Origin of the sequence: Mediterraneibacter sp. NSJ-151 (assembly GCF_022487435.1) — a bacterium.
Taxonomy (GTDB): domain Bacteria; phylum Bacillota; class Clostridia; order Lachnospirales; family Lachnospiraceae; genus Schaedlerella; species Schaedlerella hominis.
This window is the reverse complement of the sequence record NZ_JAKVPP010000015.1, coordinates 57,672-110,773: the sequence shown is the minus strand read 5'-3', so window position 1 is coordinate 110,773 and position 53,102 is coordinate 57,672. Positions and strand designations below refer to the sequence as shown.

Sequence of the window (53,102 nt, the reverse complement as noted above, 5' to 3'; positions counted from 1 at the left end):
TTAGTGGCTTTTTTGCTCGCAAAAAAGCCACTAAACCCCGTCCCCAAATGGTCTCCCCATCCTCAATTGTCACTTCCAAATGCACTAAACTCCTGTGTGAAGCAGTTTATTTGCATTCTCAACTCTTTCGACTGATGGTGGATCAATTCCTTTTAATTTGTACTCATAGCCAAGTTCATCCCATTTATACGCACCTAAAGTATGATATGGAAGAACTTCTACTTTCTGAACATTATCCAGTGATTGAATAAATTCATCCAGTTTGATCAAATATTCATCATAATCACTTCTTTCCGGTACAAGAACATGACGAATCCAAACAGGTTTTTTGATGTCTGATAAGTAACGGGCCAAATCTAAAATGTTTTTATTTGTACATCCTGTTAAAATCTTATGTTGCTCATCATCAATATGTTTGATATCAAGCATCACCAGATCTGTATATTTCATTAATTCATTAAATTTGCTGAAAAATGGCTCTTCTCTTGTAAATGGATTTCCGCTTGTATCAAGTGTTGTATGAATTCCATTTGCTTTTGCCTTACGGAATAATTCTGTCAGAAAATCAATCTGCAATAATGGTTCTCCACCACTTACTGTGATCCCGCCATCATTTTTCCAGTAAGAACGATATTTCATTGCTTTTTCTAACAGTTCATCTGTTGTGTAAAGAGTTCCTTTCTTCATATCCCATGTATCCGGATTATGACAAAACTGGCATCTCATTGCACATCCTGTCAGGAAAATAATATACCGCACCCCCGGTCCATCTACTGATCCAAAGCTTTCCAGCGAATGAACATAACCTTTTAATGCTTCTGCCATTTTATTTTCTCCTTATTATTGATAATACCTTTTCGAATATTTGTTACAAAGAGGAGCAGTCCCTTTCGAAACTGCCCCTCTTTACTTTCAACAAAGTTTAATTCTTATTACATTGATTTGTGGCAAGTTCTGGAAATAACGTCCATCTGCTGCTCACGAGTCAAGTCGATGAATTTAACAGCGTATCCAGATACACGAATTGTAAAGTTAGCATATTCTGGTTTCTCTGGATGCTCCATAGCATCGATCAGTTTCTCTGTACCGAATACGTTTACGTTCAAGTGGTGTGCTCCCTGATCGAAGTATCCATCAAGAACGTTTACAAGGTTATTTGTACGCTCTTCATCTGTATGTCCAAGTGCACTTGGGCTGATTGTCTGAGTATTTGAAATACCATCTAATGCATCTTCGTATGGAAGTTTTGCAACAGAGTTCAGTGAAGCCAAGAGACCATTCTGCTCTGCACCATAAGATGGGTTAGCACCTGGTGAAAGTGGCTCGCCTGCTTTTCTTCCGTCTGGAAGAGATCCTGTAGCCTTACCATATACAACGTTTGATGTAATTGTAAGGATAGATGTTGTAGGCTCTGAATTTCTGTATGTATGGCATTTTTTCAGTTTGTGCATAAATGTCTTAAGAAGCCATACTGCGATTTCATCAGCACGATCATCATCGTTACCATATCTTGGGAAGTCTCCCTCTGTCTCGAAGTCAACTACGATTCCGTCTTCATCACGAATTGTTTTAACTTTTGCATATTTGATAGCGCTCAAAGAGTCTACTACGTGAGAGAATCCAGCGATACCTGTTGCAAATGTACGTCTTACATCTGTGTCGATAAGAGCCATCTCTGCTGCTTCATAGTAATATTTATCATGCATGTAGTGAATCATGTTCAATGTATCTACATACAGTTTTGACAGCCATTCCATCATAGCGTCATATCTTTCCATTACTTCATCAATATCAAGATATTCTGAAGTGATTGGTCTGTAAGCTGGTCCAACCTGCTGTCTTGTCTTCACATCAACACCACCATTGATTGCGTATAACAGACACTTAGCAAGGTTTGCACGTGCTCCAAAGAACTGAATCTCTTTACCTGTCTGAGTAGCAGATACACAGCAGCAAATGCTGTAGTCATCGCCCCATACTGGACGCATAACATCATCGTTCTCATACTGGATAGAACTTGTTGTTACAGAAATAAATGATGCATATTTCTTGAAGTTCTCTGGCAGTCTTGAAGAGTAAAGTACTGTCAGGTTAGGCTCTGGTGAAGGTCCCATGTTCTCTAATGTATGTAAGAAACGGTAGTCGTTCTTTGTTACCATAGAACGTCCGTCCTGTCCAAGTCCACCAACCTCAAGTGTAGCCCATACTGGGTCTCCTGAGAAGAGTTCTGTGTAAGATGGAATACGAGCAAACTTAACCATTCTGAATTTCATAACCATGTGGTCGATCAATTCCTGAGCTTCTTCTTCTGTCAGAGTTCCGTTCTCAAGATCTCTTTCAATATAAATATCAAGGAATGTAGAAATACGTCCAACACTCATTGCAGCACCGTTCTGTGTCTTGATTGCTGCAAGATATCCGAAGTACAGCCACTGAGCAGCTTCTCTTGCATCTTTAGCTGGTGCAGAAATGTCATATCCGTATGCTGCAGCCATCTCTTTCATTTCTTTCAGAGCGTTGATCTGATCTGTGATCTCTTCACGAAGACGGAAATCTGTTCCTTTCATTCCGTGTCTCTCGCCTCTTACGAAATCAGACTGTTTTTCCTTAATAAGGTAATCAATACCATATAAAGCTACACGACGGTAGTCACCAACGATACGTCCACGTCCGTATGTATCTGGAAGTCCTGTAATGATTTTGTTGTGACGAGCTTTTTTCATCTCTGGTGTGTAGATATCAAATACTCCCTGATTGTGAGTTTTGTGATATTTTGTAAAGATCTCATGCAGTTTTGCACTTGGCTCATAACCATGTGTTGTACAAGCCTGCTCTGCCATCTTAATTCCACCATAAGGCATAAATGCTCTCTTCAGAGGTTTGTCTGTCTGAAGACCAACAATTTTCTCCAGCTCTTTCATGCTGTCATCGATATAAGCTGCACCATAAGCAGTAAGTCCTGAAACAACTTCTGTTTCCATATCAAGGACTCCACCTTTTGCACGCTCTTCTGCCTGAAGTTCCTGTAATCTTCCCCACAACTTATCTGTTGCTTCTGTAGGTCCAACTAAGAAAGATTCATCTCCATCATATGGTTTGTAGTTGTTCTGAACGAAATCACGAACATCTACTCCGTCTTTCCAAAGTTTACCTTTGAATCCTGTCCACTGTTCAAACTGTGCCTGTGACATTGTATACTTCCTCCTTGCTATTTTATAGCTATTACTTTTTTCAACAGTCGCAGTATAACATCGCGTTAAAAAAAAGACAACCTCAAATCCCTTATTTCTTCTTATGTTCCTTATTTAGTACAATTATTGCATTTTTCGGCATACAATCCGCTATATAATGTTACTTTTTCCCTGATTTTTTGTTTGATTTCGTCGCATTTCCTAACTATTTTTCAGTACTGTTTTTATTGCATATTCCACGATTTCATTTTAAAATATTTATAAAATTTTATGTAAAAAATGAGAGGGCAAACCTATGAACATTCGCAAATCGACCATGGATGATTTAGACATTCTGTTACACCTTTATGAAAATGCACGTACATTCATGAGCAGTCACAGCAATCCAGTGCAATGGGGCACGACTTATCCAGAAAAAGAACTCATTATTTCAGATATTAAATCCGGTCACAGCTATGTCTGTGAAGAGCACACCAAAATCATCGCTACATTTTTTTACCACAAAGCAGATGATCCTGACTATAACGAGATTTATGAAGGTGACTGGTTGAATTCGATGCCTTATGGCGTGGTCCACCGTATTACTTCAGATGGAACCATCCATGGAACTGCTTCTTTTTGTCTTGAATGGGCATTAAAGCAATGCGGTAATCTCAAAATTGATACACACCGTGATAATTCTGTCATGCAACATTTACTTAAGAAAAATGGTTTCTCTTATTGTGGTCTGGTTCATCTGCAAGATGGCACAGAACGTCTGGCTTACCAAAAGACTCTCTAAGCCCCCCGGGTTATACAACAAAAGATACAACCGTTGTTTTTTTCAACAACAGCTGTATCTTTTTTATTTCTTTTTTATATTAAAAATGTTTTCTTATTTCTGTTTTTCCTGCTCTTGGATTCCCCAGAAAATCTTTTCTGCCGTAATTGGCAATTCACGGATTCGAACGCCTACCGCATGATCTACCGCATTTGCAATTGCTGGAGATGGTGTATTGATTACAATCTCACCGATAGATTTGGCACCAAATGGACCTGTTGGTTCATAGCTGCTCTCAAATTCTACTCGAATCGTTCCAACATCCAATCGTGATGGAATCTTATACTGCATAAAGGAATTGCTATAGTTCTTTCCTTTCGCACTATATACAATGTCTTCATACATTGCCATACCGATTCCCTGTGCGATTCCACCTTCTGTCTGGACTCTGGCAAGATTTGGATTGACAACAGTTCCACAGTCTACAACTGCTGCATAATCAATCAATTCGATTGCTCCTGTTTCTTTATCAATCTCTACTTCTGCCATTCCAACCATAAACGGCGGTGGTGATACCGGTGATGTAAATGCTTCGCTTGCACTAAGTGCGTCATCATTAAAGCACATTACTTTATTTCCAATATCTTTTCTAGAAATAGATTCTCCTGTTTTCAGATTCAAGACTTTTTCGCCGTCAAATTCTACATCTTCTACCGGACAGCCGAGATATTTTGCACCCTTCTCACTGATTTTCTTGCGCAAAGTCTCACAAGTTTTCATCACTGCCATACCTGTCACATAAGTTGTACTAGATGCGTAAGAACCACAATCATATGGTGAAATATCTGTGTCAACTCCATGTACAACAATCTCATCCATACTACAGTCCAGACAATCTGCTGCCATCTGTGAAAGAATTGTATCACATCCTGTTCCCATATCTGTAGCACCAATCATCAATGTATAGAATCCGTCGTCATTCACTTTAATTGTAACTGAAGCAGTATCACAGCTGGAAATACCGGACCCCTGCATCGACATTGCAACACCAAGTCCTCTGACTTTACCATTGCCCATATCTTTACGCATACCTTTTTCATCCCAGCCGATCATCTCTTTTGCACGAGCCAGACAACGGTCAAGAGCACAACTGTTTGCTGTCTCTCCATAATATGCCGGCATAACCTGTCCTTCTCTGACAAGGTTCATCTCACGCAATTTCACTGCATCCATATCCAACTGTTTTGCCAATTCATCCACAGCTGATTCCAATGCAAATATACCCTGAGTTGCACCATATCCTCGATATGCTCCCGCAGACATATAGTTTGTGTATACAACATCATATGTAAAACGGAAAGCCTCTGCTTTTCCATACAAAGGAATCGACTTATGTCCGGACAGTCCAACTGTTGTCGGCCCATGCTCACCATAAGCTCCCGTATTTGACAATGTGTACATATCAATCGCTTTGATTATTCCGTCTTCATCAGCTCCGACTCTTACATGGATCTCCATCTCATGTCGAGGTGAAGATGCAATCAAAGATTCTTCTCTTGTAAAAATCATCTTTGACGGTTTTCCAGTCATCCATGTTACAAATGCCGGATACATCTCTCCTACCGCTGTCTGTTTTGCTCCAAATCCGCCTCCGATTCGAGGTTTGATAATACGTACCTTAGATTTTGGAATATCTAATGCGTTCGCCAAAATACGACGTACATGGAAAGGTACCTGTGTAGATCCTACTACGTTCAAACGTCCATATGCGTCCATATAGCAATATGTACGGAATGTTTCCATCATAGCCTGCTGATTTGCTTTTGTGTGATAAGTCTGGTCGACAACATATTTACAAGAAGCAAGAACTGCATCCACATCTCCGTCAGAGCACTCATCATGTGCGCAAAGATTTCTCTTATTATCTGCTCCAACCGGTGCCAGACTTCTCCAATTATCTTCCGGATGTACTAAAATCTCATTATCCTTTGCTGTTCTGAAATCCAATACCGGCTCCAACACATCATACTGTACTTTCACAAGCTTCATTGCTTTCAAAACTGCCTCTTCTGTCTTACCCGCAACAATTGCTACCGGGTCTCCAACAAAACGAACTCTCTGATCCAGAATCAGTCTGTCATACGGACTTGGCTCCGGATAAGTCTGTCCTGCCAATGTAAAACGTTTATCCGGGCAATCTTCATAAGTAAACACTGCTTCAATTCCCGGCACTAACATTGCTTTTGATTTATCTATACTCTTAATTAATGCATGTGCATAAGGGCTTCGAACAACCTTTACGATCAAACAATCTGATGGAGCCAGGTCATTTACATAAACGCCTTTTCCAGTTACCAATGCCTTAGCATCCACCTTTGGCACTGCCTGATTTACATATTTCATTATGCCTGCTCCTCCTTCTTACTCTGCATATATTTCTGAATAGCACGAAGCTGTCCCATATAACCGGTACATCTGCACAGATTTCCCGCAAGATACTGTTTAATCTCATCAACAGACGGATCTTCTAACTCCCTGAACATTGCAAGAACATTCATAACAAATCCCGGAGAACAGAAACCACACTGCTCTGCTCCTTCTGCTGCAAGAAAACGCCCAAACTCTTGTGCTTCCTTCTGAACACCTTCCAGTGTTGTCACCTCATGTCCGTCAATTCCCGCTGCCAGGATTGAACATGACAGACGAGATTTTCCATCTACCCATACAGTACACAATCCACAGTTTGTTGTCTCACAGCCACATTTTACGCTGACACATCCAAGCTGTCTTAATACATTTAACAAAACACTGTCCTCTGATACCTCTGTCTGAACAGGTTTGCCATTTAGTCGAAATTTAATTTCCATTATTTATTGTTCCTCCGCTAAAATTGCCCGAATCGAGCGTCGAATCAATACCTCTGCCAAATGTCTTCGGTATTCGGCACTGCCTCTCATATTCGATCCATATGTAAACATATCTGCTGCTTTTTTTGCATATGCATCAATCTCTTCTTCTGTAGCATCGTCTCTAATATCCCAGTCCAGCTCCAAAAGTGCTGCTTTTCCAGGTCTTGCCCCTACAGATATCCACCACAGTTTTTCTCCCTTAAACACACCTGTTACAATACCGCATGTCAATACCGGGAAATCTGTTTTTGTCTGGCGGATTGATTCATAATGGATCTTTCTGTTACTCTTACGAACAATTACAGATATCAAAAGATCCTTGTCCATCTTACGATTCACAAACTCCGACAAACGAACAGTTCCCCCATTATATAATTCCACAAAAGTATCCATTGCCAGCAAGACAGTTAATACGTCTGAAAATCCATATCGTCCAAAAATACTACCGCCTACTGTTGCCTGATTACGGAACTGAACCCCTACAATTGGGCTCAATGCTTTTGCTATATTTCCCTTTGAATATTCATTTAATCCCTGATGAGTTTCTAACTGACGCAATGTACACATTGCTCCAATCTTAAATACATGATCCGTCTCTTCAATTTTATTCAACTCCAGTTCAGACAAATCAATTACTGTTTTTACTCTCGCATTTCCAAGGCGCATCCACATCATACCGCCCATAACACGACTGTTACGTGCCTGATTCAACTCGTAAGCCTCATCCAGAGTTTTTGCTTTTACATAATTTTGTATCGTAAGCAAACCATTATCTCCTTTCGTCTCCTACAACAAAATAAGGTGCAAATGCATTCTGTCATTCACACCTTTAAGTACGATTCATTCTACCATGTTTTATTTTATTTGTCAAAATACGACATCGTAGATTTTTCATCTATTTTATAATTTATTCTAATCTATATTTATTAATTTTATTTATATATATCCTCATTATTCTTCATTACTTCTTTATTTATCAAAGAATCGCTTATCATCTTTCTTGCAGCTCTGTCGTATGCCAGTTGATACAGCATTTCCCGGGAATTAAATCTGTGTAAAATCGTTATTTTTAACTCTGTTTTAAAATTTAAAAAATTTTCTAATTTTCTTGTTGACAAACCACATCTTACTTGCTATACTAAGCAAGTGCTCAAGTGAGCCAAACAGAATATAGGGGATTGGTCAAATGGTATGATAGGGGTCTCCAAAACCTTTGGTGGGAGTTCGATTCTCTCATCCCCTGTACTAAAAAGTCTTAGAAACTGCGTAAAATCGCTGTTTTAAGGCTTTTTTCTTTTTTCCAAAAAGCAAAGGTAATCAAAAAGGTAATCAACCATATGTTCTAAACATCTGAAGAAGGAGGAAATCTTGCACAAATGCGTCTCATATGGTACCAAAAAGACATACTTTGCTAAAAAATTGATTATTTCAAATGATATTTTAAAGATACAAATAAAAAGAAATGCCTTAGCAGATTAATTCATATTCACATAAACATGAAGAATACTGTTAGGACATTTCTTTTTTATCCAGATATTAACACCACGGATTGAAAATGTAATCTTCTCCTGAACGCATCTAAAATAGGTTTATCCATTGTTTCATCATATTTGAAAAGCATATAATTAATAATGTCTGTGTAATTAGTGTTCTTACTTGAGGTATACTTTAATACTGCCATTGATTTCCCCCTCCAATTTCATTAGGTCTTCACGAATGTCGTTCTCTTTTCAAAATAGTATTCCCCTTTCCGACATGACTGCTCTGCAGATATAAAGGAAAGCTGCGTCTACGAAAGTAGTAAGCCATTTAAAAAATCTGTTGATTGATACAAGTTCGAGGGAATGGGGAGCGAAATTCCCATCAAGATTGCTAGGTATTCTGATTTCCAAAAGGAAATTAGAGTTACTCAAGGGCGCATCTTGCCCTTGTTTAATAAAGGATTCGTTATGCTTGCAGTAAATCAATGTTTCAAATTTTCTCCAATTTTGGAAATAACCTGTGTCGCATATATTTAATAGAGCAAGATCCACATAAAGTGCCTAAAGTATGATATCATGTGAGTAACAAATTAGATGTTACAAGGAGGAAATTATGAAATTTATGCAAACAGAGAAAAAACAGCTATTGATCTATGTGATTATAGCATACGGAATCACATATGTAATGGGACTTCTGATGTGGTATGGCTATGGAAAAGGTCTTGATCTCAGCGCTTTTCCAAATGCGCAGATGCTGTATCCAGCGGCAGGTGTGATGATGGCTTATTTAATTACCAAAAAAGGAGATAAAAATCTTCCAACGGCTTTTTACATATTCTTTGTAGCTCTCACGGCGGTGCTGGTTGTCTGCACGGCGGCTTCTGTTCTGGCTCCCCAAAATAGAGATCTGATGAGCATGCCATATTCTCAGTGGGCACCGATCATGGAGTGCGTTATAATAGGTGGCAGCGTTATTTTCTGGATTCTTCTTCTGCAATCCGGTAAAGAAAAGCGCAGATCCTATGGACTGAACAGCGAACATTGGAATATATCTATTCGTATGATCCTGTTGTTTATTGGATTATATCTTCTCAGATTTGTGATTGCCTGTGCTCTGAGCGGCCAGCTTTCTGAATTTGGCAAAATAATGGCAAATCCTACTACCTGGATCATATTTTTTACTGTTTTGGTAAACTTTTTCCTGTCAGTAGTGGTATTCTTTGGAGAAGAATACGGATGGAGATATTATCTTCAGCCTCTTCTTCAGAAAAAATTTGGACTAAAAGGCGGCGTAATCCTTTTGGGCTGTGTGTGGGCTGTATGGCATCTGCCAATAGACTTCTTCTATTACACTACGCCGGATATGGGGCTGGCGGCTCTGGCAAGCCAGTTTGTTACCTGTATTTCACTGGGGATTTTTATGGCATATACTTATATGAAAACCCAGAATATCTGGGTCCCGATAATTATTCATTTTCTGAATAATAATATGGTGGTAGTTTTTTCAGGAACGTACTCTGCGGATGTACTTCAGAATCAGCAAATCCACTGGGGAGATATTCCTGTTGCACTGGTAATGAATCTGCTGATCTTTGGATGGGTGATCTTTCTGAAGCCATTTAAGGAGAAAAAAGCATAATATTGAATTCATTCAAATTATTTAGAACAATTTGCCGGAGTACCAGTATTTTTAGTAATAGTTATTTTAATTTCATGTATTGCTGATTGGATGATATTCGCAAAAATTGAAGTGGCATAACTTATAATAGACTAATCAAAATTGTAATCAAAAATCACTGTCCATTCTGTGGCAAATCATTAAGGGGTGTACCTATAAATAGTGAAGAATATTGTCCACACTGTGGTTGTAAAATAGAACAGGAGCATAAGAAAATTCAAATTTGATGATGAGGTGCTTTTCATGAAAAAGAGTATATCAAGGATTATCGGTGTGATAATGTTAATTATAGCTATTGTATTTATAATGTTTGCATTGAACCATCCAGAAAAGAGTTTCCCTTGGAACAATACAATTACTTGGTTACTGTATAGTGTATATTTTCTTGTGACAGTAGTGCTGCTTATTGCTCCGAAGATGAAAAAGTGAGGAACTTCAAGTTTGTAGAATTTAAAAATTTAATATGGAATATTAGATAGAGCGTATGAAAACTATACGTTCTATTTTTTTGCCTTTTTGAGAAAAGTGAAGGCAAAACGCAATGTCTAGACATCGTATTTTTAGCACAGAATCGATTTTATCGTTAATGGTCATTAATACATTCAAAAAAATCGTCAAGTCTATTGATTCGTATTATTCACCCTTTTAAATTTTAGTGTCAGAACCTGTTTTTTGCCCGTTCGTCTTTTGTATATGTGAGGTAAAAAAACGACCATCGAAAATAACTTAAAATGATTGGATTGTCTTTAATTAACTGCGTTCCTTTTCACCTCTGACAAATCCGCCACACATTCCACCGACAGATTCATCTCACTGTCCGCAAGAGAGAGAAAAAGAGAGTATAATCCGTCTCTTGTCATTCCCACTACAATTTTTACCAATTCTAACAGACGTGTAACCTCGGATGTCCGCATTGGTCTTGTCATCTGATATGCGACACCACATTCCATTCCACAGGTATTCAGTGCACGTACTGCCTCGTCAAAAGTCAGCCTGATTTCCTGCTGTGGCAGAAATTCATATTCCTGACCTAGAAAATACAGATTCGCACTGCGCTTAATATAAGTACCAATCAACATGATTTCTTTCATATAAGTATGGATTTCATCTGACGCAGCTCCCTTACATAACTCCAACAGTTCACATATCCGGTCTGTCTGCTTTCCATGCTTTGCCTCCAGTTCGTCATAAATCCGGTTCTTCTCAGCCAGCTCGTACAACTCTTTCTGTACAAGATAGGCATTCTGCAATTTCTTTTTGTTGATTTCCATTTTGACTTTATTTTCATTTAATTTGGTGCGAAGTTCCATCAACTGACGGACATTATCCCCCCATACCGTATAACCGACCTTGATCGGTGCTGAAGAAATACGAATGCCATCCGGGCTTATCATCGTTTGTCCCTCCTGTGGACAGACCATGTCCTCTCCTGCCGCCTTAGACCGAAGTAGCACATGTCCATTCCGGTCCACAATACAGGACACCAGCGTTATTGCCTCAAACAGCCCGACATACCCGGTATTGGACTGTATCATCCTGCAATGGATACAGCTTTCATAAATCGCTGCATACAACAGACAAAACATAACATTCATATCACCAAACATAAAACGTACCTTTGGAAAATCCACCAGATACAGTAATCCGTACAATAGCATGACACAGCCTAGGATAAATGGCATCATTCGCCTTCTGCCAATTCCTGGAATGCGACTTTGTCGTAATAAATGAATGATGGTAAACAACATGCAAACAACCATCCATCCAAGACACGCAAAATATAGCAGGCGATGAGAATATACCTCGTTATCAGGCACTCCTGGAATCCCGCTTTTGAAGACAAATACCCGTTGATGCAGGTCATTTGTAATCACTGCCAGAAATAATAGCGTAGGAATCACTGCCAGTATCCGACTCTTCGCAGGCAGCCGGTAAGACTCCGGCTTTCCCATATACATAGCAACATACACCCCAAGGAGCGGAATAAACAGCATTGGAAGGTAATACAGATACCACAGATAACGCGCTACCGTCAGATCGGTAACGATCTCATATTTAAATGTCCGAAGAATCATCCATATCAATATCAAGGCGGCCATCAGACGAAGACAATGCAATACCGGCTTCTGAATGATACGCTGATCCAGGGAATATCCCCACAGGACAAACAACAACAGGTATAATGCAGCACGTACATAACTTGGATTGCTTCCGCCAATGTCATACATAGCAAGAAATCGGCAAGCATATGCTCCTGTAATAATCCCAAAAACAAGAATCATCAAGCATAATTGTCTGGTGTTTCGTTTCACGTAAGGAGGCCCTCGCTTTCCCTCGGACTCTCAGCTCCGAGCTCTCATTCTTTATTTTATTATAATATACCCCACTATTTACCGCAACTTGTTCAACCTAAATCTTTACTGACTGTCGCATGCTGCTTGTATCCAAGCGATTCATTCCCTTCAAGATTGCATTCTTACCGTATTTCTTCTTAATTTGAAGCATTACCTGCTGCATCCGCTTCTCGCGTTCCAAGATTCGTTCCTCTTCCACCTGTTCCTGTCTCTTTGTCTCATGGAGAAACATTAGAACCTAGTTCCGGATTAAAAAATATGAAGGTAAAATATAGCTTATCCAGTTTATTTATATTTTTCTTTATTTACTGTGTTTTTTATGATATCTTAAAAATAATGAAACACATATGCTTGATAACTATTTATAATTAAAGGAGGAATGTTTGGAGTGAAAAAAATATCATATATTTTTTGTATGCTATTCTTGGTTGGATTAATGACTGCTTGTGGAAAAAAAGATAAACAAAACATTATATCAGAAGCCCTTAATATCGACGTGGAAAAAGGAAAAATAATTTCTGAATATAATACTCACGATGGTGCACATGGAGATGGCACTTCTTGTATTGTACTCAAATTTAATAATGATTCAATTTTAAAAGAAATAAAGAGTAATAAAAAATGGAAAAATTTTCCAATGAATGAGACTGTGAGATGTCTTGCATATGGTGAAGAGACTGAGAATGGCACGGTGGGTCCATATTTGACTGATGAAAAAAGTGGTGATCGGTTACTTCCGAATATACAAAGAGGATATTATTTACTAATTGATCGGCAAAATCAAAATAATCAATCAAAAAAAGAAAATATCTTGGATAAAGCTTCATTCAATTATGATTTGGGAATATATGATATGGATACAAATACTTTGTATTTCTGTCAATTGGATACTTAGAAAGTGTAAAAAGCAGAGGTGTATGGCTATAAATAGCATCTCTGCTTTTTTGTAGTGTGACAGACCTACATCGGATAATATATTTCAGTATCTGGAATATCTATATTTGTCTCTTGACATCACACCGCTGGACTGTTTATCATGAGACTTGACGGATTAGCTAAAATAATAAAGAAGAGCTAGGAACCGCGTATTTAATTTGATTGGTAATTTGGAAACACTTGATTATAAAATAGCAGATAGCAAAGAAATTATTGCATCGTATGAACGGTAGTGCAGAATTTTTAGATAATTGAGGAGTGTTTGTGTATGGCAAAAATAGAAAGAAGTATAAATGAAGATTTTGATCAGTTACTTTCCAATATTGAAAACGGGATATTAAATGGCAGTATGTCAGCAACGCTAGAAGATGCCAGTGACTTTCGAAGTGGAACTGCGCGTTGCAGTGTTCGTGTTTTTGAACGTTACAGCTATGCTGGTGGAAATAGAGTGAGTCTTAATATTACGCTTTTCCAAAACGACAAAGATCCGGTTCAACTTTCCGCAATTACAGCAGGAGGAAGCCAAGCTGTATTTTTCAAAATTAACACATTAGGAGAAGAAGCATTTCTTGACAAGTTGATTGAATTACTGGATGCGTAACTTTCTTTTATCGAGAAAGATGCCAAGTAGTGAATTAAAGAAAGACTATTAATAGTTTGAATATTAAAAGAAGCTGCTCACTAATTTCTTAGCTCGCAGCTTCTTTTTTACCTGTCTCTATATTTTCTCAATTATACTTATTCAGCCAGATTCTCTCCACAATTATCCAGGAATAACTGGAATACCGCCTGTACCGTATTCAACCGATTTTCCATACGGCTTCCTTTGAAATGACATTCTCTTACAAATACATTTCCCCGGATATAACAGCTCACAAAGATTAACCCTACCGGTTTCTCCGGCGTACCGCCTCCCGGTCCTGCAATTCCGGTAGAAGCAAAAGCAACATCTGCCCCCGCCGCTTTCGCTGCCCCTTCTGCCATTTCACGTGCAGTCTGGTCGCTGACAGCACCATATTGCTCTAATGTCTGAATCTGAACTCCAAGTAATCTGTGCTTCGCCTCATTTGAATACGTAACGTACCCTTCATTCAAGACTTCTGATGCCCCGGAAACATTTACCAATGTGCCTGCGATCAGACCTCCTGTACATGACTCCGCTGTCGTTACTGTCCATCCACGTTTTGCAAGAACTTCAACTACATGTTCTTCTAATACATCTTTTTGATCTACCTTTTCTGCCATCTGCCAGTCTGCATACATTTTTTACATGCCTCCCTGTGTTAAGACCTCTTTATTCTTCACAACATAATCAATCAATGAAATAATGGTAAGTGCCAATGCTATCCAAATCAAAACCTGTGCAATAATATCGAAAACACCGCCAAAATCTGCAATCAGTACGATAATCATAGCCATCTGGAATACCGTTTTGAATTTTCCCCAGTAGCTTGCAGCGATAACAATTCCGTTATCGGAAGCAACCAGACGGAATCCGCTAATGATAAATTCTCTTGCAATGATCACAATAACGATCCATGCCGGAAGTTTTCCCATCTCAATCATACAGATCATTGCTGAGCATACAAGAAGTTTATCTGCCAATGGATCCATAAATTTTCCAAAGTTTGTCACCAGATTATATTTTCTTGCAATCTTTCCATCCAACATGTCTGTCAGACTTGCCACACAGAATAAAATGAGTGCGATCCATTTATTCGCCGGTCCACCTACATCTGTTAACATAAAAAATACAAAAAACGGAACCATGATTACTCTTAATACAGTTAGTTTATTCGGTAAGTTCATTTGTCAATCCTCCTATCAGATCATATTCTTCTGCTCCTGTCACTGTTACTTTTGCGAAATCACCTGACATGAGTAGCTCCCCTGTTTCCACAAAAATAAGTCCATCCACCTTCGGTGCGTCGCGATAAGTTCTTCCTACATATGCCGGCTCATCTGCAATTTTACCTTCAATCATAACGAGCATCTCTCTGCCGATCATATTTTCTGCAGTATCGAAAGCAATCTCTTGCTGAAGCTCCATCAATTCAGCCTGACGTTCAAGTTTTACTTCTTCCTCTATCTGATCTGGCATTGTTGCAGCCGGTGTGTCTTCTTCCGGTGAATATGTAAATACGCCAAGTCTGTCAAATTCCATCTCATCTACAAATTCTACCAGTTCCTGATGCTGTTCTTCTGTCTCTCCCGGAAATCCTGTGATCAGAGTTGTTCTCAGACAAATATCCGGAATTTCTTTTCGAAGCTTTGTAACAATATCAATCAATTCCTGCTTACTTGTTCTTCTTCCCATACGTTTTAGAATTTCATCATTCGCATGTTGGATTGGAAGATCTAAATAGTGACAGATCTTTGGTTCTTCTTTTATAACCTGAATCAACTCATCTGTAATCTCTTCTGGATAGCAATAAAGGATTCGTATCCACTGAATTCCACTCACTTTACACAGCTCTTTTAATAGCTTATGAAGTGACTTTTCTCCGTAAAGGTCTTTTCCATAAAGTGTCGTCTCCTGTGCGACCAAAATCAACTCTTTTACGCCTTGTGCTGCCAGTTCTTCTGCTTCTTTGATAAGCTGCTCCATCGGTACACTTCGATAAGTTCCTCGAATCTTCGGAATAATGCAATATGTACAATGCTTGTCGCAGCCTTCTGCTATTTTCATATATGCGAAATGTCCGCCTGTTGTTATCTGTCGTTTTGTATCGACAACAGGCAGTGCCTGAAGATCCTCCATCTCCAGAAAATGTTTCCCTTCCAGTGCTTCGTCAACTGCATCCAGTATCTTGTCATATGCCGTTGTTCCAAGCACTGCATCTACTTCTGGAATCTCATCAATGATTTCTTGTCTGTAACGCTCTGCCAGACATCCTGTCACGATCAGAGCTTTTAATTTTCCTGTTTTCTTATATTCTGCCATCTCGAGAATATTATCAACGCTTTCCTGTTTTGCATCATGAATAAAACAGCATGTATTCACAACAATAATATCTGCTTCCTGCTCATCGTCGATCATCTCATAACCTCTGGATGCAAGAAGCCCTAACATCACTTCTGAATCTACCAGATTCTTATCGCATCCCAGGGAAATAAATAATATCTTCATAATCACTCTCCAAATCACTCAGAAAGGCAGATACCTGCCGGAACCTGCCTTTTCTTTATTCTTATCTACTTTTATTCTTCTTCCTCTGCGTTATCAGTAACGATTGTAAGCTTTCCTTCATTCATCTCCTGAATTGCGATAGAAAGTGGTTTTTCACCTTTCTTTGCTTTTACCAGCGGCATCTCTCCATCGATAAGTTGTCTTGCTCTCTTAGATGTTGCCATAACGATAGAATAACGGCTGTTAACAACCTTTGTTTCGCCCTCTTCCACGTCCTTATTCACTACCTGCATCAAATCTGTATAAGATGGATGTAACATACTTTTATTCTCCTTTCATCTCTTTCAATTCTTTTTGAATCTTTTCTATAAAGTTTGTATTTCTTGAACATCTTAAATGTTCTGCCTGAATGACTGAATGCATCTGTTCCACACACTCTTCCAATGTATCATTAATGATCAGATAATCATAATTCTCCATACCTTCTGCTTCTTCCGCAGCACGGCTCATTCTGGAATTGATCACTTCCATGGTCTCTGTTCCTCGTCCTACAAGACGATGCTTCAGTTCCTGTGCAGATGGAGGAGCTACAAACAATAACAGTGTATCAGGGAACTTCTCTTTCACCTTCAGTGCTCCTTGAATCTCAATCTCAAGAATCACATCCTTGCCTTCGTCAAGCTTCTGCTCTACATAGCTCCGTGGTGTACCATAGTAATTTTCCACGTATCTAGCATACTCTATCAGCTCATCTTTCGCAATCATTTTTTCAAATTCATCTTTTGAAATGAAAAAATACTCGCGGCCATGAAGTTCTCCTTCTCTTGGCTGTCTTGTTGTTGCCGAAATAGATAACGCATACTTCTCTTCATATTTCTGCAGAAGTTCTTTCATTAAAGTTCCTTTGCCGGCTCCTGAAAAACCGGATACTACGATTAAAATGCCCTTCTTATTCATTTGCTCTCTTCTCCACTATCTCATACTTAAAACCATATTCAATAACTATTCAATATTCTGAATCTGTTCACGAATCTTCTCAATCTCTGTCTTTAATCCAATCGCATAATTCGAAACTTCCAGATCATTCGCCTTTGAAAGAATGGTGTTGGCTTCTCTGTTCATCTCCTGTGCAATAAAATCAAGCTTTCTTCCGATTCCTTCCGTCTCTTCTAATGTATCCCGCATATGCGAAATGTGGCTCTTCAAACGAACAGTCTCTTCGTCTGTACAAATCTTGTCAGCATATAAGATTACTTCAGCTGCCATCCTGTTCTCATCAACCGGCACATCCAAAAGTTCATGGATCTTATCTTCCAGTTTCTTACGATACTCTTCCACAATCTGTGGTGAACGCTCTTCCACATGTCCTACTAGTGTCTCCATGCCGGAAAGCTTGTTCAAAATATCCTTCTTCAAGTTCTCACCTTCTGTGGTGCGTGTCTCAACAAACTGTGCAAATGCACCTTTTAATGCCATCTGCAGACCACTCCACAAAGCGTCTTCATCATCCGGCTTCTCTTCCATTGTCAATACCTCCGGACAATGTGCCAATGTAGAAACGCGGATATCATTATCAATTCCAAACGATTCTTCCATCTGCTTAAAGTATCTCATGTATTCCGCTGCAAGTGTTTCATTATACTTAAGTGCAGCCTGACTTTCTGAGTTATCTTCGTATGTAATAAAAATATCTACTTTACCGCGCAGCGCATACTGTTTTAACAATGTGCGGATTGCAGTTTCGAAAAAATTAAATTTCTTCGGCATACGAATGTTAACGTCTAAATATCTGTGGTTTACCCCTTTTAATTCCACTGTAAACTTTTTAGATCCGGTCTGATACTCATATCTTCCAAATCCTGTCATGCTTTTTATCATGATGTCAACCTCTGTTTATTCGTTTTTTTACATTCATAACATTATACCTCGTAACCACAGTCAAGGTCAACCATTTCACTTTGAGTTTTATAAATTTCTTTATCTGAAAATGAATCTGTGTTATACTTTCTCTGTATCAATTACTAATTTTTTGTAACCTGACATTCCATATTCAGGAATATAATCATAAAGAAACGAGGATATGACATGGCATTTGATGGAATTGTCGTGGCCAATCTGGTTCACGAATTAAAACAAGAATTAATAAACGGAAGAATTGCCAAAATTGCACAACCAGAAGCCGATGAGCTTCTTCTTACGATTAAGTCTCCTGCCGGACAGAGACGGCTTTGTATTTCGGCAAGTGCATCGCTTCCTTTAATATATTTAACAGACACCAATAAACCAAGTCCTATGACGGCACCAAACTTCTGTATGCTGCTTCGTAAGCATATTGCAAACGGTCGTATCATTGATATATGGCAGCCAAAGCTGGAGCGTATCATCCATTTTACGATTGAGCATTTAGATGAGATGGGGGATTTATGCCGTAAGGATTTGATTGTAGAGATTATGGGAAAGCACAGCAACATCATTTTCTGCAATGAAGAAGGTATGATCATCGACAGTATCAAGCATGTTCCTGCACAGATGAGTTCTGTACGTGAAGTATTGCCGGGACGCACTTATTTTATTCCCGATACAATGGAAAAACATGATCCGCTAAGTATCAGTGCGCAAGATTTTATCGAAACTATTGACAGCAAACCACTCCCACTTGCAAAAGCTATCTACACTAGTTTTACCGGTGTCAGTCCTGTTGTTGCGGAAGAGATTTGCTATTTATCCGGAATTGATTCTTCTATTACTCCTAAGGAATTATCTGAAGATATCAAGCTGCATTTGTATAACCAGTTTACAATTTATTTTTCTGCTATTTCCGAGGGGGATTTTAAACCGGCTATTTATTATAATGGGAATGAACCAAAAGAGTTTTCTTCACTACCACTGTCGCATTTTTCAAATTATACCCGCAAGGACTTTGAATCTATTTCTGAAGTGCTGGATTTATACTATTCTTCTCGAAATGCGATCACAAGAATCCGTCAAAAATCTACAGACCTTCGTCATGTAGTCCAGACGGCTCTTGAACGTACGAGAAAGAAATATGATTTACAGGTACGCCAGCTTAAAGATACCGAAAATCGTGATAAGTTCAAAGTATACGGAGAGCTGATTCATACTTATGGTTATAACCTTGAACCGGATGCGAAAAAGTTAGACGCACTTAATTACTATACAAATGAGATGGTAACAATCCCGCTTGATCCAACAAAGACACCGCAGGAAAATGCACAGCGTTATTTTGACAAGTATAACAAACAGAAACGTACCTTCGAAGCACTCTCTCGCTTAATTGAAGAAACCAAAGAGGATATTGATTATCTGGAATCTGTACAGAATGCACTTTTCATCGCACAGACCGAGGACGATCTTGCCCAGGTCAAGGAAGAATTGATTGATGCCGGATATATGCGCCGCAAATTCACGAAAAAGAAAATTAAGATTAAAAGTCAGCCTCTGCATTATATTTCCAGTGATGGATATCATATGTATGTTGGAAAGAATAATTTTCAAAATGAAGAACTTACATTTCATTTTGCTGTCGGCAATGACTGGTGGTTCCATGCAAAACAGGCTCCTGGCTCCCACGTTATCGTTAAGACTAACGGAGACGAGCTTCCGGACCGCACATTTGAAGAAGCCGGAAAGCTTGCCGCTTACTACTCCAGTATGAAGGATAAAGACAAGATTGAGATTGACTATGTTGAGAAAAAGCACGTGAAAAAGCCACGTGGAGGAAAGCCAGGATTTGTTGTATATTACACGAATTATTCACTGATCATCGACAGCGATATTTCCGGAATCCAGCTTGTAGAATAGATTGAGATTATAAAAAGAGGATGACGAAGCTTTTGTGCTCCATCATCCTCTTCTTTATGCATTCTGACCCAGCAAAAAATCGATAAATTGCTGTGCTGTTCTTCCGGATAATCCGCCGTGAGCAAGCTCCCACTTATTTGCTTCAAGCAACAGCTCTTCTTCCGGCATCTGAATCTGATTTGCTTTTGCCAGCTCTTTTACAATCTGCTGGAACTCTTTCTTTGTCGGTGCTCCATAATAAATTGTCACTCCGAATCTTGCTACTAAAGATAATTTTTCCTGAACCGTGTCATTTGTATGCATATCTTCATCACGATCCTGTTTATCCTTAAACGTTTCTCTGATTAAATGACGACGGTTTGATGTCGCATAAATCAGCACGTTGTTTGGCTTTTTCTCTAATCCACCTTCAATAACGGCTTTCAAATATTTATATTCAATCTCAAATTCTTCAAATGAGAGATCATCCATGTAAATAATAAATTTATAATTGCGGTTTTTAATCTGTGCGATTATGTCATTCAAATCTTTAAACTGATGCTTGTAAACTTCAATGATACGCAATCCCTGGTCGTAATACTGATTTAAAATTGCTTTGATAGAAGATGATTTTCCAGTTCCTGCATCTCCATACAACAGACAGTTATTTGCTTTTCTTCCTTCTACAAATGCTTTTGTATTATCGATCAATTTCTTTTTTGCAATTTCATAACCTACAAGGTCATCCAAATGTACATGTGCAATATTGGTGATTGGAACAATCTCTGCGTTTTCTCCTTCCAGATGCTCAATACGGAAAGCCTTATGAAGTCCTAATTTTCCGACTCCGAATTCTTTGTAAAATTGTGTCAGGCGTTTTCCAAACAACTCAACTGATTCTGCCTCTCCTAATGATTTACTCAAGTTACAGATTCTGTCACGAATACGTTTATTAAATACTTTGCTTCCTTCATTTACATTGGTATAATTCAATAAAACAGCAAAGCTTTCTGCATCCAGCTCTTTCATTAATGGTTCAAAATCATAATCAAACAATTCCTTGAACACTTTAAAATCATGCATGGCAATTTGATTGATGCTGCCTTCTACAGGTCCTACAATTTCACAGGAGGTGCTATAGGCGTTCTCATCATTTGATAAAAGAAATGTCAGGTATGTATGCCATAGGTTTCCTTCAAATCCATGACTGACCGAAATTTCTAACAGTTCGTTAATGCACTCGAACAATAAACTTCTCAAGTCTTCTCTATTATAGTATTCATTGTTATAGTTCTCCATCAAAAATGTCATGTCTTGAAGAATCTCTCCATATTCCATGTTTTTGTACAGCATCAATTCATTTGTATGCATTGTAATTCCTTCTTTCTATTAAATAATTGCCATCACATTCAAGTTTCTTATTTCTTAATAATTTTCCAAATACATTCTACTTTTTGTTTTTAGTAATTTCCTAATATATTCAGATTTCTTGTTTCTTCGCGAAGCCCACGAAGCGCATTCTTCACTGCCGGCTGTTCCATATTTCCCTCAAAATCTACAAAGAAACGATATTCCCAGTTTCTTCCTTCGATTGGTCTGGACTCAATCTTTGTCATATTCAGATCATTATAAATGAAATGAGACAGGATACGATAGAGTGAACCGCTCTCATGAGGCAGCTCAAAACTTATACTGATCTTATTCGCATCTTTCAAATATACTTTCTGGTTGGTTACAATTACGAAACGGGTTGAATTATTTTTTTCATCATTGATATTGTCTGCCAGTATTTCCAATCCTTGTAATTTAGCCGCATAAGCACTGCATACCGCTGCCTGTTCTTTGTTCTGTTCTGCTGCTACTTTTGCCGCTGCAACTGCAGTGTTCACAACACTGATACGCTGCCAGTCAGCATGCTCATCAAGAAAATGTGTTGTCTGCATGAGTGCTTCTGCCTTAGAGTAAACACATTTTACTTCCTCTAATTTCGTTCCGGGAATGCCTGCCAATGTATGTGTGATTGGAATGATCGTCTCTGCAACAATATAATTCTCGAACTCATCAAGGAGATCGTACATCTCATTCACTGCCCCTGCAGATGAATTTTCAATCGGAAGTACAGCATAATCTGCCGAACCTTCTTCAATAGCTTCCATTGCATCACGAAATGTATGCACATGAAAGCCATTACAGGACTCTCCAAAATAATTAAACATTGCAGCTTGTCCATAAGCTCCTTCTACGCCCTGAAATACAACTCTTGCTTTTTCTTTTTCTAAAGATTCAATAGCAATAAATGGAAGTCTTCCCAATGCTCCTGCCTCTACCAGTTTCTGATACTGAAGCTTACGGCTCATCGACATTAGCTGCGTATAAAGCTCCTGAATCCCCTTTTTATTAAACTCACCGTGTACTTTTGATGCCACATCAGCAAGCTTATTATTCTCTCTTTGTCTGTCCAGAACCTTCTTCCCACTCTGGATCTTATATTCACCAACTTCACCACATACTTTCATACGTTCTTCGAAAAGCCGGGCGATCTCATTATCTATTCCATCTAACTGTACTCGCAATTCTTCCAGTGTTGCCATAGTCTTTCTCCTTTCCATCTTTCGCGGCAATTTCCCAATAATCGACGCAAAATTGAACAGTAATCATGATATCATATTTTTTTTACAAAATCTATGTGAAAATGTGTTGAAAATAACCAGAATGTGTTATATTATTATTTAGAATATTTGATAGGAGGTAGCATTATGAACGTCATTGAATGTATCAAAAGCAGAAGAAGTATTCGAAAATACAAACCAAACGCGATTGACCATTCTATTATTGATTCTATTGTTTCCACAACTTCTTTTTCCCCTTCTTGGAAAAATACACAGATTACCCGTTTTATTGCAATTGAAGATCAATCCATTTTAAGCACAATAGCCAAATGCCATGTGCCTGATTATAATGCTAAGATTATAAATCAGATTCCTATGTTGATCGCCGTAAGCTACATAAAGGGACGCTGTGGATTCGAACGTGATGGTTCTTATTCTTCCAAAAAAGGAGATCGCTGGCAGATGTTTGATGCCGGAGTTGCCTGCCAGACATTTTGTCTTGCAGCAAAGGAACAGGGGTTAGGCACTGTTATTATGGGAATGTTTGATGAAGATGAGATAAGTAAACTCATTGAACTCCCAGAAGATCAGGAACTTGCTGCTCTCATTGCAATCGGTTATCCTGATATCGAACCGGAAGCACCAAAACGTAAGACTGTTGACGTTTTGCTTCAATATAAATAAGAAATATATGTCATTGAACATACTAGGAGGTATACAAATATGAGACATCTGATGAGTCCTTTAGACTTCTCTGTTGAAGAACTTGACACACTTCTTGATCTTGCACAGGATATCGAGAAGAATCCAAAGAAATACGCACATGCCTGTGACGGAAAAAAACTTGCAACTCTTTTCTATGAGCCAAGTACACGTACACGTCTTAGCCATGAAGCTGCAATGCTGAATCTTGGTGGAAATATTATGGGATTCTCTTCTGCTAATTCAAGCTCTGCTGCTAAAGGTGAAAGCGTATCTGACACAATTCGCACAATTTCATGCTATGCAGATATTTGTGCAATGCGTCATCCAAAAGAAGGTGCTCCTATGGTTGCATGCCAGCACTCTACAATTCCTGTGATCAATGCAGGTGATGGTGGACACGAGCATCCTACACAGACACTTACTGACCTTTTAACAATCCGTAATGTTAAGGGCCGTCTGGACAACATGACAATCGGTCTTTGCGGAGACTTGAAATTTGGTCGTACTGTACACTCTCTGATTCACGCTCTGGTTCGTTACCCTGGAATCAAATTTGTACTTATTTCACCAGAAGAATTACGACTTCCTGACTATGTTCGTCATGATGTACTTGACAAAATGAACATTCCTTATAAAGAAGTTGTCCGTCTGGAAGATGGTCTTCCTGAACTTGATATTTTATACATGACTCGTGTACAGAAAGAGCGTTTCTTCAACGAAGAAGATTATGTTCGTATGAAAGACTTCTATATTCTTGACAAAAAGAAAATGGAACTTGCTCCTGAAGATATGTACATTCTTCATCCACTTCCACGTGTTAACGAGATTTCTGTTGAAGTTGATGATGACCCACGTGCTGCATATTTCCGTCAGGTACAGTATGGTGTATATGTCCGTATGGCATTGATCCTTACACTGCTGGATATTCATGTAGACTAAGTTTAAAACACTTGAATTTTGGAAAGGAATAAAGATTATTATGCAAAATACATTATCAGTTGGAAAAATCTCAGAAGGATTTGTTCTGGATCATATCGAAGCTGGAAAGAGTATGGAAATTTACAAATACCTTCACCTTGATAAACTGGATTGCTGTGTTGCAATCATCAAAAATGCAAAAAGCAGTAAAATGGGAAGAAAAGATATCATGAAAATTGAATGCCCAATTGACTTCATTGATCTTGATATTTTAGGATTCATTGATCACAATATTACGATCAATATCATCCAGAACGAAGAAATCGTTGAGAAAAAACTTCTCAAACTTCCAAAAGAAATCAAAAATGTGATTCGTTGTAAAAACCCTCGTTGTATCACTTCTATCGAGCAGGGACTGGATCATATCTTCGTACTTACAGACGAAGAAAACCAGGTTTATCGTTGTAAATATTGCGAAGAGAAATATCATCGTAAAAACTAAAAAAAGGTCCTTCGGACCTTTTTTAGAATGTATGATAACTAAAAAGGCTTTCGCTTTACGAACATCCATCGTAAAGCGAAAGCCTTATTTTTTAACACTTTTCTGCAATTTCATAAATCAAGCGTTCTGTATCTTCCCATCCAAGACATGGATCTGTAATAGATTTACCATAAATCATATCCGGACATATCTTCTGATTTCCTTCTTCCAGATAACTTTCGATCATTACACCTTTTATCAGTTTTTTAAGCTCTGGATTATAGCTTCTGCTGTGAAGTACCTCACTTGTAATACGAATCTGTTCTTTAAACTTCTTGTTAGAATTTGAATGGTTCGCATCAATGATCGCTGCCGGATTTTTCAATTCCATTTTCTGGTACAATGAAAGCAGACGAACCAAATCTTCATAATGATAATTTGGATTGCATGTACCATACTTATCTACGCCACCGCGCAAAATCACATGGGCAAGATCATTACCATCTGTAGTCACATCCATACCTCGGTAAATAAATGAATGAGAATGCTGTGCCGCTATTACGGAATTCAACATAACAAGGAAGTCACCGCTTGTCGGATTCTTCATTCCGATTGGAATATTCATCCCACTCGCTGTAAGACGATGCTGCTGGTTCTCCACTGAACGAGCTCCAATTGCTTCATATGACAAAATATCATCCAGATAGCTTCTATTTTCAGGATAGAGCATCTCATCAGCCGCTGTCAGTCCTGTCTCTTCAATGGCACGGATATGCATCTTGCGAATCGCAATAATTCCGGCCAGTAAATCCGGTGCCTTATCTGGGTCTGGTTGATGAAGCATACCTTTATATCCTTCTCCGGTTGTTCTAGGTTTATTTGTATAAATTCTAGGAATGATCATAAGACGATCTGAAACTTTTTCATTCACTCTCGCAAGACGATTCACATACTCGCAGACTGCATCTTCATTATCTGCTGAACATGGTCCTACAATTACAATAAATTTATCGGACTTGCCTGTAAATATATCTCGAATCTCAGCATCTCTTTTTTCTTTAATCTTAATAATCTTGTCTGAAAGCGGATATTCTGCCTTCAAATCAGCCGGTAACGGAAGCTCCGCATTTATTCTCATTCCCATGTTGATATCTCCTTATGTTGTCTCACTGTGTTTTATGCCAATTGTTTCAATGTGTTAAGCAAGACGATGAGCCGGGTTATGTCGTTGAACAATCATCTATCTAGGCCTGTTGTCACCAACAGGCTCGAGCGACCTACCTAAAGCGTGACGGGCAGCCACATTGCTTTTATCCGGTCTTGCTTCGGATGGGGTTTACATGTGCCCTCTCTGTTACCAGCGAGGCGGTAGTCTCTTACACTGCCTTTCCACCCTTACATATGTGAATACATATGCGGTTTATTTCTGTTGCACTTTCCTTAGAGTCACCTCTACCGGACGTTATCCGGCATCCTGCCCTGTGAAGCCCGGACTTTCCTCGTCTGCAATCTTTCGATTCCCGCAGCCGCGATTGTCTGTCCTACTTAACACAGTTAAAAATTGTACCATGATTTTCCCTAAAAGTCCAGTCCTTCATCCACAATCAATGCATTCCCATCTGCTGCTGTTGTTGCAAGCTCATCACATCGTTCATTCTGTGGATGTCCATCGTGTCCTTTAACCCAATGAAATGTCACATCATGCCTTGCTTTCACTGCCATAAGGCGCTTCCACAAATCTACATTCTTAACTGGTTCATTTTTTCCTCGTTTCCAGTTCTTTTTGATCCACGAATCCACCCAATGCTGATTAAACGCATCTACAACATATTTAGAATCGGAATACACATCCACCTGACACGGACGATTTAACGCCTCTAATCCGGAAATTACAGCCATTAATTCCATTCTGTTATTTGTCGTCTTCTTATATCCTTGTGACAGCTCCTTTATATGCAGCTGTCCTTTTGTATCCACGTACTCCAGTACTGCACCATATCCTCCAGGTCCATCTGGATTTCCTCTTGCAGCACCATCTGTATATAGTTTTATATGCATCTGCTATATGTCTCCCTTTTCAGTTTTCACTACGCATTCATTGTCTCCAATGCCTGTACCAATTCCATTATAATATATTCCAGACTTTCTTTTGCTGATTTTTGTCCTTCATGAAGATTTACTATAATTGTTTTATTACGGATTCCGGCTGTTCCGCGATCCAATATTACTTTCTTCGTATATCGGATATTATATGCCCGGATTGCCTCTGGAATCCCCGGAAGTAAACGATCTGCCACTTCCATCAGTGCATCCGGCGCGCAATCTTTTTTCAAATATCCAACCGCACCTGTTGTAATAATCAGCTGTACTGCTTCTGAATCTGCCAGCTGCTTCATTACAGCTGCCACTACTGTTTTGTCTTCCGGAAGCACACCTTCTTTTACTTCAAAGCCGATCTGTTCTAGTGTTGTTTTCAATGCAGCACCTGTCTTGCTGCTTTTTTTCTGTTCATATGCTCTTGTATTTATTGTAAATACTGCTGCCTTCACTTCTTGTGTACCCCTTTCTATTTATATCCCCTGCGTTTGCCATAAAGACAGCTTATGTTTTTCTTTCTCAAAGCTGTCCTTTACTTTTTACTTTTTATTTTCTAATCTAATATCTTTCTTGCCAATGAATTTGCCTTTTCATAAACTTCTTCTGCCGGACAATCAAGATAAAATTCTCCATTCTGATATAATACTTTACCCGCAACCATTGTCATCTTGACATTCTGCTTGCTTCCTGCATATACAAGATTCTTCTCTGTATTCTGAATTGGCTGCATATTCGGCTGTTTGAGATCAATCATAATCAGATCTGCTTTTTTTCCTTCGCTCAAAGTATCACATTCATTAAGTCCCATAGCATGTGCTCCATTTACCGTAGCCATCTTCAAAACTTCCATTGCCGGTACTGCTTCCGGATCATCACACACGACCTTCTGAAGCCCTGTCACAAGAAACATCTCTCTAAACATATCAAGACAATTATTACTTGCAGGTCCGTCTGTTCCTATAGCAACCGGGATTCCTTCTTTCAGATAACGATTAATCGGTGCGATACCACTTGCCAGTTTCAAGTTTGACGCCGGGTTTGTTACTACATACATACCACGTTTTTTCAAAATATCATAATCTGCTTCATCCAAATGCACACCATGGAATATGGTTCCTCCATAATTAAACAGTCCCAGTGAATCCATATAGGCAACCGGTGTCATACCACTGTGGGCACGACAACCCTCTACTTCTTTTCTTGTCTCCGAACAATGTACACTGACCGGTGCCTGATATTTATGTGCAAGCTGGGCAATATCCTCCATCAGCTCTTTCTTTGTTGTATACTCTGCATGGAAGCCAAGACGATGGCTGATCATGCGTGATGGATCTTCATTCAAACGAATATAATCTTTTTCCATGCGCTCTGCTGTTCCGCCAAAATCATTTGTACTATCACAGAATGTATAGCGGAATCCACAATCTCTGGCTGAACGTGCTCCGTCATCTACAAAGAAATACATATCATATGCTGCAGTGATTCCGCTTGTCAGATATTCCATGATTCCTAACTTCGTAAACCAGTATACAGCTTCTCCATCCAGCTTTGCTTCATTTGGAAATACCTGTTTATTCAGCCACTCATCTAATTTCATATCATCAGCATAAGAACGTAAAAATGTCATTGCTGTATGTGTATGTGCATTTTTAAATCCTGGCATGATTAAATTGCCCTTTGCATCAATCTCTTTATCCCAAACGATATCCGTTTCTTTTCCTTTTGGTCCTGCATAAACAATGGTATCCCCCTCAATCCACACTTCCCCAAAAAATGCAGGCTTTCCTTCTTCCATTGTTAAAATTCTTGCATTATATATTCTTGTATTCATCTTCCATCCTCGTCTTTTTCATAATATTTGTCAGTAGTCTCTCAAATTCTTTACCTTTGCAATATCTCATTTTTTATCACTTACGCAGTTATTTTTATTATACTCTTAAATAATAATACAAACAAGACCTCCATTGCTGTCATTTACAATCTTTTGCATCGTATCCTGCAGCTTCACCTGGCTTTCTTCATTAATTTTTACAAGCTTACTCTGAATCCCGTCTATCACTAATTCTTCTACGGATTTTCCGAAAATATTTGTTGCCCAGACACCTTCTTCTGTCTGGCTTTCTGCTTTAATATATTGTACCAGATCTTCCGCCTGTTTTTCACTCCCAACAATCGGAGCAATCTCAGTTGCAATATTTGCCCTGATCATATGAATAGAAGGTGCCTCTGAATGGATTTTCACACCAAATTTATTTCCCTGCTTTATGATTGTTGGTTCATCCAACACGATTTCGTCTCGTTTTGGACTGACAACTCCATAACCTTTTCGTTTCACATCCGCAAATGCATCTTTTATCTGAACATATTCTTCTTTCATTGCGGATAAAGATTTTAAAACAGATATCAATTCATATTCTCCCTGGATAGATGTACCCGTCAGTTCACTCAATACTTGATAATAATATTGCATGTCAAACTCTAACTGAACACAAACCTTCCCTGTATCCATCTCGATCTTATCCACCCGAACTTTCTCTATGTAGGGACTGTCTGTTTTTTCTTCTATTAATCCGGCACTTCTGATATCCACAAGTTCATCTAAAATTTTTTTCACTACTTTCAAAAGATCTTGTTTGATTACATGCTCCCTCGACAACATTTCTACCCATTTGGGAATAAAAAATTCAACCTCCGATATTGGAAATTCATATAAAAGCTGTTGAATCATCTGATTAATATCTTCCATTTTTAATTGTTCGCAGTTCACAGTCATCACGGTTGTCTTATACTTTTTCTCAAGCTCCTGCTTCAAACCCTGTGCTTCCTCAGAATATGGTTTTTTACAATTTAGTACAATTAAAAATGGTTTTCCTATACTTTTCAATTCTTGTATCGTCTGTTCTTCTGCTGCCACATAATTTTGTCTTGGAATTTCTCCGATACTTCCATCTGTTGTGACAACCAGACCTATCGTTGAATGATCGCGTATCACTTTCTGTGTCCCTATTGCTGCTGCTTTTGTAAACGGAATTTCTGTATCAAACCATGGTGTCTTCACCTGTCGTTCAACATCATGTTCAATATGTCCGATTGCTCCATCTACCATAAATCCAACACAATCAATCAGTCTTACTTTTATATTTACATCTTCTCCCAGCTTTAATTGTGCCGCATCTTTTGGAATAAATTTCGGTTCTGTTGTCATAATCATTGTACCGGATGCCGATTGTGGAAGTTCATCCTGCGTTCTCTTCCTGTCATGCTCATCTGTTATATTAGGAAGCACCAGCAAATCCATAAATCTTTTGATAAATGTCGACTTGCCTGTCCGAACCGGTCCTACTACTCCGATATAAATCTCCCCGTTAGTTCTTGTCTGCATATCTTTGTATAACTGAAATGAATCCATAAAAATACCCCCTTGTTCTGCTGATACCAATGTATGCAGACCAAGAGGGGTTTATACGTTTGTTTTCTTTTAATCCAAACTCAATATTCTATTATACTTCATCCGGCCATGGCAGTGATGCATGTTCGTTTTTAGATTCTCTGAGCATCAACTCATTTACTGCATCACGCGCTTTCTTACCTTCAAACAAAATCTGATTGACCGCTGTTACGATTGGCATAGATACATCATATTTTTCAGCAAGCCTTGCTGCTGCTTTTGCAGAATAAACGCCTTCTACTACCATTTGAACTTCATCCATTGCCTCTTGCATGGATTTTCCCTGCCCCATAAGATATCCGGCTTTACGGTTACGGCTGTGTACACTTGCACAGGTTACAATTAAATCTCCAATTCCTGTAAGCCCTGTAAATGTTTCCAGTTTTCCCCCCATCTTCATACCAAGTCTTGCAATCTCTGCGATACCACGTGTGATAAGTGCGGCTTTTGTATTGTCTCCATAACCCAGTCCGTCAGCCATGCCAGCTGCCAGTGCAATTACATTCTTAAGTGAACCGCCAAGCTCGATTCCCAAAATATCCGGGCTGATATAAACACGAAATACCGGACTGATAAAAGCCTTCTGAAGATATTCTGCTGTCTTCTTTGTCTTTGCTCCAATCACGCATGTCGTTGGTAATTTTCTTCCAACTTCCTCTGCATGACTTGGTCCTGAAAGCACTGCCACATCTGCCTGAGGAATCTCTTCCTCTATCTGTTGAGACAATGTCTTCAATGTACTCTCTTCAATACCTTTTGCAACATCTACGATTTTCTGCCCCTCTGCAACATACGGGCACATCTTCTTTGCCGTTGCTCTTGTAAATGGAGATGGTACTGCCAATACAAGAAAATCTTTTCCTTTAATTGCTTCCTGAAGATTTCCTGTGATCACCATCTTATCGGACAACTTCACTCCCGGCAATTTTTTAGCATGTTCACGCTGCTCATTCAACATCTTCACCTCTTCCGGATCGATCGACCAGATTGTCACCTGATGCCCATTGTCATCCAAAAGTACCGATAATGCTGTACCCCAGCTTCCTGCTCCGATTACTCCTACGTTTGCCACATCAAACACCCCTTTCTCTTATTTTTTTGAACCGAATCTATTTTCTGTTCCAGCTATCAGACGTTTGATATTTTCTTTATGTCTAAACCATGCAAGCACCATAATGACACACGCAAGCACATAAGTCTCAATACGATAATTTAAGCTCATTCCAAGACCGCCCATCTCTCCGTAAAGAATGATTTCCATAAAAAATGTCGTTGCCGCCAATAGAGAGCCTAGCGACACATAGCGTGTTAAAATTGATGCGATTAAAAAACATGCCAGTGGAATCGGTACCAAAACCGGATGCGTTGCAACTACCAGTCCTGCCAGTACAGCAATTCCTTTTCCACCTTTAAACTTCAAATAAAATGGGAAATTATGACCCAGGGTTGCACCTACCCCTGCGTACATTGCCAGCATCGGTGCATACGCTGTGTCACGGTAAATATATCGCGTAAGACATATCGCTAATACGCATTTCAGCACATCTCCTGCAAATGTACACAAACCGGCTTTCCATCCCATTACACGAACTGCATTTGTTGAGCCGGCGTTTCCGCTGCCCTGCTGTCTGATATCAATATGATGCAGTTTTCCAACAATATAACCTGTCTGAAACAAGCCAAAAATATATCCAATTACTAAACAGATGATACGTTCCATCTTCTACTGATCCTTTTCCTTTCTCTCTCTGATAAAGAACTTTAATGAAGTTCCTCTGAATCCAAAAGCTTCTCGAATCTTGTTTTCCAAATATCTTGTATATGAAAAATGCATCAGCTGCTTATCATTTACAAAAATTACAAATGATGGTGGTTTAACCGCTACCTGCGTAATATAGTAAAGTTTCAGACGTTTTCCCTTATCTGAAGGTGGCTGCTGCATAGCAACTGCCTCTGTCATGATCTCATTCAAAACTCCTGTCGCAACGCGGAGGGTCTGATTCTCAATAACCATATCGATCATATCATATAATTTATTCAAACGCTGTCCTGTCATAGCAGATACATACATAATTTCTGCGTATGGCATGTATGACAATACCTGACGGATCTTATTCTCATATTCACGCATTGTCTTGTCATTTTTCTCAATGGCATCCCATTTATTCACCACAATGATGACACCCTTGCCTCGTTCATGTGCAATTCCGGCAATCTTTGCATCCTGCTCTGTTACACCTTCTGTTGCATCGATCACCATCAAGACCACATCTGCACGCTCCACTGCTGTTACTGTACGGATAATACTGTAACGCTCCAGTTCTTCTTTTATCTTATTCTTACGGCGAAGTCCCGCTGTATCAATAAAAACATATTCCTTGTCATTATGCTTGATTGCTGTGTCAATGGCATCTCTTGTCGTACCTGCAATATTAGATACAATCACGCGGTTCTCTCCCAACAATTTATTAATGATCGAAGATTTTCCTACGTTTGGTTTCCCTACGATGGCGATACGAGGACGTTCATCTTCCTCTTCTTCTCCTGCACCTTCCGGGAAATGTGAAATCACAACATCGAGCATATCTCCCAATCCAAGTCTGGATGCAGCCGAGATTGGAATTGGATCTCCGATTCCAAGATTATAGAACTCGTACACATCTGCCATGTATTTATCAAAATTATCTACTTTATTTACAACAAGTACGATTGGTTTTCCGGAACGACGAAGCATATCTGCAACCTTTGAATCCGAATCCTGAAGTCCTTGTTTTACATCTGTAATAAATACAATCACATCTGCTGTATCAATGGCAATCTGCGCCTGTTCTCTCATCTGTGATAAAATGACATCTCTGCTGTCCGGCTCAATACCGCCTGTATCGATCATTGTAAATTCTTTATCCAACCAGGAAACATCCGCATAAATACGGTCTCTTGTTACTCCCGGTGTATCTTTGACGATGGAGATCATCTCCCCCGCCAGTACGTTAAATAATGTAGACTTTCCTACGTTAGGTCTTCCTACAATTGCTACCACTGGTTTACTCATCTTTGTATCTACCTTTCTTATATTCTCTATTTATCAGTTACTTTTTTATGTGTTTATTTTTCCAATATTGCATCAAGCAAATCTTGTCCGCTTGATTTTACAATATTCAACTTTACTTGTAAAGTTTTCTCTACATCATCTGTCGTATAATCATCCAAAAATACATCCTCATCTATACGCAGCATATTGCATGGGATCAATAATCGTTCTCCCTGCATCTGTACTTTCATCTGGCTCATCAAATCCTGTCCGGTAATCAGTCCGGACACCGTGATTAATTCACCAAAGAAATCATTTCTGATTGGGACAACATTTACATGAACATTCGGGAACTTGTCCTTCATCGCCTGTACAAGACGCAACAGATACGGATAAGCCAGACGCCCCGTTGCCATAGACATCACACGTTCTTTGTCATCCCCTTTTTCTTTCTCCAGTGCTTCCATGAACTCATCATGGAGCAGTCGAAGCATTCCAACTCCATTCTCAAGCTGAAGATATCCGTCATATTGTTCTTCATCCGGAAGCTCCCGCTCTGCAAGAATATACCATTCATCACTGGCGTGGATAAAATGAATTCCATATTCCGGATAAACCTTCTCTCTCCATTTATAAATAATATCCAACACCTGATTCGCATCTTCCTTTGTAAATGGTTCGAGTGGCTCAAGTCCATCACGGTATTTGCTAAGTCCTACCGGAACGACAGAAACACTTCTTAAAAATGGCAGGTATTTTGTCAGGTCGCGAATACTTCTCTCCAACTCTTCTCCGTCATTAAAGCCCTTACACAGTACAATCTGACCATTCATCTCAATGCCTGCCTGATATAAAATATCAACCTTCTTTAAAGCATCTCCTGCAAAACGATTGTGCAGCATCCTGCATCTAAGTTCCGGGTTGGTCGTCTGAAAGGAAATATTGATTGGCTCCAGATGGTACTTCACAATTCTTTGCATATCATGCTCGCTCATATTTGTAAGTGTCACATAATTTCCCTGCAAAAATGAGAGTCTGGAATCATCATCTTTAAAATAAAGTGTCTCTCTCATTCCCGGAGGCATCTGATCGATAAAGCAGAAAATGCATTTATTATGACAGGAACGATATTCATCCATCAGTCCCTGTTCAAAATCCATTCCCAAATCTTCCAATTCTTCTTTTTTAATCTCTAATTCCCATTGTTCTCCATTTTCCTTCTCTATAAGCAGAACAACAAGCTCATCTTCCATGTAATAGCGATAATCAAAAATGTCTTCGATTTCATTTCCATTCATCGTCAACAATCTATCCCCTGGTTCGATTCCCATCTCTTCAGCAATACTGCCAGGGTGCACTGTGCTGATGACATGTTTATGTTTCATATAATTAAACCTCTTTCATATCGACATAATTTCCGCAATATACCATGTTATTTTAACATAATCCGCAAATTTAGTAAAGATAAGGTTGAGTCACTTGAATTTCTATATAAAAAATGATATAACGATATTGTATCTGTGTATGATGACGTATTCATACACCGCACAATCATGAAAATAATACTTAGGAGAAAATCATGTCAAACAATATTGAAGCATTGGAAAAAACACTTCCTGCTGCACCGATGAAGCTGGTTGCAATGGAAAGCTGTAAGGACCTTGGTCAGAAGGTCAATGACTATCTTGTATCTTTTCGAAAGGACACCATTAACGAGATCACAAACTCTCCACTCTATGCAAATTACAAATCAAACAGCTATCTCGTAGATTGTAGTTGTCCACGTTTCGGAAGCGGAGAAGCGAAAGGTATTTTAAAAGAAACCATCCGCGGAACGGATCTGTTTATCATGACTGATGTCTGCAACTACAGCCTGACTTATTCTGTAAATGGACATCTCAATCACATGTCTCCAGATGATCACTATCAGGATCTGAAACGTATCATCTCTGCCGCAACCGGAAAGGCACATCGTATCAACGTTATCATGCCATTCCTTTACGAAAGCCGTCAGCACAAACGTACCAAGAGAGAATCTCTGGATTGTGCACTTGCATTAGAAGAATTAACTGCAATGGGTGTTGAAAACATCATCACTTTTGATGCACATGACCCACGAGTACAGAATGCGATTCCTTTGAGCGGATTCGATAGTTTTGATCCTCCGTATCAGTTTATGAAAGCACTTTTCAAAGCAGTTCCTGATCTTATTGTCGACAAAGAACATCTGATGATCATCAGCCCGGATGAAGGTGCTATGCATCGTGCTGTATACTTTTCAAATGTCCTTGGCGTAGATATGGGTATGTTCTATAAACGTCGTGACTACTCTACTATTGTAAATGGTAAGAATCCAATCGTTGCCCACGAATTTTTGGGAGACGATGTGACAGGAAAAGATGTCATCATCGTAGACGATATGATTTCTTCCGGAGAAAGTATGCTTGATGTTGCAAAGAAATTAAAAGAACGTGGTGCCGGACGTGTATTTGTATGTACAACATTTGGTCTGTTCACAGAAGGATTTGATAAATTTGATGATTATTATGAAAAAGGATATATCACCAAAGTAATCACAACCAACTTAACTTATCTGCCTTCTATTGTAAATGAAAAGCCATATTTCGTAACTGCAGATATGAGTAAATTCCTGGCATTGATCATTGATTCATTGAATCATGATGTTACAATCGGCAACGTACTGAATCCAACAGACAAAATCCATACTTTATTAGAAAAACACAATATCAAACGATAAAAGCAAAAAAAGAAAAGGTTTCCGGACCTTTTCTTTTTTTGCTTTTTATTATCACTAATACAATTTCGCACTGATTGTTTTTGGTTTCAATCCATTTTCTTCAAGTGCTGCAAGTATCTGATGCTTATGCTCTGTTCCAAACGCTTCCATCGTAATTCTAAGCTCTACTGCCGCATTTCTATTTGTACTTACAAACTGATTGTGCTCAAGTTTGATAATATTACCTTTTTGTTCTGCGATAACAGATGCAACTCTCTGCAACTCACCCGGCTTATCCGGAAGTAATACAGATACTGAGAAAATACGATCTCTCTGAATCAATCCATGCTGTACGATAGATGACATTGTAATCACATCCATGTTACCGCCACTTAAGATACATACAACCTTTTTGCCTTTGCAATCAAGCTGTTTCAATGCTGCGACACTCAAAAGGCCAGAATTTTCGACGATCATCTTGTGATTTTCGACGATATCCAAAAATGCACCAATTAACTCATCATCTTCTACCAGCAATACTTCATCAACATTCTCTCGTACATATGGCAGATTCTGATGTCCTACTGCTTTTACTGCTGTACCATCTGCAATTGTATTCGCACTGTCAAGTTCTACTACTTCTCCGGCTTTTAACGCTGCTGTCATACTGGCAGCTCCGGCTGGTTCTACACCAATGACTTTAATCTTTGGATTGAGCATCTTTGCAAGTGTAGATACACCTGTGATCAATCCGCCTCCACCGATCGGTGCAAGAATATAATCTACAGTAGGCAGTTCCTGAATGATCTCCATAGCAATTGTTCCCTGTCCGGTTGCAACGTCCAGATCATCAAATGGATGCACAAATGTATACCCATGTTCTTCTGCAAGTTTATATGCATACTCACATGCATCGTCATATACATCTCCGTGAAGAATTACTTCCGCACCATAGCTCTTTGTACGATTCACCTTGATAAGTGGTGTTACTGTAGGCATAACAATCGTCGCCTTACATCCATATGCCTTTGCTGCATATGCAACTCCCTGTGCATGGTTTCCCGCAGATGCTGTAATCAGACCTTTTGCACGTTCTTCTTCTGACAATGTACTGATCTTGTAATAAGCTCCACGTAATTTGTATGCTCCTGTATGCTGCATATTTTCTGGTTTTAAATACACCTTTGCCCCTGTCTGCTGACTTAAATAATCACTCTTTATCAATTTTGTCGGGTTTGTAACTCGTGTAACTATTTCACTTGCTTCCTCGAACTTCTCTAATGTTAATTCATTCATCCTGCTCACCTTTTTTCTTTGTGTTTTGACTTCTATTTCAGCTTTTTCTAAAAAACTTTATCCGTTTCTTATGTTATATCATAAGAACTCTCGAGTTCGATGTCAATTATTTTTTATATAATATACAAAAAAATGTATGTTTATTCGTTGTTACTCTTCATCTTCTGTATATTCTTTTTTGTCATTTGTATAAAATAATGCATTTACAAATTCATCTGCATTAAATTTCTGCAAATCATCAATCGACTCTCCGACGCCGATATATTTCACCGGAATACCAAGCTCTGACTGGATTGCAACTGCTATTCCGCCTTTTGCTGTTCCGTCCATCTTCGTTAATACAACACCTGTAATATCTGTAACTTCATTAAACTCTTTTGCCTGAGCTAATGCATTCTGCCCTGTTGTAGCATCCAGAACAACCAATGTCTCACGATACGCATCCGGGTATTCTCTATCTATCACACGATTGATTTTTTTCAATTCTTCCATCAGATTCTTTTTGTTATGAAGACGTCCTGCTGTATCACAAAGCAAAATATCTGCTTTTCTTGCTTTTGCCGCTGCTACTGCATCATAGACAACTGCTGCCGGATCAGACCCTTCCTGTCCACCAATCATCTCTACCTGTGCACGATTTGCCCATTCCTTAAGCTGTTCTCCTGCTGCAGCACGGAATGTATCTGCCGCACCAAGGATTACTTTCTTCCCTTGTGCATGGAATTTTCCTGCCAGCTTTCCAATCGTCGTAGTTTTACCTACTCCATTGACTCCAATCACAAATACTACAGACTGGCGGTTTTCAAATTCATAAGCTGTATCGCCTACATCCATCTGTTTTTTTATGCTATCGATCAATAATTCTCTACATTCGATAGGTTCTTTGATATGCTGTTCTTTTACCTTCTCTTTGAGATCTTCTATAATCTCCATTGTTGTGTGCACACCGAGGTCTCCCATGATCAATGTTTCTTCTAATTCCTCATAGAAATCATCATCAATATGAGAAAAACCATGAAAAATACTGTCCATTCCGGACACAATATTATCTCTTGTTTTTGTCAGACCTGATACCAGTCTGCTAAAAAAACCTTTTTTCTCTCCCATTTTTTCTCTCCTTTTGTAATTGCTTATCTGCCCGCAATTATGCTTTTCTTTCTTTTTCTAACTGCTCCTCTACCAAATCAACAGAAACCAATGTAGAAATACCTTTCTCCTGCATTGTAATACCATACAGACGGTCTGCCGCCGCCATGGTTCCTCGTCGATGCGTGATTACAATAAACTGTGTATGTTTTGTCAGCTTATGTAAATATTGTGCATATCGGTCTACGTTGCTATCGTCAAGTGCTGCCTCAATCTCATCCAGAAGACAGAACGGTGAAGGCTTCAAATTCTGGATCGCAAATAATAAGGAAATCGCAGTCAATGCTTTCTCTCCACCTGATAACTGCATCATATTCTGTAATTTCTTGCCAGGTGGCTGAGCAATGATTCGGATTCCGGCTTCAAGTACATCTTCATCTTCCATAAGCTCCAATGTACCTTTTCCACCTCCAAAAAGCTGTTTAAACACACTGTCAAATTCTGTTCTGATACGTGCGAACTGTTCTTGGAACTGTTGTCTCATTGCTATATCAAGTTCCTCTATAATTTTTACAAGAGATGCCTCTGCCGCTACCAGATCATCATGCTGCGTTTTCAAAAATTCATATCGCTCTGACACACTCTTATATTCTTCAATCGCATTGACATTTACATTTCCAAGATTTTTAATCTCATTCTTCAACCCTTGGATTGCCTGTTTCATATAAGCCAAATCTGTCATATTCTCGTCACGAAGCTCCAGCGCACGATTATATGTCAGCTCATATTCTTCCCACATATAATTAATCTGCTTATCAGAAGCCTCTTCATACGACTCTTTTCGACTGTTCAGACGGAAACATTCTTTGTCAAGATCTGACATGTGTTTTGACAATGCTTCTCTTTTTTCCAAAAAGCTTTTATTTTTATTGCTCAGTTCTTCTCTCTGTTTTGTTTTTTCTTCAATTTCTTTCTGAATTTCCTCAAATAAATCTTTTGACTCTTCAATCGTTCTCTGCAAATCTGAAATTTCTTCTTCTTTTGCCTGAATTTCTTCAACTGCATTTCCTTTATTCAGTTTCAACTCTTCCAGTTCCTCTTCAAACTGTTTTATCTCTTCCTGAATACGATTGATATTTTCCTGTACAAATGCTTCTTTTTGCTCCAAGCCTGCAAAATTAAGATGCACTTTTTCTGAAAGATGCTGCTGTTCACTTTCTTTTACCTTATCGGTCTCTAAAGTCTGCTGCATCATATCAATCTTCTCATTCAACTCTTTTTCCAGATTTTCAGATGTCTCTAATTCCATCTGTATAGACTCCTCGTTGTCACGAATTTCTTCCAGTTCTTTTTCAATATCACCTAATTCTGACTGATAACGCTGTTGTCTTTGGAATAGCTCTCTCTGATTTTCCTGCACCTGTTCCATATTCATCTTAAGTGTATTTTCAACTACAAATGCCTCCTGAACATTCTGCTTCAAAGAATCAATCTTTTCATAACATGCTGCACGCTTCTGTTTTATTCCAGCCACCGATTCTTCGATTTCCTGAATCTTGTCTTTTATCACAACAACATGTTTTTCAAATTCTTCAATCTCACGGCGTCTGCTTAAGAGATTGCTTGAATTTTTAAATGCACCACCAGTCATAGAACCGCCTGGATTGATTAAATCTCCTTCCAATGTCACAAGTCGAAGTGACTGTCTGTATTTTTTCGCAATCGCAATTCCATGGTCGATATGATCTACCACAACTGTTTTTCCAAGTAGCTGATCTGCAAGAATCTGGTATTTTTTCTCAACATGGACCAGCGTATTTGCCAAGCCAATCACACCCGGTTCTCTCAAAGCTTCTTCATTTCGGATTCCATTTCCTCCATGCATACTTGTTAACGGAAGAAATGTTGCTCTTCCAAATTTATTTTTCTTTAAAAATTGAATCATCCGTTTTGCAGTTTCTTCATTATCTGTTACGATATTCTGTATACTTCCACCAAGTGCAGTCTCAACAGCGATCTCATATTCCTTATCTACTTTGACGATATCTGCTACCACACCCAGCAATCCCGGCTCATGGTCTCGATTGTTCATCACACGCTTGATGCTGTTGCCATATCCGTCATAACGCTCTGTCATATTTTTTAATGATTCTAACCTGGAAACTTCTCTGTGATAATTTGACTGCTCTGTACGTAATTCCTGCTCTACTTTTGATATTTCATTTTGATAAGCTAAAATCTGCTCTTCCTGCTCTTGCATCACATGATTATAGCCTGCTATCTCTGCTTGAACCTTCTTTCTTTGTTCTGCATAATCCGAAAGTACTGCATTCTTCTGTGCCCCTTGACTTGCAATCTCAAGGATTACTTTATTCAAAGAAGCTCTTCTTGTTGTAATCTGGCTTTTTGTTGTAGTAAAATGCTGAATCTGTGCTTTTGTAGATGCACGATTATTCAAAAGCTCCATGATTTCCTGTTTATGCCGCTCAATCTCATCTGTCGCACGGGCAATCTTTGTCTGAATATCTGTCAATTTCTGCTGTGCATCGTTGTTTTGAACAGACTCTTGCTGTAATTCCTGACGAATCTTATGACGTTCACTCTCCAGAGCTTCCTTTTGTTCTTGTCTGGACTCAATTTCTTTGAAAATCGTATTTAAACGATTTTCATAGTGTTCATCATTCATACGGACTGTATTGATCTGCTCCTTCAGAACATTGATCTGACCTTCAAGCTGCTGCTTCAATAAATTCGTTTCATTTAATTGTGTTTTTGACGTTTCCAATGCTGCATCAATGATATCAACCTGCTCTTCAACAGACTCGTATTCCGCCTTCATTTTTTCGTAATTGCCTTCAGCCTGTTCCAGTTCTTCCTCTGCAATTTTTAACTGTCCTTCAATCTGGCTCAATTGTTCTTTAATTCGTTCTGTCTCCAGAAGGAACATATTGATATCCAATGTTTTCAGAGCTTCTTTTTTCTTCAAATACTCTCTCGCAGTCTGAGACTGACGTTCCAATGGTCCAATCTGCTTTTCAAGCTCGGAAAGAATATCATTAACACGAGTCAAATTCATTCTTTCCTCTTCCAGTTTTTTTAATGACAGATTCTTACGACGTTTAAATTTTACGATTCCGGCAGCTTCGTCAAACAGTTCTCGACGTTCTTCCGGCTTACCGCTCAATATCTTATCAATCTGTCCCTGCCCGATAATGGAGTATCCTTCTTTACCGATACCTGTATCATAGAACATCTCATTAATATCCTTCAATCGGCACGATGCCCCATTGATTAGATATTCACTCTCCCCAGAACGATATAATTTTCTCGTTACTGTAACTTCTTCATAATCAACCGGAAGTTTATGGTCTTCATTATTAAGCGTAATTGCAACTGAGGCATAACTAAGCGGTTTGCGATTCTCTGTTCCTGAAAAAATTACATCCTGCATCGAACCGCCTCGAAGCTGTTTTGCTCTCTGTTCACCTAAAACCCATCTGACTGCATCTGCGACATTACTTTTTCCACTTCCGTTCGGTCCTACAATTCCCGTGATTCCTTCGTGAAAATCAAATTTTATCTTGTTCGCAAATGATTTAAACCCTTGTACTTCAATGCTTTTTAAATACATATATCACCTGTTCCACTATTTCTTTTTCAGTGCTAGAATTGCCTGATATGCGGCCTGCTGCTCCGCTGCTTTTTTTGTACGTCCTTTTCCGGTTCCATAATCCACATCGCCGATAAAAACTTCCACATAAAATGCCTTATTGTGATCCGGTCCTTCTTCTTTCAATAACTGGTACGTAATTGGTTTGTTGATATCTGCCTGTACGATTTCCTGCAAAATAGTCTTGCTATCAAAAAAGAGCTTTTTATTCTCTAAATCAGATAAAATAAATTTGTGAATAAACTCTTTTGCATTAGCAAAACCACCGTCCAGATAAATAGCTCCGATCAATGCTTCCATTGCATCTGAAGTAACAGATTCGCGTGTTCTGCCGCCTGTCGCTTCTTCTCCTTTTCCAAGCAGGAGATAACTTCCAAGTTCAATATCTCTTGCACAAAATGCCAGCGATGGCTCACATACCATACTTGCTCTCGTTTTTGTCAGTTTTCCTTCCGGTTCCTTTGGATTTTCCAAAAATAAAAACTCACTAGATACCAGCTCCAAAACGGCATCTCCCAAAAATTCCAGCCTTTCATTACACTGATATTTTGGCAAATGTTTTTCATTTGTATAAGAGCTATGCATCAAAGCATGCTTTAACAGAGAAAAATCCTGAAATTTATAACCGATTCGTTTCTCTAATTCTTTTAATTTATCTTCCATTGATTTCTCCTTATTGTAACCTCAAGGTCATTATTTATAAAGCAGAAAAGCCCCTTACGGGCTTTTCTATATCTTTGTATTGATTACTTATGCATTCTTTTTACTTTTAATCTGATCTACTGCATCCTGCACTGTTGAAATCTGCTCTACTGCATCATCCGGAATCTCAATATCAAATTCCTCTTCTAATTTCAACACAATCTGAATCACATCCAAAGAATCTGCTGCCAGATCCTCAACAAATCTGCTTTCCGGTTTTACATCTTCTACATTTAAATTCATCTCTTCTGCAATGATTTTCTGTATTTTTTCAAATTCCATCGTCTTAATCCTCTCTTCTTTTAATCTTCTTTTTTTGTTTCTTCCTGTGCTTTTTCTAACTGAATTGCTTCCTCAATCTTAGCACTGATTGCCTGCTCCTTAAATGTTACACACTGAATGATAGAATTACAGACTTCTGTTGCCTTTGAACTTCCATGTGTTTTAACAACCAGCCCTTTCAGACCTAACATTGGTGCTCCGCCATATGCAGTTGCATCAAATGACTTGAGTGTTGTCTTTAATGCTGGTTTTACAAGCAGTCCGCCAATCTTGCTTTTTAAAGTTGACATCATACCTTTCTTCACTTCACTTAACAAAGTACCTGCAACACCTTCATAAAGCTTTAAGATAACGTTTCCAACAAAAGCTTCACATACAATAACATCTGCTGCTCCGGATGGAATATCCCTCGCCTCCACACTACCGATAAAGTTAATATCTTTGCATGCTTTTAAAAGTGGAAATGTCTCTTTCACTAAAGCATTCCCTTTTTCTTCTTCTGCACCGATATTCACAATACCTACTGTTGGATTCTTCTTTCCAATAACATGTTCCATATAAATAGAACCCATCTTAGCAAATTGGACAAGATGAGAAGGTCTTGCATCTACATTGGCTCCACAATCAATCAGTAATGATACTCCTTTTGCAGTCGGGATTAATGGTGCCAAAGGTGTACGTTCTACTCCCTTTATCTTGCCTACCAATATCTGACCACCGACAAGAACTGCCCCTGAATTACCTGCTGATACTACTGCATCAGCCTTTTTATCATGTACCAGTTTCATCGCAACTGACATGGATGAATCTTTCTTTCTTCTAATTGCAAGAACCGGTGGCTCTGCCATCTCGATTTCTTCTGTAGCATTGACAATCTCTAACTGTTCTTTTGGATATTCATATGCTTTCAATGTATCTTTCAGTATCTCTTCTTTTCCAACCAACAGAACTTTTATGTCTTTTCGCTGTTTTATTGCATTTACCGCTCCCTTTACAATCTCCTGCGGTGCATTATCTCCACCCATTGCATCAAGAGCAACTATTGTAGTCTCGGACATATTTTTTCCTCCTTACATAACTGTTTATAATTCTATCAAAAAAATGAAAAAAAAACAAGGACTTGATGTTACTCAAATCCTTGCCATTATCCATTTCTAATTAGTCAACTGAAATGATTTCTTTTTTGTTGTAGCTACCACAAGCCTTACATACTCTGTGAGGCATCATAAGTTCTCCACACTTGCTGCATTTAACAAGGTTTGGAGCGCTCATTTTCCAGTTAGCTCTTCTCTTATCTCTTCTTGCTTTAGAAGATTTATTCTTTGGACAGATAGACATAGGTTACACCTCCTTAAAATTCTTAAACAGATCACGGACAACTGACATTCTTGGATCAAGACTCGTGTCTTCACAGTCACAAGTACCCTTATTTAGGTTCTGACCACAAACGTTACAAATGCCCTTACAGTCTTCCCTGCAAAGAACTTTCGTCGGCCATCCTATTAGTATCTCGTTATAGAGCATTTTGTCCACGTCAAGATAATATCCGTCAATATAATTTGATTCATCGAATCCTTCTTCCAGTTCCGCATCGGATTGCGCGAGATCGACATGCTTCTCCACATCCAGCACAATCTCCTGCTCCACATCTTCCAGACAACGATCGCACGGAATCAAAACACAAATCTTTGATTTAGCTTGAATCCGATATTCTCGCTTCTTCATATGTGAAACTGTAATCATTACCGGATCTTTTTGAACAATAGAATAAGTTCCTGCTCTTGTCTGAAACTCTTCCATATCCAATTGTACGGTCTCATTAATCGTTTGATGACGGTCTGATAACACGTCTGATAGGTTTAACAGCATAGTTCTACTCCTATTCACACAAAGACTATTATATCATGTAAAAAGTATTTGTCAATCATTTTTTTATTTTTTTGAAATTTTGATTTTTCGAAAAGAGAAAATCCTGGGATACTGTTCACTCCCATATCAATCACACCAAAACAAAAAATCTACCAAACCTTTTGTCGTATGCATGGCAACAACAGGGACGGGGAAAAGTGGTTTTAAAAAGCCACTTTTCTCCGTCCCTGACTGGCTTTGAAATTATTTCAACAATGCAACTGTTTCTCTAGCGATTGCAAGCTCTTCGTTTGTAGGAATTACCAATACATTAACTTTTGAACCTGGTTTAGAAATCATAATTTCCTGACCTCTTGTATTGTTAGCTTCCTCATCAATCTCAATTCCAAGATATCCAAGATATCCAAGAACCAATTCACGAACGCCGTGGTCGTTCTCTCCGATACCTGCTGTAAATACGATATTATCTACACCATTCATTGCTGCTACGTATGCTCCAACGTATTTTGCAACACGATAAGCAAATACTTCCAGAGCAACTTTAGCTTTCTCATTTCCTGCATCTGCTGCATCCCACAGATCACGGAAATCACTTGAAAGGTTTCCTGATAATCCGTAAACACCTGATTTTTTATTTACAACATCCATCAATCCATCAATATCAAGATCCTCTTTCTTAGCGATGAACTCTAAGATAGCTGGATCAATGTCTCCTGAACGTGTTCCCATTACAAGACCTTCCAATGGAGTAAGTCCCATAGATGTATCAATTGATTTACCATTCATAACAGCTGTTACGCTTGATCCGTTTCCAAGGTGACATACAATAGTCTTTGTCTGATCATATGGAACACCAAGAATCTCAGCTGCTCTCTTAGATACGAAACTGTGGCTTGTTCCATGGAAACCATAACGTCTTACTTTGTATTTTTCATAGTACTCATATGGAAGTCCATACATATATGCTTTCTGTGGCATTGTCTGATGGAAAGCTGTATCAAATACTCCTACCATCGGTGTTCCTGGCATCAGTTTCTCGCATGCTGCGATACCGATCAGGTTTGCAGGGTTGTGAAGTGGTGCAAGTTCGTTACACTCTTCTACTGCTTTTTTCATCTCTTCTGTAATAATTGCAGATGAAGCAAATTTTTCTCCACCATGTACAACACGATGTCCTACTGCACCGATTTCATCCAGGCTCTTAACAACTCCTGTTTTCTCGTTTGTCAATGCATTGATCACATACTGGATTGCTTCTTCATGTGTAGGCATTGCAAGATCTGTTTTTTCTTTTTCTCCGCCAGCTGGCTGATATGTCAGTCTTCCGTCGATTCCGATTCTTTCGCAAAGTCCTTTTGCAAGAACTTCCTCTGTGTCAGAGTTGATTAACTGGAATTTCAAAGATGAACTTCCACAGTTGATTACTAATACGTTCATAATATCCTCCTTATGCTTGAGCCTGTACAGCTGTAATAGCGATAACGCCTTCAATATCTTCTGCACTACATCCACGAGATAAATCGTTAACCGGTGCTGCAATTCCCTGTGTCAGAGGGCCATAAGCTTCTGCTTTAGCAAGTCTCTGAACAAGTTTATATCCGATATTTCCTGCATCAAGATCTGGGAAAATCAAAACATTAGCATGTCCTGCAACCGGGCTTCCTGGTGCTTTAGACTCTCCTACTGAAGGTACAATTGCTGCATCAAGCTGCAATTCTCCATCCAGACGTACATTTGGATTCAATTCTTTTGCAATTTTTGTTGCCTCTACAACTTTGTCTACATCTGCATGTTTTGCACTTCCCTTTGTAGAATGTGAAAGCATAGCAACGACTGGCTCTTCACCTGTTAACAGCTTGAACGATTCTGCTGAAGATAATGCAATATTTGCAAGTTTCTCTGGATCCGGATTCTGTTCAAGTCCTGAATCTCCAAAGATAAATGTTCCGTTTGCTCCCATATCACAATCTGGAACTACCATTACGAAGAATGCTGAAACCAGTTTTGTACCTGGTTTTGTCTTTAAGATCTGCAGGCATGGACGAAGTGTGTCTGCTGTTGAGTGGCATGCTCCTGATACCATTCCGTCAGCGTCTCCCATTTTTACCATCATTACGCCATAATATAAATAGTTATTTAACAGCAATTCTCTTGCCTGTTCTTCTGTCATACCTTTTTTCTGTCTTAATTCGACTAATTTTGCTATGTATGCTTCTGTCTTATCGTTTGTAGCAGGATCTACAATCTGAGCTCCTGTAAGATCGTATCCAGCGCCAACCTTCTCAATCTGTTCTTTGCTACCAACGAGAATCAGTTTTGCTGTTCCTTCTTTTAAAACTGCCTCTGCTGCTTTGTAAGTTCTTTCGTCTTCTGTCTCAGGAAGAACAATTGTTTTAATATCAGATTTTGCTCTTGCTTTGATTTCATCAATAAATCCCATGATTTAAAGCCACCTTTCATTTTTCTCACTGCCCCCATTATACCTCAAAGATTTTAGGGAAACAAGGGGATTCTATGTGCATTTTTTAGTACAATATGCCTTTTTTTCGTTATTTTTTTATCTATCTTGTACTTTTTTAGAAACAATTGTATTTTTTAATTTTAAAAGCTGATAAAAAAAGAAGCGGTTATTTTTCAAACCACTCCGTTTACTCTTATTTTTATAATTTAAAAAATGCTGTAATAATCGCAAAATACATCAAAATTGTACAGGTATCCATAATCGTTGAAATCAACGGTGCTGCCATCAATGCCGGATCAAGTCCTATCTTCTTTGCAAACAAAGGCAATGTACATCCTATACACTTTGCCATACAAACAATCGCAATTATCGTAATTCCAATCGCAATTGCAAGCATTATATCCTGGTCATACATAATATAAACCCGGATTCCATTTACAACTGCCAGCATTAATCCTACCAATATAGCAATTCGAATTTCCTTAAATACAACTTTGAAAAACTCTTTAAATTCAATCTCCCCGACAGCTATCCCACGAATCACCATCGTCGAACTCTGCGAGCCACAATTACCGCTGGTTCCCATCAGCATCGGAATAAATGTAATCAAAATTGGCATGACCGCCATCGCCGACTCATAATGAGCCAGTATTTCTCCACTGACCGTTGCAGACAACATCAACAACATCAGCCAGAGTGCTCTGTTCTTCGCATGTTGAAAAACAGATGTGCCAAAATAAGAATCTTCATTTGGTGTGACACCGGCCATGATACTGATATCTTCCGTCGCTTCATCCTGCAACACCGTCATTGCATCATCTACTGTTACAATTCCAACCAGACAATTCTCATGATCGATGATTGGAATCGCTACCAGACTATATTTTTCAATCATGGCTGCCACCTTTTCCTGATCGTCTAGTGTCCTTGCACACAATACATTCTCATCCATAATTTCTTCAATCAGTCTGGATTCTCCTACTGTCAGAAGATCTTTTACATCAACCGAACCGATCAGCTTTTTCTTCTCCGTCACATAGCAAGTATAAATCGTTTCTTTATTAATACCAACCTGACGAATTTTTAAAATAGCCTCTTCTACGGTCATTTCTTTTCGCAGACTGATATACTCAATATTCATAATGCTTCCCGCACTGTCTTCAGGATACTGTAAAAGTGCATTGATTTTCTTTCGTGTCTCTTCATCAGTCGCCTTCAAAAGACGATCAACTACATTCGCCGGCATCTCTTCTACGACATCAACCGTATCATCCACATACATCTCTTCCATGACTTCTTCCAGCTCAGAATCCGTCAATGCATTGATCAGATCTTCGCGCATGTCACTGTTCATGTCTGTAAATACTTCTGCCGCCTCTTCCTTCGCCAGCAAACGGAACATCAAAACTCTCTGACGTTCTCCCACTTCTTCCATTACTTCAACGATATCGACAGGATGCATGTTTTCTAACTTTTCTTTTAACTTTTTAAATTCTCTTGCATCTAATAATTCCAGCAATATTTCACTATTTAATTCTTCCATTGCATCCACCCTCTTTCATCTGACATCTTTATATAGTATAATAGTTTATATCAACATATACAAGGAGCAAAATGTTAAAAACATGAAAATCGTAGGATTAATCACGGAATACAACCCTTTTCACAATGGACACAAATATCATATTGAACAGGCAAAAAAAATAACCGGCGCGGATGCCGCTATCGTTGTTATGAGTGGGGACTATGTACAAAGAGGCATGCCTGCCATTATGCCCAAACGTTTGAGAGCAGAGATGGCATTGAACTGCGGAGCTTGTGCAGTCTTCGAACTTCCCGTCTGCTATTCTACCGGCAGTGCGGAACTATTTGCCCTCGGTGCGGTATCATTATTAGACAAGCTCGGAATCGTTGATTATCTTTGTTTCGGAAGTGAGTGCAATGATTTACAGGGACTCCAGGCAATTGCTGATATTTTATGCGAAGAACCGACAGAATACAAACAGCTTTTACAAGAAGCCCTGCGAAGCGGACTTTCTTTTCCTGCCGCAAGGCAAGAAGCACTTGGTACCATTATGAAAACTGCCGATTCTTCTTTTTTATTAAACAATCCAAATAATATTCTTGGTGTAGAATACTTAAAAGCACTCCGACGTATAAACAGCAACATAAAACCTTGCACAATCAAACGGCAGGATTCTCATTACCATGACCGGACACTGCGCACAACATACAGTTCTGCTTCTGCGATCCGTTCACTTTTTGCGTATTCCGATTCCTTTGGCACTGCATCAGAAGGTTTTCACAAGCGTGGAAACACACGTTTTTCCGGCATCTCGGGTGAATTGGCAAAACAAGTTCCATCCTCTTGTTTTAAATTATTAGAAGAAAACCATCAGGTTCTTTATCCAATCTCAGAACAGGATTTTTCACTTCTTCTAAAATATAAGCTATTAAACAAAACTCCCGAAAAGCTCATTCGGTATGCAGATGTTTCTGAAGAATTGGCTAATCGTATTTATGCAAATCTGAATAACTTTTTTGATTATCGTCAATTCTGCGAATTGTTAAAAACAAAAGAAGTAACACAGACGAGAATCAATCGTGCACTATTGCATATTATGCTCGGTATTAAAAAGAAAGATCAGGAAACTTATTTAACTGATGGATATCATTACTACGCACATTTGCTTGGTTTCAGAAAAGATTGTGAAAAAGTAATTTCTGCAATCTCTAAGACCGGAACGCTTCCTTTATTAACAAAGCTATACAAACAAGACAAGCTTTCAGATGCTGGCCAACGTATGCTAAATCAAGATATTTTAGCTTCAAATTTGTATAATTCTGTAATTACTGAAAAATTCCGGACTCCATTTAAAAACGAGTATAACCACGGCATTTTAAAATTATAATTTTTCATAAATTCAAAGCCAAAAAGCTATTGTTTGAATTTCCTCAAACAATAGCTTTCTTATTATCGTATATATACTTTTTTAATTTTACAAGCTTACTTTCTTCGTACATGTTATTGCAAGTGAACCTGGTCCGATATGACATGCCACACTCAATGATAATGGTGCACTTATCAGTTCATACTGTGGAAATTTTTTCTGAATTTCTTCTTTCCATTCCTGCGCTGCTTCTTCATTTCCTGTATACGCCATACCAAGAATCAATTGATCTTCTTTTCCTTTAAAGCGCTCTTCGATATCATGTTCAATTGCTTTTAGCATTGTACGTTTTGCAGCTTTCAACCCTCGCACTTTTGAAAATGCGTCTAACTTATCACCTTGGACTGTCAGTACCGGTTTCAGATTTAACACTGTTCCAAGTGCCGCAGCCGCAGCTGTGATTCTTCCACCCTTTTTTAGATATTTCAAAGTATCTACAGTAATATAAATTGTTGACTCATACTTTTCTTTTTCAAGAATTTCTTTGATTTCTTTTGCTGATTTACCTGCATCACGCAATACCAATGCATCCTTGACCGACTGCTCTTGTGTCACTGAAATGCGCTGATTGTTTACAACCTGTACTTTTTCATCGTATTCCATAGACAAAGAAATTGCATTTTCACAAGTGCTGCTTAGCCCACTCGACATCGGGATATGTACAATCTCATCATATTCTTTCAGTAGTTTTTCCCACAGATCCATCACATCTCCGGGAGATGGCTGCGAAGTAGATATCTCCGCATCCTCTCCTAATTCCTGATAGAATTCTTCCTGTGAAAGTGAGATATCTTCAAAAAACAATTCTCCATTAATATAGAATGGCATTGGAATAACATATACTCCCAATTCTTTCCCCATCGCCTGTGTAATTCCACTATTACTGTCTGTTACTATTGCAATTTTACTCATCTTTAATTAGTTCCCCTATTTGTTTTCCAACCTGTGCCCGACAAATGTCTTTTCACACAGAATAAACTTCTTTATTAGTTCTTAAAGCTATGAATTGGAGCTGGGATTCTTCCCTTACGACTGATAAATGCCTCGCATCCAAATTCGTTGATTGGCATGATTGGTGCATAACCAAGTAATCCACCAAACTCTGCTACATCTCCTACATCTTTACCAATGACCGGAATCAGACGTACTGCTGTTGTTTTCTGATTGACCATACCGATTGCCATCTCATCTGCAATCATACCTGAGATTGTACTTGCACTTGTTTTTCCAGGGATTGCAATCATATCCAGTCCAACAGAACATACACATGTCATTGCCTCAAGTTTTTCCAATGTAAGCGAACCTGCATTTACTGCATCGATCATTCCCTGATCTTCACTGACAGGAATGAATGCTCCACTAAGTCCTCCAACATAAGAAGAAGCCATAACTCCGCCCTTCTTCACCTGATCATTAAGCATAGCAAGTGCTGCTGTCGTTCCTGGTGCTCCTACTCTTTCCAATCCGATTTCTTCCAAAATCTCAGCCACACTATCTCCAACTGCCGGAGTAGGTGCGAGAGACAAATCGATAATACCAAATGGAATACCCATACGCTTTGAAGCTTCTCCTGCAACAAGCTGTCCTACTCTTGTAACCTTAAATGCAGTCTTTTTAATCGTCTCACAAAGTTCTTCAAATCCTTTTCCACGAACCTTTTCCAACGCTTTCTTTACAACTCCAGGACCACTGACACCAACATTGATCACTGCATCTGCTTCTGTTACTCCTAAGAATGCACCCGCCATAAATGGGTTGTCATCCGGTGCATTACAAAATACAACTAATTTTGCACATCCAAGGGAATCATTATCTGCTGTTGCTTCTGCTGTTGCTTTCACAATCTCTCCACAAAGACGTACTGCATCCATGTTAATTCCTGTTTTTGTTGAACCCACATTCACTGAACTACAGATTCTCTCCGTCTGTGCAAGTGCCTGTGGAATTGAACGGATCAGATTTTCCTCACTTTTTGTCATGCCCTTTGACACAAGTGCTGAATATCCACCGATAAAGTTAACGCCCACTTCTTTTGCTGCTTTATCCAGTGTTTTAGCTATTGTCACATAATCTTCCGGTGTCTTACATGCAGCACTTCCGATCAAAGAAATAGGTGTAATAGAAATTCTTTTATTGACAATTGGGATTCCAAATTCTTTTTCAATATCCTGACCTGTTGAAACCAGATCTTTTGCCACTGTTGTGATTTTCTCATAAATCTTACGGTTTAATTCATCCAGGTTAGAATCAATACAATCTAATAGGCTGATTCCAAGTGTGATTGTTCTGACATCCAGATTCTCCTGTTCGATCATCTTATTTGTCTCAGATACTTCATACATATTAATCATAGCATTATTTCCTCACATATTCGTTTATTTGATCTTGTTTCTGTATGATACCTCTTACAGTCTATGCATCTTTTCGAAGATTTCTTCTCTCTGACAGCGGATTGCTACACCGATCTCTGTTCCAAGAGCTTCCAGTTCATCACAAACTACTGCGAAATCTTTTTTCAT

Annotated in this window: 49 protein-coding genes, 1 tRNA gene and 1 other RNA gene (1 of these 51 only partly in view); 11 read left to right on the top strand and 40 right to left on the bottom strand. The window is 38.8% G+C overall.

Annotation, left to right across the window (positions count from 1 at the left end; all coding sequences use genetic code 11):
• Positions 1 to 84 precede the first annotated feature (84 nt).
• Both pflA and pflB read right to left on the bottom strand, forming a co-directional pair.
• The gene (pflA, locus tag LQE94_RS13900; RefSeq protein WP_022075079.1) at positions 85 to 825 is read right to left on the bottom strand and encodes a pyruvate formate-lyase-activating protein; all 741 of its coding nucleotides are present in this window, start codon (positions 823 to 825) and stop codon (positions 85 to 87) included.
• 107 nt (positions 826 to 932) lie between these two features.
• Entirely contained in the window at positions 933 to 3,191 is a 2,259-nt protein-coding gene (gene pflB / locus LQE94_RS13895; protein ID WP_118723813.1) for a formate C-acetyltransferase, read from the bottom strand.
• Between the two features lie 295 nt (positions 3,192 to 3,486).
• Here pflB and LQE94_RS13890 point away from each other — a divergent pair, with 295 nt between their 5' ends.
• Complete coding sequence (locus tag LQE94_RS13890) at positions 3,487 to 3,972, top strand: GNAT family N-acetyltransferase (RefSeq protein WP_240577958.1); 486 nt, start codon at positions 3,487 to 3,489, stop codon at positions 3,970 to 3,972.
• A gap of 93 nt (positions 3,973 to 4,065) precedes the next feature.
• On the opposite strand, the gene LQE94_RS13885 is transcribed toward LQE94_RS13890, so the two are convergent.
• The 3 genes from LQE94_RS13885 to LQE94_RS13875 are packed head-to-tail and all read right to left on the bottom strand — an operon-like array spanning position 4,066 to position 7,625.
• Complete coding sequence (locus LQE94_RS13885; protein WP_118723815.1) at positions 4,066 to 6,354, bottom strand: xanthine dehydrogenase family protein molybdopterin-binding subunit; 2,289 nt, start codon at positions 6,352 to 6,354, stop codon at positions 4,066 to 4,068.
• Positions 6,354 to 6,818, bottom strand: coding sequence for a (2Fe-2S)-binding protein (locus LQE94_RS13880; protein WP_240577957.1), 465 nt, complete (start codon positions 6,816 to 6,818; stop codon positions 6,354 to 6,356). Before LQE94_RS13880 ends, LQE94_RS13885 begins: the two co-directional genes overlap by 1 nt.
• 3 nt (positions 6,819 to 6,821) lie before the next feature.
• Positions 6,822 to 7,625, bottom strand: coding sequence for an FAD binding domain-containing protein (locus LQE94_RS13875; RefSeq protein ID WP_022075084.1), 804 nt, complete (start codon positions 7,623 to 7,625; stop codon positions 6,822 to 6,824).
• Between the two features lie 407 nt (positions 7,626 to 8,032).
• Here LQE94_RS13875 and LQE94_RS13870 point away from each other — a divergent pair.
• Positions 8,033 to 8,103: transfer RNA gene (locus LQE94_RS13870), tRNA-Trp, on the top strand.
• Positions 8,104 to 8,385: 282 nt separating this feature from the next.
• Here LQE94_RS13870 and LQE94_RS13865 read toward each other — a convergent pair.
• Positions 8,386 to 8,541, bottom strand: coding sequence for a hypothetical protein (locus LQE94_RS13865; protein ID WP_186865082.1), 156 nt, complete (start codon positions 8,539 to 8,541; stop codon positions 8,386 to 8,388).
• Positions 8,542 to 8,954: 413 nt separating this feature from the next.
• Here LQE94_RS13865 and LQE94_RS13860 point away from each other — a divergent pair, with 413 nt between their 5' ends.
• Positions 8,955 to 9,980, top strand: coding sequence for a CPBP family intramembrane glutamic endopeptidase (locus LQE94_RS13860; protein WP_240577956.1), 1,026 nt, complete (start codon positions 8,955 to 8,957; stop codon positions 9,978 to 9,980).
• Positions 9,981 to 10,765: 785 nt separating this feature from the next.
• On the opposite strand, the gene LQE94_RS13850 is transcribed toward LQE94_RS13860, so the two are convergent.
• A complete protein-coding gene (locus tag LQE94_RS13850) occupies positions 10,766 to 12,331 on the bottom strand; it encodes a histidine kinase N-terminal 7TM domain-containing protein (RefSeq protein WP_240577954.1) in 1,566 nt (521 codons plus the stop codon).
• Positions 12,332 to 12,428: 97 nt separating this feature from the next.
• A complete protein-coding gene (locus LQE94_RS13845) occupies positions 12,429 to 12,572 on the bottom strand; it encodes a hypothetical protein (RefSeq protein WP_240577953.1) in 144 nt (47 codons plus the stop codon).
• Positions 12,573 to 12,761: 189 nt separating this feature from the next.
• Here LQE94_RS13845 and LQE94_RS13840 point away from each other — a divergent pair, with 189 nt between their 5' ends.
• A complete protein-coding gene (locus LQE94_RS13840; RefSeq protein ID WP_240577952.1) occupies positions 12,762 to 13,268 on the top strand; it encodes a hypothetical protein in 507 nt (168 codons plus the stop codon).
• A 309-nt stretch (positions 13,269 to 13,577) separates the two neighbouring features.
• Complete coding sequence (locus LQE94_RS13835) at positions 13,578 to 13,910, top strand: DUF6054 family protein (protein WP_118723825.1); 333 nt, start codon at positions 13,578 to 13,580, stop codon at positions 13,908 to 13,910.
• A 137-nt stretch (positions 13,911 to 14,047) separates the two neighbouring features.
• On the opposite strand, the gene LQE94_RS13830 is transcribed toward LQE94_RS13835, so the two are convergent.
• The 6 genes from LQE94_RS13830 to LQE94_RS13805 form a co-directional block, all read right to left on the bottom strand.
• Complete coding sequence (locus LQE94_RS13830; RefSeq protein ID WP_186865090.1) at positions 14,048 to 14,572, bottom strand: CinA family protein; 525 nt, start codon at positions 14,570 to 14,572, stop codon at positions 14,048 to 14,050.
• A 3-nt stretch (positions 14,573 to 14,575) separates the two neighbouring features.
• A complete protein-coding gene (gene pgsA / locus LQE94_RS13825; protein WP_022075730.1) occupies positions 14,576 to 15,118 on the bottom strand; it encodes a CDP-diacylglycerol--glycerol-3-phosphate 3-phosphatidyltransferase in 543 nt (180 codons plus the stop codon).
• A complete protein-coding gene (gene rimO / locus LQE94_RS13820) occupies positions 15,102 to 16,439 on the bottom strand; it encodes a 30S ribosomal protein S12 methylthiotransferase RimO (protein ID WP_240577951.1) in 1,338 nt (445 codons plus the stop codon). The genes pgsA and rimO overlap by 17 nt, the downstream gene beginning before the upstream one ends.
• Before the next feature lie 71 nt (positions 16,440 to 16,510).
• Positions 16,511 to 16,759 carry a DNA-directed RNA polymerase subunit omega gene (rpoZ, locus tag LQE94_RS13815; protein WP_022075732.1) on the bottom strand — a complete coding sequence of 83 codons (249 nt, stop codon included), beginning with the start codon at positions 16,757 to 16,759 and terminating at the stop codon, positions 16,511 to 16,513.
• A gap of 4 nt (positions 16,760 to 16,763) precedes the next feature.
• Complete coding sequence (gene gmk, locus LQE94_RS13810) at positions 16,764 to 17,396, bottom strand: guanylate kinase (RefSeq protein ID WP_022075733.1); 633 nt, start codon at positions 17,394 to 17,396, stop codon at positions 16,764 to 16,766.
• Positions 17,397 to 17,441: 45 nt separating this feature from the next.
• Entirely contained in the window at positions 17,442 to 18,317 is an 876-nt protein-coding gene (locus LQE94_RS13805; protein WP_118723827.1) for a YicC/YloC family endoribonuclease, read from the bottom strand.
• A gap of 207 nt (positions 18,318 to 18,524) precedes the next feature.
• Between LQE94_RS13805 and LQE94_RS13800 the strand changes: the two genes are divergently transcribed.
• Positions 18,525 to 20,261, top strand: coding sequence for an Rqc2 family fibronectin-binding protein (locus LQE94_RS13800; RefSeq protein WP_240577950.1), 1,737 nt, complete (start codon positions 18,525 to 18,527; stop codon positions 20,259 to 20,261).
• A gap of 54 nt (positions 20,262 to 20,315) precedes the next feature.
• Here LQE94_RS13800 and LQE94_RS13795 read toward each other — a convergent pair whose 3' ends face one another.
• Together LQE94_RS13795 and pheA are read right to left on the bottom strand one after the other, a co-directional pair.
• On the bottom strand, positions 20,316 to 21,611 hold the full coding sequence (locus LQE94_RS13795) for an ATP-binding protein (RefSeq protein ID WP_118723829.1): 1,296 nt from the start codon (positions 21,609 to 21,611) through the stop codon (positions 20,316 to 20,318).
• Between the two features lie 89 nt (positions 21,612 to 21,700).
• On the bottom strand, positions 21,701 to 22,831 hold the full coding sequence (pheA, locus tag LQE94_RS13790; protein ID WP_022075737.1) for a prephenate dehydratase: 1,131 nt from the start codon (positions 22,829 to 22,831) through the stop codon (positions 21,701 to 21,703).
• A gap of 165 nt (positions 22,832 to 22,996) precedes the next feature.
• On the opposite strand from pheA, the gene LQE94_RS13785 reads away from it, so the two are divergent.
• Genes LQE94_RS13785 through LQE94_RS13775 form a run of 3 tightly spaced genes read left to right on the top strand, consistent with a single transcriptional unit; the run spans position 22,997 to position 24,974 of the window.
• Positions 22,997 to 23,533 carry a nitroreductase family protein gene (locus LQE94_RS13785; protein ID WP_118723830.1) on the top strand — a complete coding sequence of 179 codons (537 nt, stop codon included), beginning with the start codon at positions 22,997 to 22,999 and terminating at the stop codon, positions 23,531 to 23,533.
• A gap of 39 nt (positions 23,534 to 23,572) precedes the next feature.
• A complete protein-coding gene (gene pyrB, locus LQE94_RS13780; protein ID WP_117989676.1) occupies positions 23,573 to 24,493 on the top strand; it encodes an aspartate carbamoyltransferase in 921 nt (306 codons plus the stop codon).
• A 37-nt stretch (positions 24,494 to 24,530) separates the two neighbouring features.
• A complete protein-coding gene (locus tag LQE94_RS13775) occupies positions 24,531 to 24,974 on the top strand; it encodes an aspartate carbamoyltransferase regulatory subunit (protein WP_186865648.1) in 444 nt (147 codons plus the stop codon).
• 91 nt (positions 24,975 to 25,065) lie between these two features.
• Here the strand turns inward: LQE94_RS13775 and LQE94_RS13770 are convergent, their stop codons facing one another.
• The 10 genes from LQE94_RS13770 to LQE94_RS13725 all read right to left on the bottom strand — a co-directional run bounded on the left by LQE94_RS13770 (position 25,066) and on the right by LQE94_RS13725 (position 34,914).
• Positions 25,066 to 26,097, bottom strand: coding sequence for a 3-deoxy-7-phosphoheptulonate synthase (locus LQE94_RS13770; RefSeq protein WP_022075741.1), 1,032 nt, complete (start codon positions 26,095 to 26,097; stop codon positions 25,066 to 25,068).
• Positions 26,098 to 26,148: 51 nt separating this feature from the next.
• An RNA gene (gene rnpB / locus LQE94_RS13765) (RNase P RNA component class A) lies at positions 26,149 to 26,501 on the bottom strand.
• Between the two features lie 30 nt (positions 26,502 to 26,531).
• Complete coding sequence (gene rnhA, locus LQE94_RS13760; protein WP_022075742.1) at positions 26,532 to 27,011, bottom strand: ribonuclease HI; 480 nt, start codon at positions 27,009 to 27,011, stop codon at positions 26,532 to 26,534.
• A 29-nt stretch (positions 27,012 to 27,040) separates the two neighbouring features.
• Positions 27,041 to 27,502: a MogA/MoaB family molybdenum cofactor biosynthesis protein gene (locus LQE94_RS13755; RefSeq protein ID WP_022075743.1), complete on the bottom strand. Its 462-nt coding sequence runs from the start codon at positions 27,500 to 27,502 to the stop codon at positions 27,041 to 27,043.
• 101 nt (positions 27,503 to 27,603) lie between these two features.
• The gene (locus tag LQE94_RS13750; protein WP_240577949.1) at positions 27,604 to 28,881 is read right to left on the bottom strand and encodes an amidohydrolase; all 1,278 of its coding nucleotides are present in this window, start codon (positions 28,879 to 28,881) and stop codon (positions 27,604 to 27,606) included.
• Positions 28,882 to 28,986: 105 nt separating this feature from the next.
• A complete protein-coding gene (gene spoIVA / locus LQE94_RS13745; protein ID WP_240577948.1) occupies positions 28,987 to 30,459 on the bottom strand; it encodes a stage IV sporulation protein A in 1,473 nt (490 codons plus the stop codon).
• 91 nt (positions 30,460 to 30,550) lie between these two features.
• Positions 30,551 to 31,570, bottom strand: coding sequence for an NAD(P)H-dependent glycerol-3-phosphate dehydrogenase (locus LQE94_RS13740; protein ID WP_240577947.1), 1,020 nt, complete (start codon positions 31,568 to 31,570; stop codon positions 30,551 to 30,553).
• Between the two features lie 18 nt (positions 31,571 to 31,588).
• The gene (plsY, locus tag LQE94_RS13735; protein ID WP_022075747.1) at positions 31,589 to 32,218 is read right to left on the bottom strand and encodes a glycerol-3-phosphate 1-O-acyltransferase PlsY; all 630 of its coding nucleotides are present in this window, start codon (positions 32,216 to 32,218) and stop codon (positions 31,589 to 31,591) included.
• Between the two features lie 3 nt (positions 32,219 to 32,221).
• Positions 32,222 to 33,550, bottom strand: a complete 1,329-nt coding sequence (gene der / locus LQE94_RS13730; RefSeq protein WP_117989668.1) for a ribosome biogenesis GTPase Der — start codon at positions 33,548 to 33,550, stop codon at positions 32,222 to 32,224.
• 53 nt (positions 33,551 to 33,603) lie between these two features.
• A complete protein-coding gene (locus tag LQE94_RS13725) occupies positions 33,604 to 34,914 on the bottom strand; it encodes a DUF512 domain-containing protein (RefSeq protein ID WP_240577946.1) in 1,311 nt (436 codons plus the stop codon).
• Between the two features lie 194 nt (positions 34,915 to 35,108).
• On the opposite strand from LQE94_RS13725, the gene LQE94_RS13720 reads away from it, so the two are divergent.
• Entirely contained in the window at positions 35,109 to 36,287 is a 1,179-nt protein-coding gene (locus LQE94_RS13720; RefSeq protein ID WP_022075750.1) for a ribose-phosphate pyrophosphokinase, read from the top strand.
• A gap of 54 nt (positions 36,288 to 36,341) precedes the next feature.
• Here LQE94_RS13720 and ilvA read toward each other — a convergent pair whose 3' ends face one another.
• From ilvA to mgtE, 11 genes are all read right to left on the bottom strand, one after another.
• Entirely contained in the window at positions 36,342 to 37,562 is a 1,221-nt protein-coding gene (ilvA, locus tag LQE94_RS13715; RefSeq protein WP_022075751.1) for a threonine ammonia-lyase, read from the bottom strand.
• A gap of 150 nt (positions 37,563 to 37,712) precedes the next feature.
• Complete coding sequence (gene ftsY / locus LQE94_RS13710) at positions 37,713 to 38,669, bottom strand: signal recognition particle-docking protein FtsY (protein ID WP_240577945.1); 957 nt, start codon at positions 38,667 to 38,669, stop codon at positions 37,713 to 37,715.
• A gap of 37 nt (positions 38,670 to 38,706) precedes the next feature.
• Positions 38,707 to 42,279, bottom strand: a complete 3,573-nt coding sequence (gene smc / locus LQE94_RS13705; RefSeq protein ID WP_240577944.1) for a chromosome segregation protein SMC — start codon at positions 42,277 to 42,279, stop codon at positions 38,707 to 38,709.
• 15 nt (positions 42,280 to 42,294) lie between these two features.
• Positions 42,295 to 42,981: a ribonuclease III gene (gene rnc, locus LQE94_RS13700; RefSeq protein WP_022075754.1), complete on the bottom strand. Its 687-nt coding sequence runs from the start codon at positions 42,979 to 42,981 to the stop codon at positions 42,295 to 42,297.
• Between the two features lie 87 nt (positions 42,982 to 43,068).
• Positions 43,069 to 43,302: an acyl carrier protein gene (gene acpP, locus LQE94_RS13695; protein WP_118737131.1), complete on the bottom strand. Its 234-nt coding sequence runs from the start codon at positions 43,300 to 43,302 to the stop codon at positions 43,069 to 43,071.
• Positions 43,303 to 43,322: 20 nt separating this feature from the next.
• Entirely contained in the window at positions 43,323 to 44,360 is a 1,038-nt protein-coding gene (gene plsX, locus LQE94_RS13690) for a phosphate acyltransferase PlsX (protein ID WP_118723838.1), read from the bottom strand.
• A 100-nt stretch (positions 44,361 to 44,460) separates the two neighbouring features.
• Complete coding sequence (gene rpmF, locus LQE94_RS13685; RefSeq protein WP_004068723.1) at positions 44,461 to 44,640, bottom strand: 50S ribosomal protein L32; 180 nt, start codon at positions 44,638 to 44,640, stop codon at positions 44,461 to 44,463.
• A gap of 3 nt (positions 44,641 to 44,643) precedes the next feature.
• Positions 44,644 to 45,171, bottom strand: a complete 528-nt coding sequence (locus tag LQE94_RS13680; RefSeq protein ID WP_022075757.1) for a YceD family protein — start codon at positions 45,169 to 45,171, stop codon at positions 44,644 to 44,646.
• A gap of 243 nt (positions 45,172 to 45,414) precedes the next feature.
• On the bottom strand, positions 45,415 to 46,608 hold the full coding sequence (locus LQE94_RS13675; protein WP_240577943.1) for an acetate kinase: 1,194 nt from the start codon (positions 46,606 to 46,608) through the stop codon (positions 45,415 to 45,417).
• Between the two features lie 10 nt (positions 46,609 to 46,618).
• Positions 46,619 to 47,611 (bottom strand): phosphate acetyltransferase, encoded by a 993-nt coding sequence (gene pta, locus LQE94_RS13670; protein WP_022075759.1) that lies wholly within the window; start codon positions 47,609 to 47,611, stop codon positions 46,619 to 46,621.
• 220 nt (positions 47,612 to 47,831) lie between these two features.
• Positions 47,832 to 49,175, bottom strand: a complete 1,344-nt coding sequence (mgtE, locus tag LQE94_RS13665; RefSeq protein WP_240577942.1) for a magnesium transporter — start codon at positions 49,173 to 49,175, stop codon at positions 47,832 to 47,834.
• An 82-nt stretch (positions 49,176 to 49,257) separates the two neighbouring features.
• Between mgtE and LQE94_RS13660 the strand changes: the two genes are divergently transcribed.
• A complete protein-coding gene (locus tag LQE94_RS13660) occupies positions 49,258 to 50,544 on the top strand; it encodes a nucleotidyltransferase (protein WP_240577941.1) in 1,287 nt (428 codons plus the stop codon).
• A gap of 87 nt (positions 50,545 to 50,631) precedes the next feature.
• Here LQE94_RS13660 and LQE94_RS13655 read toward each other — a convergent pair whose 3' ends face one another.
• The 3 genes from LQE94_RS13655 to LQE94_RS13645 all read right to left on the bottom strand — a co-directional run.
• Positions 50,632 to 51,495, bottom strand: coding sequence for a DegV family protein (locus LQE94_RS13655; protein WP_240577940.1), 864 nt, complete (start codon positions 51,493 to 51,495; stop codon positions 50,632 to 50,634).
• A gap of 74 nt (positions 51,496 to 51,569) precedes the next feature.
• On the bottom strand, positions 51,570 to 52,934 hold the full coding sequence (locus LQE94_RS13650; RefSeq protein ID WP_240577939.1) for a PFL family protein: 1,365 nt from the start codon (positions 52,932 to 52,934) through the stop codon (positions 51,570 to 51,572).
• 54 nt (positions 52,935 to 52,988) lie between these two features.
• Positions 52,989 to 53,102, bottom strand: the final stretch of a protein-coding gene (locus LQE94_RS13645; RefSeq protein ID WP_022075764.1) for an ACT domain-containing protein. Its footprint extends 159 nt past the window's final position; 114 of the gene's 273 nt are visible here — the last part of the coding sequence; the start codon falls outside the window, past its right edge; the stop codon is at positions 52,989 to 52,991.

Excerpts from the sequence above, each read along its gene's own strand:
- pflA (WP_022075079.1), bottom strand. The coding sequence starts at position 825 with ATGGCAGAAGCATTAAAAGGTTATGTTCATTCGCTGGAAAGCTTTGGA.
- pflB (WP_118723813.1), bottom strand. The coding sequence starts at position 3,191 with ATGTCACAGGCACAGTTTGAACAGTGGACAGGATTCAAAGGTAAACTT.
- LQE94_RS13890 (WP_240577958.1), top strand. The coding sequence starts at position 3,487 with ATGAACATTCGCAAATCGACCATGGATGATTTAGACATTCTGTTACAC.
- LQE94_RS13885 (WP_118723815.1), bottom strand. The coding sequence starts at position 6,354 with ATGAAATATGTAAATCAGGCAGTGCCAAAGGTGGATGCTAAGGCATTG.
- LQE94_RS13880 (WP_240577957.1), bottom strand. The coding sequence starts at position 6,818 with ATGGAAATTAAATTTCGACTAAATGGCAAACCTGTTCAGACAGAGGTA.
- LQE94_RS13865 (WP_186865082.1), bottom strand. The coding sequence starts at position 8,541 with ATGGCAGTATTAAAGTATACCTCAAGTAAGAACACTAATTACACAGAC.
- LQE94_RS13860 (WP_240577956.1), top strand. The coding sequence starts at position 8,955 with ATGAAATTTATGCAAACAGAGAAAAAACAGCTATTGATCTATGTGATT.
- LQE94_RS13835 (WP_118723825.1), top strand. The coding sequence starts at position 13,578 with ATGGCAAAAATAGAAAGAAGTATAAATGAAGATTTTGATCAGTTACTT.
- LQE94_RS13830 (WP_186865090.1), bottom strand. The coding sequence starts at position 14,572 with ATGTATGCAGACTGGCAGATGGCAGAAAAGGTAGATCAAAAAGATGTA.
- pgsA (WP_022075730.1), bottom strand. The coding sequence starts at position 15,118 with ATGAACTTACCGAATAAACTAACTGTATTAAGAGTAATCATGGTTCCG.
- rimO (WP_240577951.1), bottom strand. The coding sequence starts at position 16,439 with ATGAAGATATTATTTATTTCCCTGGGATGCGATAAGAATCTGGTAGAT.
- rpoZ (WP_022075732.1), bottom strand. The coding sequence starts at position 16,759 with ATGTTACATCCATCTTATACAGATTTGATGCAGGTAGTGAATAAGGAC.
- gmk (WP_022075733.1), bottom strand. The coding sequence starts at position 17,396 with ATGAATAAGAAGGGCATTTTAATCGTAGTATCCGGTTTTTCAGGAGCC.
- LQE94_RS13805 (WP_118723827.1), bottom strand. The coding sequence starts at position 18,317 with ATGATAAAAAGCATGACAGGATTTGGAAGATATGAGTATCAGACCGGA.
- LQE94_RS13800 (WP_240577950.1), top strand. The coding sequence starts at position 18,525 with ATGGCATTTGATGGAATTGTCGTGGCCAATCTGGTTCACGAATTAAAA.
- LQE94_RS13795 (WP_118723829.1), bottom strand. The coding sequence starts at position 21,611 with ATGCATACAAATGAATTGATGCTGTACAAAAACATGGAATATGGAGAG.
- pheA (WP_022075737.1), bottom strand. The coding sequence starts at position 22,831 with ATGGCAACACTGGAAGAATTGCGAGTACAGTTAGATGGAATAGATAAT.
- LQE94_RS13785 (WP_118723830.1), top strand. The coding sequence starts at position 22,997 with ATGAACGTCATTGAATGTATCAAAAGCAGAAGAAGTATTCGAAAATAC.
- pyrB (WP_117989676.1), top strand. The coding sequence starts at position 23,573 with ATGAGACATCTGATGAGTCCTTTAGACTTCTCTGTTGAAGAACTTGAC.
- LQE94_RS13770 (WP_022075741.1), bottom strand. The coding sequence starts at position 26,097 with ATGGGAATGAGAATAAATGCGGAGCTTCCGTTACCGGCTGATTTGAAG.
- rnhA (WP_022075742.1), bottom strand. The coding sequence starts at position 27,011 with ATGCATATAAAACTATATACAGATGGTGCTGCAAGAGGAAATCCAGAT.
- LQE94_RS13750 (WP_240577949.1), bottom strand. The coding sequence starts at position 28,881 with ATGAATACAAGAATATATAATGCAAGAATTTTAACAATGGAAGAAGGA.
- spoIVA (WP_240577948.1), bottom strand. The coding sequence starts at position 30,459 with ATGGATTCATTTCAGTTATACAAAGATATGCAGACAAGAACTAACGGG.
- plsY (WP_022075747.1), bottom strand. The coding sequence starts at position 32,218 with ATGGAACGTATCATCTGTTTAGTAATTGGATATATTTTTGGCTTGTTT.
- der (WP_117989668.1), bottom strand. The coding sequence starts at position 33,550 with ATGAGTAAACCAGTGGTAGCAATTGTAGGAAGACCTAACGTAGGAAAG.
- LQE94_RS13725 (WP_240577946.1), bottom strand. The coding sequence starts at position 34,914 with ATGAAACATAAACATGTCATCAGCACAGTGCACCCTGGCAGTATTGCT.
- LQE94_RS13720 (WP_022075750.1), top strand. The coding sequence starts at position 35,109 with ATGTCAAACAATATTGAAGCATTGGAAAAAACACTTCCTGCTGCACCG.
- ilvA (WP_022075751.1), bottom strand. The coding sequence starts at position 37,562 with ATGAATGAATTAACATTAGAGAAGTTCGAGGAAGCAAGTGAAATAGTT.
- ftsY (WP_240577945.1), bottom strand. The coding sequence starts at position 38,669 with ATGGGAGAGAAAAAAGGTTTTTTTAGCAGACTGGTATCAGGTCTGACA.
- smc (WP_240577944.1), bottom strand. The coding sequence starts at position 42,279 with ATGTATTTAAAAAGCATTGAAGTACAAGGGTTTAAATCATTTGCGAAC.
- rnc (WP_022075754.1), bottom strand. The coding sequence starts at position 42,981 with ATGGAAGATAAATTAAAAGAATTAGAGAAACGAATCGGTTATAAATTT.
- acpP (WP_118737131.1), bottom strand. The coding sequence starts at position 43,302 with ATGGAATTTGAAAAAATACAGAAAATCATTGCAGAAGAGATGAATTTA.
- plsX (WP_118723838.1), bottom strand. The coding sequence starts at position 44,360 with ATGTCCGAGACTACAATAGTTGCTCTTGATGCAATGGGTGGAGATAAT.
- rpmF (WP_004068723.1), bottom strand. The coding sequence starts at position 44,640 with ATGTCTATCTGTCCAAAGAATAAATCTTCTAAAGCAAGAAGAGATAAG.
- LQE94_RS13680 (WP_022075757.1), bottom strand. The coding sequence starts at position 45,171 with ATGCTGTTAAACCTATCAGACGTGTTATCAGACCGTCATCAAACGATT.
- LQE94_RS13675 (WP_240577943.1), bottom strand. The coding sequence starts at position 46,608 with ATGAACGTATTAGTAATCAACTGTGGAAGTTCATCTTTGAAATTCCAG.
- pta (WP_022075759.1), bottom strand. The coding sequence starts at position 47,611 with ATGGGATTTATTGATGAAATCAAAGCAAGAGCAAAATCTGATATTAAA.
- mgtE (WP_240577942.1), bottom strand. The coding sequence starts at position 49,175 with ATGGAAGAATTAAATAGTGAAATATTGCTGGAATTATTAGATGCAAGA.
- LQE94_RS13660 (WP_240577941.1), top strand. The coding sequence starts at position 49,258 with ATGAAAATCGTAGGATTAATCACGGAATACAACCCTTTTCACAATGGA.
- LQE94_RS13655 (WP_240577940.1), bottom strand. The coding sequence starts at position 51,495 with ATGAGTAAAATTGCAATAGTAACAGACAGTAATAGTGGAATTACACAG.
- LQE94_RS13650 (WP_240577939.1), bottom strand. The coding sequence starts at position 52,934 with ATGATTAATATGTATGAAGTATCTGAGACAAATAAGATGATCGAACAG.